Source organism: uncultured Enterovirga sp. (genome assembly GCF_964242715.1).
Taxonomy (GTDB): Bacteria; Pseudomonadota; Alphaproteobacteria; order Rhizobiales; family Beijerinckiaceae; genus Enterovirga.
The window spans coordinates 55,149-112,819 of record NZ_CAXTAZ010000003.1; the positions used below are offsets into that span (position 1 = coordinate 55,149).

General features: G+C 69.1%; 36 protein-coding genes (2 of these 36 cut by a window edge). 21 read left to right on the forward strand and 15 right to left on the reverse strand.

The window, feature by feature from the left end; translation table 11 throughout:
• The 5 genes from ACFE87_RS02655 to ACFE87_RS02675 all read right to left on the reverse strand — a co-directional run.
• Positions 1-929, reverse strand: the 5' portion of a protein-coding gene (locus tag ACFE87_RS02655; protein ID WP_375458060.1) for a TRAP transporter substrate-binding protein. The gene continues 157 nt to the left of window position 1, outside the view; the window shows 929 of its 1,086 coding nt (coding positions 1-929); the start codon lies at positions 927-929; its stop codon lies off the left edge, out of view.
• A 132-nt stretch (positions 930-1,061) separates the two neighbouring features.
• Positions 1,062-2,156: an alpha/beta hydrolase gene (locus tag ACFE87_RS02660; RefSeq protein WP_375458061.1), complete on the reverse strand. Its 1,095-nt coding sequence runs from the start codon at positions 2,154-2,156 to the stop codon at positions 1,062-1,064.
• 95 nt (positions 2,157-2,251) lie between these two features.
• A complete protein-coding gene (ptsN, locus tag ACFE87_RS02665; RefSeq protein ID WP_375458062.1) occupies positions 2,252-2,716 on the reverse strand; it encodes a PTS IIA-like nitrogen regulatory protein PtsN in 465 nt (154 codons plus the stop codon).
• 76 nt (positions 2,717-2,792) lie between these two features.
• Positions 2,793-3,380: a ribosome hibernation-promoting factor, HPF/YfiA family gene (gene hpf, locus ACFE87_RS02670; RefSeq protein ID WP_375458063.1), complete on the reverse strand. Its 588-nt coding sequence runs from the start codon at positions 3,378-3,380 to the stop codon at positions 2,793-2,795.
• Positions 3,381-3,451: 71 nt separating this feature from the next.
• Complete coding sequence (locus ACFE87_RS02675; protein ID WP_375458064.1) at positions 3,452-4,264, reverse strand: TrmH family RNA methyltransferase; 813 nt, start codon at positions 4,262-4,264, stop codon at positions 3,452-3,454.
• A gap of 162 nt (positions 4,265-4,426) precedes the next feature.
• Between ACFE87_RS02675 and ACFE87_RS02680 the strand changes: the two genes are divergently transcribed.
• From ACFE87_RS02680 to ACFE87_RS02730, 11 genes are all read left to right on the forward strand, one after another.
• Entirely contained in the window at positions 4,427-4,711 is a 285-nt protein-coding gene (locus ACFE87_RS02680) for a DUF2934 domain-containing protein (protein ID WP_375458065.1), read from the forward strand.
• Positions 4,712-4,751: 40 nt separating this feature from the next.
• Entirely contained in the window at positions 4,752-5,525 is a 774-nt protein-coding gene (otsB, locus tag ACFE87_RS02685) for a trehalose-phosphatase (protein ID WP_375458066.1), read from the forward strand.
• Between the two features lie 201 nt (positions 5,526-5,726).
• Positions 5,727-7,193, forward strand: a complete 1,467-nt coding sequence (gene otsA / locus ACFE87_RS02690; protein ID WP_375458175.1) for an alpha,alpha-trehalose-phosphate synthase (UDP-forming) — start codon at positions 5,727-5,729, stop codon at positions 7,191-7,193.
• Between the two features lie 51 nt (positions 7,194-7,244).
• The gene (glgX, locus tag ACFE87_RS02695) at positions 7,245-9,332 is read left to right on the forward strand and encodes a glycogen debranching protein GlgX (protein ID WP_375458067.1); all 2,088 of its coding nucleotides are present in this window, start codon (positions 7,245-7,247) and stop codon (positions 9,330-9,332) included.
• A gap of 8 nt (positions 9,333-9,340) precedes the next feature.
• Positions 9,341-11,149, forward strand: a complete 1,809-nt coding sequence (gene treZ, locus ACFE87_RS02700) for a malto-oligosyltrehalose trehalohydrolase (protein ID WP_375458068.1) — start codon at positions 9,341-9,343, stop codon at positions 11,147-11,149.
• Entirely contained in the window at positions 11,146-16,035 is a 4,890-nt protein-coding gene (locus ACFE87_RS02705; RefSeq protein WP_375458069.1) for a malto-oligosyltrehalose synthase, read from the forward strand. The genes treZ and ACFE87_RS02705 overlap by 4 nt, the downstream gene beginning before the upstream one ends.
• Positions 16,032-19,433, forward strand: a complete 3,402-nt coding sequence (locus ACFE87_RS02710) for a maltotransferase domain-containing protein (protein WP_375458070.1) — start codon at positions 16,032-16,034, stop codon at positions 19,431-19,433. Before ACFE87_RS02705 ends, ACFE87_RS02710 begins: the two co-directional genes overlap by 4 nt.
• A gap of 95 nt (positions 19,434-19,528) precedes the next feature.
• Positions 19,529-22,795 (forward strand): maltose alpha-D-glucosyltransferase, encoded by a 3,267-nt coding sequence (gene treS, locus ACFE87_RS02715; RefSeq protein WP_375458071.1) that lies wholly within the window; start codon positions 19,529-19,531, stop codon positions 22,793-22,795.
• The gene (glgB, locus tag ACFE87_RS02720) at positions 22,792-25,086 is read left to right on the forward strand and encodes a 1,4-alpha-glucan branching protein GlgB (RefSeq protein WP_375458072.1); all 2,295 of its coding nucleotides are present in this window, start codon (positions 22,792-22,794) and stop codon (positions 25,084-25,086) included. The genes treS and glgB overlap by 4 nt, the downstream gene beginning before the upstream one ends.
• Before the next feature lie 18 nt (positions 25,087-25,104).
• A complete protein-coding gene (locus ACFE87_RS02725; protein WP_375458073.1) occupies positions 25,105-25,917 on the forward strand; it encodes an SDR family oxidoreductase in 813 nt (270 codons plus the stop codon).
• Between the two features lie 157 nt (positions 25,918-26,074).
• Complete coding sequence (locus ACFE87_RS02730) at positions 26,075-27,526, forward strand: MFS transporter (protein WP_375458074.1); 1,452 nt, start codon at positions 26,075-26,077, stop codon at positions 27,524-27,526.
• A gap of 233 nt (positions 27,527-27,759) precedes the next feature.
• On the opposite strand, the gene acnA is transcribed toward ACFE87_RS02730, so the two are convergent.
• Complete coding sequence (gene acnA / locus ACFE87_RS02735) at positions 27,760-30,465, reverse strand: aconitate hydratase AcnA (protein WP_375458075.1); 2,706 nt, start codon at positions 30,463-30,465, stop codon at positions 27,760-27,762.
• 379 nt (positions 30,466-30,844) lie between these two features.
• Between acnA and ACFE87_RS02740 the strand changes: the two genes are divergently transcribed.
• Positions 30,845-31,918: an alpha/beta fold hydrolase gene (locus tag ACFE87_RS02740; protein ID WP_375458076.1), complete on the forward strand. Its 1,074-nt coding sequence runs from the start codon at positions 30,845-30,847 to the stop codon at positions 31,916-31,918.
• A gap of 79 nt (positions 31,919-31,997) precedes the next feature.
• Here the strand turns inward: ACFE87_RS02740 and ACFE87_RS02745 are convergent, their stop codons facing one another.
• On the reverse strand, positions 31,998-32,744 hold the full coding sequence (locus tag ACFE87_RS02745) for a uracil-DNA glycosylase (protein ID WP_375458077.1): 747 nt from the start codon (positions 32,742-32,744) through the stop codon (positions 31,998-32,000).
• Positions 32,745-32,834: 90 nt separating this feature from the next.
• Between ACFE87_RS02745 and hemH the strand changes: the two genes are divergently transcribed.
• Positions 32,835-33,965, forward strand: a complete 1,131-nt coding sequence (gene hemH / locus ACFE87_RS02750) for a ferrochelatase (RefSeq protein ID WP_375458078.1) — start codon at positions 32,835-32,837, stop codon at positions 33,963-33,965.
• A gap of 15 nt (positions 33,966-33,980) precedes the next feature.
• On the opposite strand, the gene ACFE87_RS02755 is transcribed toward hemH, so the two are convergent.
• Entirely contained in the window at positions 33,981-34,289 is a 309-nt protein-coding gene (locus ACFE87_RS02755) for a DUF1127 domain-containing protein (protein WP_375458079.1), read from the reverse strand.
• A 134-nt stretch (positions 34,290-34,423) separates the two neighbouring features.
• Between ACFE87_RS02755 and ACFE87_RS02760 the strand changes: the two genes are divergently transcribed.
• From ACFE87_RS02760 to ACFE87_RS02785, 6 genes are all read left to right on the forward strand, one after another.
• Positions 34,424-35,290: a LysR family transcriptional regulator gene (locus ACFE87_RS02760; RefSeq protein WP_375458080.1), complete on the forward strand. Its 867-nt coding sequence runs from the start codon at positions 34,424-34,426 to the stop codon at positions 35,288-35,290.
• A 59-nt stretch (positions 35,291-35,349) separates the two neighbouring features.
• The gene (hemF, locus tag ACFE87_RS02765) at positions 35,350-36,213 is read left to right on the forward strand and encodes an oxygen-dependent coproporphyrinogen oxidase (RefSeq protein WP_375458176.1); all 864 of its coding nucleotides are present in this window, start codon (positions 35,350-35,352) and stop codon (positions 36,211-36,213) included.
• Between the two features lie 231 nt (positions 36,214-36,444).
• Entirely contained in the window at positions 36,445-37,968 is a 1,524-nt protein-coding gene (gene gpmI, locus ACFE87_RS02770) for a 2,3-bisphosphoglycerate-independent phosphoglycerate mutase (protein WP_375458081.1), read from the forward strand.
• A gap of 107 nt (positions 37,969-38,075) precedes the next feature.
• Positions 38,076-38,555: a hypothetical protein gene (locus tag ACFE87_RS02775; protein WP_375458177.1), complete on the forward strand. Its 480-nt coding sequence runs from the start codon at positions 38,076-38,078 to the stop codon at positions 38,553-38,555.
• Between the two features lie 99 nt (positions 38,556-38,654).
• Positions 38,655-40,175 carry an AMP-binding protein gene (locus ACFE87_RS02780; protein ID WP_375458082.1) on the forward strand — a complete coding sequence of 507 codons (1,521 nt, stop codon included), beginning with the start codon at positions 38,655-38,657 and terminating at the stop codon, positions 40,173-40,175.
• Positions 40,172-41,299, forward strand: a complete 1,128-nt coding sequence (locus ACFE87_RS02785) for an NAD(P)/FAD-dependent oxidoreductase (protein WP_375458083.1) — start codon at positions 40,172-40,174, stop codon at positions 41,297-41,299. Before ACFE87_RS02780 ends, ACFE87_RS02785 begins: the two co-directional genes overlap by 4 nt.
• Here the strand turns inward: ACFE87_RS02785 and ACFE87_RS02790 are convergent.
• From ACFE87_RS02790 to ACFE87_RS02820, 7 genes are all read right to left on the reverse strand, one after another.
• A complete protein-coding gene (locus ACFE87_RS02790) occupies positions 41,292-42,791 on the reverse strand; it encodes a flagellin (RefSeq protein ID WP_375458084.1) in 1,500 nt (499 codons plus the stop codon). The two genes, ACFE87_RS02785 and ACFE87_RS02790, sit on opposite strands and share 8 nt — an antisense overlap.
• A complete protein-coding gene (flgK, locus tag ACFE87_RS02795) occupies positions 42,788-44,620 on the reverse strand; it encodes a flagellar hook-associated protein FlgK (RefSeq protein WP_375458085.1) in 1,833 nt (610 codons plus the stop codon). The genes ACFE87_RS02790 and flgK overlap by 4 nt, the downstream gene beginning before the upstream one ends.
• A 32-nt stretch (positions 44,621-44,652) precedes the next feature.
• Entirely contained in the window at positions 44,653-45,975 is a 1,323-nt protein-coding gene (locus tag ACFE87_RS02800; RefSeq protein ID WP_375458086.1) for a flagellar hook protein FlgE, read from the reverse strand.
• 355 nt (positions 45,976-46,330) lie between these two features.
• A complete protein-coding gene (locus ACFE87_RS02805; RefSeq protein ID WP_375458087.1) occupies positions 46,331-47,362 on the reverse strand; it encodes a YcjF family protein in 1,032 nt (343 codons plus the stop codon).
• On the reverse strand, positions 47,359-48,816 hold the full coding sequence (locus ACFE87_RS02810; protein ID WP_375458088.1) for a YcjX family protein: 1,458 nt from the start codon (positions 48,814-48,816) through the stop codon (positions 47,359-47,361). Before ACFE87_RS02810 ends, ACFE87_RS02805 begins: the two co-directional genes overlap by 4 nt.
• Positions 48,817-48,859: 43 nt before the next feature.
• Positions 48,860-49,933 (reverse strand): hypothetical protein, encoded by a 1,074-nt coding sequence (locus ACFE87_RS02815; RefSeq protein WP_375458089.1) that lies wholly within the window; start codon positions 49,931-49,933, stop codon positions 48,860-48,862.
• Between the two features lie 33 nt (positions 49,934-49,966).
• On the reverse strand, positions 49,967-50,467 hold the full coding sequence (locus ACFE87_RS02820; protein WP_375458090.1) for a histidine phosphatase family protein: 501 nt from the start codon (positions 50,465-50,467) through the stop codon (positions 49,967-49,969).
• A gap of 314 nt (positions 50,468-50,781) precedes the next feature.
• Between ACFE87_RS02820 and ACFE87_RS02825 the strand changes: the two genes are divergently transcribed.
• Together ACFE87_RS02825 and pbpC are read left to right on the forward strand one after the other, a co-directional pair.
• Positions 50,782-56,046, forward strand: coding sequence for an alpha-2-macroglobulin (locus ACFE87_RS02825; RefSeq protein WP_375458091.1), 5,265 nt, complete (start codon positions 50,782-50,784; stop codon positions 56,044-56,046).
• Positions 56,043-57,671, forward strand: partial view of a penicillin-binding protein 1C gene (gene pbpC, locus ACFE87_RS02830; RefSeq protein WP_375458092.1) — the 5' portion only. It continues 528 nt past the right edge of the window; only the first 1,629 of its 2,157 coding nucleotides appear in the window; the start codon lies at positions 56,043-56,045; the stop codon falls past the right edge of the window. Before ACFE87_RS02825 ends, pbpC begins: the two co-directional genes overlap by 4 nt.

Genomic DNA, 57,671 nt, shown 5'->3' on the forward strand with positions numbered 1-57,671 from the left:
TAAGAGGCATCCATGACGTCGCGCGGGAAGGCCTTCAGCTGAGCGCCTTGCGCGACGACGCGCCGGAGGGCGTCGGGATTCTCGGCGTCGTATTTCGCCAGGCACCAGAGATTCGCCTCGGCGCAGGCCGCCTCGAGCACGTTGCGATAGCTCTCCGGCAGGGCCGCCAGCCTGTCCTTGTTGCAATAAAGCGAGGTGCCGGCCGTGCCTTCCCAGAAGCCCGGATAATAATAGTTCTTGGCCACCTTCACGAAGCCGAATTTCTCGTCGTCGTAGGGGCTTGCCCATTCGATCGCGTCGATCGTCCCGCGCTCGAGCGCAGGATACACGTCACCCCCGGCCAGGACCTGCGGAACGACCCCGAGCCGCGCCAGGATCTGGCCTCCCATCCCGGCGATCCGGAACTTGAGACCCTTGAGATCCTCGAGCGAGTTGATCTCCTTCTTGAACCAGCCGCCCATCTGCGCCCCGGTATTGCCGGCCGGAAAGTTGACGATGTTCAGGTCGGCCAGGAACTCGCGCACCAACGCGAGCCCGCCGCCATGGATCATCCAGGCGTTGTGATGGCGCGTGTTGAGGCCCATCGGGACGGAGGCCTCGAACATGAAGGTCGGGTCCTTGCCGACATAGAAGCTGGACAGGGTGTAGCCGCATTCGACGGTGGCGTTGCCGACCGCGTCGAGAACCTGCAGCCCCCCGACGATCTCGCCCGCCGCGAAGACCTGGATCTGGAACTTGTTGTCGGTCGCGGCAGCGACGCGTTTCGCGATCTGGACGCCGGCGCCGTAGAGCGTGTCGAGATTCTTCGGGTAGGACGAGGCCATCCGCCAGCGGATCTCGGGCTGGGTCTGCGCGATCGCCGGCGCCTGGAGGGAAGCGGCGAGCCCGGCGCCGAGGCCGGCTCCCTTCAGGATGGATCGTCGGTCCATTGTGTTCTGCCTTATGCGGTTTCCTCTCCCGCGTTCTACGTCGCCCGCCTCCCGCCCGTAAATGATGTCGACCACGAAGCGGCCCGGCCTGCCGAGCAGACCGGGCCGGATCGCACAGTGCCGAGATGCCGGCTATGAGCCCGAGCCGAAGCCCTTCTTGATCTGCATGACCGCGAAATCCTGCGCCTCACGCGCCTTCGCGACCACGGCATCCATTCCGAAAAACTCGTGGGTCACGCCCGAATAGAGCTTGTGAGTCGTGTCCACGCCCGCCGCCTTCAGCGTCTCGACCAGCATGTCGCCATCCGATCGAAGCGGGTCGATCTCGGCGTTGATCACGGTGACCGGCGGAAGACCTTTCAGGTTGGCCGCGACCAAATTCAGCCGGGGATCCTGCTTGTCCGCATCGTTGCGGAGGACATGGCTGAAGAACCAGCCCAGCATCGGCGTGTTCAGGGGTTTCGCGCTCGCATCCTCCTTCTTCGAAGGAGTGTCCAGGCTGGAAGACGCGACAGGGTAGACCGAGACGACGGCGACCGGCTTCTGCAGGTTCTGGTCTCGCGCCGCGACCGCGGTGTTGACGGCAAGGTTTCCTCCGGCGCTCTCGCCCACGATGGCGATCTTCGTCGGGTCGTAGCCCCAGCCCTTGGCGTTCTTCAGGATATACTTGTAGGCCTCGACCGCTTCGTCATGCGCAGCCGGGAACTTGTTCTCGGGCGCGAGCGGATAGTCGACCGAGATCACCGCGGCGCCCGTTTTGCGGGCGAGCGCCGAGGCCGACGCGTCGTAGGTGTCGAGATCGGCGATCACCCAGCCGCCGCCGCGGAAATACACGATGATCGGAAGGTTCGAATCCTTGTTCGAATTCTCGGGCACGTAATAGCGCAGCTTCAGGTTGCCCATGTCAGCGAAACGGCTGTTCGAGAGTGTCAGGCCCGCATGGGGCTTCGCGTCGATCTTCTCGTCCTTGATGACCTTCATGATCGCGTCCGCCGCACTCGGCTGGCGACGCGCCTCGCCCGGGGCGAGGCTCTCGATCGGCTTCGGGCCGAGCGCGGCCAGGGCGGCCAGCACCTTCGCCATGTCGGGATCGGCTTTGGCGTTCGGATCGGTCGCCGGCATGGCAGCGGACGGCGTTGTCGGGGATTGCGCCAGTGCCGGCCAGGGTTGCGCAGTGGCGAGCGCCGTACTGGCGGCGAGCGCCAGCGTGAGGTGACGGATGGACATGGGTTCCTCTCGATTTGGATCGAGCCCAAGCCTCTCCGTCATGGGGCGGTTCCGCCCCCTCACGACCCTGTGTACGTGCCCCAAACGAGCGAGGTTCACGCTGCGCGGGGCGTATGTTCCTGGGTCAGCACGGCATAGAGGGCACCGGCATCGCGGGCGGCCCGGATCCGGCCGTGGATGCCGGGCTCGCGCAGCATGCGGGCGATCCGGGCAAGCGCTTTGAGGTGATCGGCGCCGGCCCCTTCCGGAGCGAGGAGCAGGAACAGCATGTCGACGGGTTCGCCGTCGATCGCCTCGAAATCGATCGGCCGTTCGAGCCTCGCGAAGAGCCCGAACAGGCGGTCGAGCTTCGGCAGCTTGCCGTGCGGGATGGCGATCCCTTCGCCGATACCGGTCGAGCCCAGGCGTTCGCGTTGCAGCAGCGTGTCGAAGATCTCGCGCTCATCACGGCCGACGAGGCGGGAGGCCTGTGCGGCGATGTCGTGCAAAGCCTGCTTCTTCGAACTCGCGCGGAGAGCCGGCGCGATCGCGTCGGGCGACAGGAAATCGAGTTGTGGCATCGCTCGAACGCTCGATCCAGCTTCCGGCATCGCCCGGTGACGCCCTCGGCCTTGCAGGCCTCGGGCCAGGAAGGTCTCAGTGATCCGTCGACGGGGGGTCGACCCACCCGATGGACCCGTCGCCGCGGCGATATACGACGTTCACCCGTCCATTGCCAGCATGCCGGAAGACGACCACCGGGGCGCCCGTGAGGTCGAGTTCGATCACCGCCTCGCTCACCGAGAGCCGGTTCATCGGGCGGGTCGTCTCCGCGATCACGACCGGATGGTATTCCTCGGTGTCGGTGTCCACCTCGGTCTCGGCCGGAGACTCAAGGATAGCGTAGGCGGTCTCGATCGCCTCGGGGCTCTTGCCGGCCGCGCCGTCGCCGAGCCTGTCCTTGATCCGGCGCTTGTGCCGCCGCATGCGCTTCTCGATCCGGACCGCGGACTGGTCGAAGCTCGCATACGCATCGTTGGCGAGGCCCGCCGATTCCAGGGTCATGCCGGAGCCGAGATTGACCACGCATTCCGTGCGGAAGCCGGACCCGTCCCGCGACACGACGACGTGGCCGGAGCCGCGTCCATCCGCGTATTTCGCGAGGGCAGCCGTCACGCGCTCTTCGACCTGGGAGCGGAGGCTGTCGCCGATATCGAGGTTCTTGCCGGATACCCTGATCGTCATGCGGGGGATGCCTCCTCAGATGCCACGGATGGCGGCGCGGCCGACTAACGTGGGTCCGGGGCGCGCGGCCGTCAATCGGGCGCACCCGGGCGTGCCGAGCCAGACCAGGCGGCGTGCAGCGCGATCCCCGAGGCGGTCGCGACATTGAGCGAATCGAAGCCGGGCGCCATGCCGATCCGGATCGTGCGCCGGGCCGAGAGAATCGCGCGGGACAGCCCCGTGCCTTCCGAGCCGACCACGATCGCGACACGCTTCGGCCACGCGACCGCGTCCAGCGCCTCGCGTCCCTCCGGGCTGAGAGCCAGGATGTGGAACCCGGCCTCCGTCAGGCGACCAAGGATCGCCTCCGGGCTGCCGCGCCGGGCAAACGGCACGATCAGGGTGGCCCCGACCGAAACCCGGATCGCCTTGCGATAGAGCGGGTCGCAGCTCTCCCCGTCGAGCAGCACCGCATCCGCCCCGAAGGCTGCCGCGTTCCGGAATGCTCCCCCGACATTGTCGTGGTTGGCGATGCCGCAGAGAACGAGCAGGCGTGCCGGACCGGGCGGGAGGATCGCGTCCACCTCGGCCGGGTCACCCCGGCCGGCGACCGCCAGGATGCCGCGATGGATCGGGAAGCCGACGATCCGGTCCATCACGGCCCGGCTCGCGGCATAGGTCGGGAGCGAGGCTCCGAACTCCGCCCCGAAAGCCTGTCCGGCCGCCGTGTCGGCCAGGAGCAGGGACTGCGCCCGGAACCTCGACCGGCCGGAGAGCAGGATCCTCACCACGACGTCGCCCTCTGCGATGAAACACCCGTCCGCGCGCGCGAGGTCGCGCTCCCGCACGGACCGGTAGGGCGCGATCCTGGGATCCTCCGGGTCCTCGATCCGAATGACACTCATGACCCGCCTCGGCAGCGCCGCAATGCGCGCGCCTCGACCGTGATCCTTCGCCCGCGACGAGGCAATTGCTGCCCGAAGCGCTAGCATGCGGGCACGAATCACGTCGCGAAGCAGGCCGAATGGAGGCGTCCATGCGAGCGGCGATCGCGAGAGGAGCTGGTCATGTCGACGGAACGGAACAGGATCGTGCGCGAGCGCGCCTATGCGCTCTGGGTGGAGAACGGGCGGCAGGAGGGACGAGGCGAAGAGCATTGGCTGCAGGTCGAGCGCGAGATCGAAGCCGAAACGGCTCCGGCGGAGGCGAAATCCCTGCGCAAGCCGGCCAAGGCCGCGGCCGCCCCGGCCAAGCCGGCACCGAGCGAGAAAGCTGCCCGGGCCACCGCATCGGACCCGAAGGCCGGCAAGCCGAAGGCGCGATCGGGGAATCCCGGCATCCCTGCCCGGTGAAGACGAAGAGGCACAACGACGACGCTCGGAGGCGGGTCGCATGACGGCGGAGCCCGGATACTCGGACGCGGCCGGCTGGGCGCTGTTCCTCGATTTCGACGGCACGCTGGTCGACATCGCCGAACGGCCGGAGGCCGTGGTCGTGCAACCGGGGCTTCGGAATACGCTCACGGACCTGCAACAGAGGCTCGGCGGCGCTCTCGCCATCGTCACCGGGCGGACGATCACCGATGTTGACGGCCTGCTGCCGGATCTCGGGCTGGACATCTGCGGCCTGCATGGACTCGAGTTGCGCGTCGGGAGTCACATGTCGAGGCCGGCCGGACTGGCGGAACTCGGACCCGAGATCGCGGCCCTGCGCACTCGCCTCGCCGGCTATCCGGGCGTGGTGGTCGAGGACAAGCGCGTCGGTGTCGCCGTGCATTGGAGGATGGCCCCCGAAGCGGCCGGCGAGGCCGCCGCGGCCGCCGCGGAACTCGCTCTCCGGCTCGGTCCCGGTTACCGGCTCCAGGACGGCAAGGCTGTTCGCGAGATCGTGCCGGCGCATGCCGGGAAAGGAGGTGGCGTGCGGGCCCTGATGGCGTATCCGCCCTACCTGGGCCGCAAGCCCGCCTTCGTCGGCGACGACAGGACCGATGAGGACGGCTTCGCGGCCGTGAATGCGCTCGGTGGGCTGTCGGTCAAGATCGGACAAGGTGCCACCGCCGCCGCTCACCGGATCGCAAGCCCCGCGGCCTTTCGGGACTGGCTCGCAGCCTGGATGGATCGGCCTCCTGCCACGAGCCTCGATCGTGCTGCACGCGAAAACGTGTGAGCAGGACCCAGCAACAGGGATGCGGACAGGAACAATCACTGCTACGGTGCGGTTATTGTCGAGGTTGAGTGGGGCGATTTCGACATGTCCGGTGGGGTCGGTAATCCTCTGAAGCGCTCAGGCCTTGGTTCGTCACCTTTGTTGCGACGGGGTGATTCCGTCGCGGCAACCGATGGTCTTATCAGCGCGCGACGAGGACAGATTTCGGATCGATCGGAGGAGACGAGCCGCGGTCCCGCTGACGGCCCTCCCGCCCGTCTTGTCATCGTCTCGAACCGGGTTCCGGCACCCAATCCGCGCGGCGCGATCGGCGCCGGCGGCCTTGCGGTTGCGCTCGAAGCTGCCCTCAAGGCGCATGGCGGCGTGTGGTTCGGCTGGTCGGGAGAGTCCCGGCCCGCGATCGATGCCGAAGCGCTGCGCCAGCAGAAGGTCGGCCCGATCACCTTCGCGACGACGGACCTGACGAAGCGGGACGTCGAGGATTACTATCTCGGCTATTCCAACCAGGCGCTCTGGCCCGTCTGTCACTACCGCCTGGACCTTGCCCGTTTCGACGACCGCGAGACGCAGGCCTATTTTCGTGTGAACGAGTTCTTCGCCCGCAAGCTCGCGAACTTGGTCGAGCCGGACGATGTCGTCTGGGTGCACGATTATCACATGATGCCGCTCGGGGCGGCGTTGCGCTCGCGCGGCATCGGCAACCGGATCGGCTTCTTCCTTCACATCCCGTGGCCGCCGCACGAGGTGGCGAGCGCGCTGCCGGGCTATTCGCGGCTGCTGCGCAGCATGTCGGCCTATGACCTGATCGGTTTCCAGACCGAGCGCGACGCGGAGCATTTCGGGCGCTGCCTCGTCGAGGAGGGGTTCGCGGTCAATGTCGGCGACGGATGGTTCGAAAGCGGCGAGCGCCGGTTCCGGATCGCGGCCTTTCCGATCGGCATCGACACGGACGCGATCCGGATTGCCGCCGCGAAATCGGTCGGCCAGGCCGCGACCCGCCGGATGCTGGCGAGCCTTCACGACAAGCGGCTCGTGATCGGCGTCGACCGGCTGGATTATTCCAAGGGTCTGCGGGAGCGGATCCGCTCCTTCGTCACGTATTTGGCCGAGCATCCCGATGCCCGGGGCCATGTGACCTATCTGCAGGTCACGCCGAAATCCCGCTCCGAGGTGCCGGAATACCGGCGCATCGAGCAGGAGGTGGCGACCCAGGTCGGCGAGGCGAACGGCGCCTGCGGCGATTTCGACTGGACCCCGATCCGGTATCTCAACCAGAACATCCCGCATGCCACGCTGACCGGCCTCTACAGGATGGCCGATGTCGGGCTCGTCACGCCATTGCGGGACGGGATGAACCTCGTGGCGAAGGAATACGTGGCCTCGCAGGACGAGACCGATCCGGGCGTGCTGGTCCTGTCCCGCTATGCGGGCGCAGCCTGCGAACTCGACGCGGCATTGCTCGTGAACCCCTACGACGCTGTCGGGACGGCTGCCGCCATCGCCCGCGCCCTCGACATGTCGCTCGGCGAGCGCCGGGAGCGCTGGCGGAGCATGATGGACGTCCTGGAGCGCCACACCGTCAACGATTGGTGGCGCGGCTTCGTCGACACCTTGCAGGCACTGCCCGGCGATTCCGATAGCGGCGAGCAGGTCGGCGCCACGGGTTGAGCTGGTCTCACCGCGCGGGCCGAGACTGCTCCATTCGCAGATGAGTGAACGGTGACGGCCAAGCTTTCGCCTGGCCCTCTTGGCGCGACCTGGGACGGCGGCGGGGTCGACTTCGCGATCTTCTCGGACAACGCGACCGGAGTCGAACTCTGCCTGTTCGAACCCGGCGGAGGCCGGGAGACCGACCGGATCACGCTGCCCGGCCGAACGAATTCGGTCTGGCACGGCCATGTCGCCGGTCTCGGTCCTGGCCAGCTCTACGGCTACCGCGTGCACGGGCCCTATTCGCCCGAACTCGGCCACCGCTTCAACCCGAACAAGCTTCTCGTCGACCCCTATGCCCGCGCGCTCTTCGGGCGGCGCATCCACCACGACGCAACCTACGGTTTCGAGCGGGGCTCCGCCCGGGGCAACCTGAGCTTCGACGCACGCGACAGTGCGCCCTTCATGCCGAAATGCGTCGTGGTCGACCCAAGCCCGGCCTGGACCGACGATCGCCGCCCGCGCCGACCCTGGAGCGAGACGGTGATTTACGAGGCCCATGTCCGCGGCCTGACGCAGCTTCACCCCGACATCCCCGCCCCTCTTCGCGGCACCTACGCCGCGCTCGGCCATCCGGCGGTGATCGCCCACTTGCTGCGCCTCGGCGTCACGGCGATCGAACTCCTTCCGATCCACGCCATCGCGGACGAACCCGCGCTCCTCGAGCGCGGCCTCGTCAACCATTGGGGCTATTCGACCCTGAACTTCTTCGCCCCCGAGCCGCGCTATTTCGGCCCGGCCGGACCGGCCGGGCTGAAACACGCGATCCGCGCCCTTCATGAAGCCGGGATCGAGGTGATCCTCGACGTCGTCTACAACCACACGGCCGAGATCGGCCTGGAAGGTCCGACCCTGTCCTTCCGGGGAATCGACAACGCCGTCTATTACAAGGCCCAGCCGGATGACCCGGGCCGCCTCTGGGACTGCACGGGCTGCGGCAACACGCTGGACGTCAGTCACGCGCGCGTCATGGCGCTCGTCCTAGATTCGCTCAGGCATTGGGCGGATGCGTATCAGGTGGATGGTTTCCGGTTCGATCTCGCCCCGGCGCTCGCCCGCGACCCCTACGGCTTCAACCCGAGGGCGGCGCTGTTCGCGGCCATCGCCCAGGATCCCGTCCTGTCCGGCCTCAAGCTGATCGCGGAGCCCTGGGATGTCGGCGAGGGCGGCTATCGTACCGGCGCCTTTCCGTCGGGCTGGGGAGAGTGGAACGATCAGTATCGGGACACGATCCGGACCTTCTGGCGCGGCGATGCGGGCCAGCTCCCGAAGCTGACCCAGGGCCTGACCGGCTCGAAGGAAATCTTCCAGGCGAGCGGACGAGGACCCGCGGCCTCGATCAACTATGTCGTCTCGCATGACGGTTTCACGCTGCGCGACCTCGTCAGCTACGAGCGCAAGCACAACGAGGCGAATGGCGAAGACAATCGCGACGGCACGGACGACAACCTCTCGTTCAATCACGGGGTCGAGGGCGATACCGACGACCCGGCCATCCGGGCGGCGCGGGCGCGCCAGATCCGGGCCATGCTGGCGAGCGTGATCGTCGCGCAGGGCGTCCCGATGCTGATCGCCGGCGACGAGCTCTCGCGCAGCCAGGGCGGCAACAACAACCCCTATTGCCAGGACAACCGCACGAGCTGGCTCGATTGGGAATCCGGCCTCGCTCAGGATCCCGATCTGCCGGACTTCGTCGCCCATCTGATCGCGGTGAGGCGCGACCACGAGGGGCTCCGCCGCCGAGCCTTCCTGACCGGGGGAAACACGGCCGGCACGGGCCTGCGCGACGTCTATTGGCTCTGCCCGACCGGCCGGGAGATGACCTGGGAGGATTGGGCGGACGGCTCGCGCCGGGTGGTCGGGATGCAGATCGGCAACGATGCCCAGGATGGGCGCCGCATCCTCCTCCTCGCGAACGGTTCCGCCGAGGAGGTCGCCTTCAAACTAGCGCCCAGCGTCCCCGGTCAGCGCTGGCGCCCGATCTTCGACAGCGACACCCCCCGGGGGCATCCGAACGATGTCGAACAACGGCTCCTTCCCGGGGGAACATTCACCATCTCGCCTCGTTCGCTCGTTTTGCTCCACCATGAAGGTTAGCGCGGCGCATGCAGCATCGGCACGTCATCCCATTCGGCGCGGAAATCGTTGAGCCGGGAGTCCGGTTTGCCTTGTGGGCACCTAGTGCCGAGAACGTCTCCCTCGTCCTGGACGGCGCGGACCATCCGATGCCGAAGGCCGAAGGGGGCTGGCGGCGGACCACCGTCGCCGAAGCCCGCGCAGGTTCGCTCTATTCCTACCGAATCGGCGACCAGCTCGTGCCGGATCCGGCCTCGCGCTACCAGCCGCAGGACGTGAAAGGGCCGAGCGCCGTCGTCGATCCCGGCGCCTATCGCTGGTCCGACGAGGCCTGGCGCGGCCGCCCCTGGGAAGAGGCGGTCATCTACGAGGTCCATGTCGGCACGGCGACGCCGGAGGGCACCTTCGCGGCCCTGGCCGACAAGCTGCCCGACCTCGTCGCCCTCGGCATCACGGCGGTCGAATTGATGCCGCTGAACGAGTTCCAGGGCCGGCGGAACTGGGGCTATGACGGCGTCCTGCCCTACGCGCCCGACTCGAGTTACGGCAGTCCCGACGACCTGAAGGCGCTCGTCGACCGGGCGCACGGGCTTGGCCTGATGATGTTCCTGGACGTGGTCTACAACCACTTCGGGCCGGTCGGGAATTACCTGCATTCCTATGCGGCCAGCTTCTTCACCGAGCGGCATTCGACGCCCTGGGGCGCCGGACTGAATGTCGACGGCGACGATGGCGGGCCCGTCCGCGACTTCTTCGTCGAGAACGCCGTCTACTGGGTGCGTGAATTCCGCTTCGACGGCCTTCGTTTCGATGCCGTCCACGCCATCCTGGACGACGGCGACCGCCACATCATCGCGGAACTCGCGGAGCGGACGCGCGAGGCCGCGCCGAACCGGCAGATCCACCTGATTCTGGAAAACGAGCATAACGAGCCGGGCTGGCTCGCGCGCGACGAGCGAGGCCGGCCCCTTCTGCACACGGCGCAGTGGAACGACGACATCCACCATTGCTGGCACACGCTGATCACCGGTGAGTCCGAGGCCTATTACGCCGACTTCGCCGACGACCCGGTCGGCCGGCTGCGGCGTTGCCTCTCGGAGGGCTTCGCCTACCAGGGCGATGTGTCAAAACACGGCGGTAAGCCGCGCGGGGCGTCGTCAGGACATCTGCCCCCTTCGGCTTTCGTGGCCTTTCTCCAGAACCACGACCAGATCGGCAACAGGGCCATGGGCGACCGGCTCACGGGTCCGGCCGAGCATATGAGTCTCGCCCGGGCCGGCCTTCTCCTCACGCCGCAGATCCCGATGCTGTTCATGGGCGAGGAATGGGCGGCCTCGACCGCATTCCAGTTCTTCGTCGACTTCTCGGACGATCCCGACCTGTCGAATGCCGTCCGTGACGGCCGCCGCCGCGAGTTCCGGCATTTTGCCGCCTTCAGCGACCCGGTCAATGCTGAGAAGATCCCGGACCCGACCCTGGAGGAGACCTTCCGGCGATCGACGCTGGATTATGCCGAGCGCGCCCGGCAGCCACATTCCGGCGTGCTGGAGGAGTTTCGCACGCTCCTGCGTATCCGGCGCGACACGATCGTGCCGCTGACCTCGAGCCCTTACCTCGGCGCGTCGAGCCGCATTCCGCAGGACGGAGTCGTCGATGTGGTTTGGCGCTATGTAAGCGGTATTCTGCGGTTCGTCGGGAATTTCGGACAGACCGATTTGACGCTCGACAGCGGGGAGATCGGGCGCGTGCTCTGGCATTCGCCGGCAACGCATGACGCGGCCGGACGCGTGACCCTTCCGCCCTGGTCGGGACTCGTGTCGCTCGGAGATCACCGATGAGTTTCGAGGACGCGACCGGCCGGCTGGCCGACATCGCGGGGATCCCTTCAAGCTATATCGACGCGCGTGGACAGCCGGTCGCGATCGACATCGAGCGGCGCCGCGGCATCCTCGGTCATCTCGGGTTTCCGGCCTCCACCGAAGCGGAGGTGGCGGATAGTCTCGCCCGCATCGAGGCGATCCGGGCCGGCCTCCTCCCACCCACCCTGGTCGTCGACGCCGGACGCGCGACCGACATCCCGCTTCGCGATCCGACCGCGGATGTCGCAAGCTGGAAGCTGACCGATGAAAGCGGCCGCACGCGCGAAGGCCGCGGCGCCGTCATGTCTGGCCCCGGCCGCCACGCGCTTCGCTGCCCCGCCCTGCCGGCCGGCTATTATCACCTCACCGTCGAAATGGGCCGCGAGCGCCGCGAGGCGACCGTCATCGCTGCCCCGAACAGGTGCTGGCAACCCGCATGGATGCGGGACGGGGCTCGGGCCTGGGGTCTCGCCGCCCAGATCTACGGCTTCCGCTCGGCCGGAAATCTCGGCATCGGCAGCTATGCCGACGTGAAGGAGGCCGCCCTCGGTGCGGCCCCGCTCGGCGCTTCGTTCCTCGGCCTCTCGCCGGTCCATGCGCTCTTCGCCTCCGACCGGTCCAAGACCTCCCCCTACTCGCCGTCCTCGCGCCTCTTCCTCGAAGCCATCCATATCGACCCGGCCTCGATCCCCGGCTTCCGGGGCAGCGAGGCAGAACGTCTCCTCGCCGAGCCCGACCGGGTCGGTCGGATAAGGGTCCTGCGCGAGGCAGCCCTCACCGACGTGCCGGTCGTCTGGGCGGAGCTCTCGGCCGTGCTCGAGTCGCTGTGGAGCGAGCGCCGTGATCTTTACGCCGGCGACCTGGCAGCCTTCCGGCGCGAGATGGGGGCCCCGCTCGAGGCCCACGCCACCTTCGAGGCCTTGTCCGAACATTTCCGGCAGGCGGGCCGGTCGTGGTCCGGCGATTGGCCGGAGCCTTACCGGGACAGCGGTTCGGCCGAGATCCGCCGTTTCGCGCGGGACCATGCCGACCGCGTCGCCTTTCACGCCTGGCTGCAGCAGGTCGCCGACACCCAGCTCGGCGACGCCGCCGAGAGCGCGCTCGGGGCCGGCATGTCGGTCGGGCTCTACCGGGACCTCGCGGTCGGGTCGGATCGGGGCGGATCGGAACTCTGGTCGGATCCCGACCGGTTCGGCCAGAGCCTGTCGATCGGGGCCCCGCCCGATCTCCTCGCCCCTCAAGGCCAGGATTGGGGCCTGCCGCCCCTGAACCCGATCGCCCTCGAGACGAGCGGCCTCGCGGCGTTCCGCGCCCTCGTCCAGGCGAATATGCGCCACGCGGGAGCGATCCGGATCGATCACGCCTTCCAGCTGCAGCGCCTCTACCTGATCCCGGTCGGCGAGGGCGGATCGGCCGGCGCCTATGTGGAATACCCGTTCGAGGCGATGCTGGCCGTCCTGCGGCTCGAAAGCCATCGGGCCAAGGCACTGGTGATCGCCGAGGATCTCGGGACGGGCCCGGAAGGCTTCTCCGATGCGATCATGCGGTCGGGTGTCCTCAGCTACCGGGTCCTCGCCTTCGAACGGACCGAGGGGCTCGGCTTCAAGCGCCCGGAGGATTATCCGCGCGACGCCATGACGGTCGTGACCACGCACGACCTGCCGACCTTCGCAGGCTGGTGGCGCGGTCTCGACACCGAACTTCGCATGACGCTCGGGGTCTACGATCCGGAACGGGCCGAGACGGAGCGGAACGAACGCATCGTCGAGCGTGAACGGCTGACACAGGCCCTTGCCGCCGAAGGCCTGCTACCGTCCGGGCAGCCGCCCGAAGCGGCCCCGACCGAGGCCGTGTTCCGCTATCTCGCCCGGACGCCGTCGGCCCTGAACGCGATCCAGTACGAGGACGTGCTCGGCGCCTTGAACCAGCCGAACATGCCGGGCACGACCCAGGGCCACCCAAACTGGCGCCGCAAGCTGGAAGAGGACCTCTCTTACGTGAACGCGCCGGGCGGGCCGTTGGCCAAGCTCGCCTCCGCGATCTCGGCCGAGGGCCGCGGACCCCGGGCTGCCACGATGCCGCTCGCCGCCCCTCCGCCGCGCGCCACCTATCGGTTCCAGTTCCACGAAGGCTTCACCTTCGATCAGGCGCTCGCGGCGGTGCCCTATCTGAAGCGGCTCGGCATCAGCCACGTCTACGCCTCGCCGATCCACCGCGCCCGGCCGAAATCCACGCATGGCTACGACATCGTCGACCATGGCGCGATCAATCCGGAGCTCGGCGGCGAGGACGCCTTCTACCGGCTCTCCGACGAACTCCGGCGGCACGGACTCGGGCTGATCCTAGACATCGTCCCGAACCACATGGGCGTCGGCGGAGCCGATAACGGCCTCTGGCTCTCGGTGCTGGAATGGGGCGCCCTGTCGCCCTATGCGCGCACCTTCGACATCGATTGGGAGCGGCTCGGCGCGGGCGGCAAGCTCGTCGTGCCCGTGCTCGGCGATCGCTATGGCGAGGCGCTGGAGAATGGCGACCTGCGGCTCGCCTTCGACGCCGCCGAGGGCTCGTTCAGCGTCCATCACCACGAGCACCGCCTGCCGCTCTCGCCGCCCTCCTACCCGCTGATCCTCGACCGGGCGCTCGCGGCGCTGGACGCGCTCGAAGGCCATGCCGAGCTGATCGCCGTCTCCGACCGGCTCCGCTCCATGTCGGACGAGTCGCTGCCGGAACGCCGGGCCTCCTTCCCGGAGGAAGGGGAGGCGCTCAAGAAGCGGCTCGCCGCCGCGGTGGCCGGTTCCCCCGAACTGACCCGGGCGATGACCCGTGCGGTCGCCGTCGTGAACGGCGTCCCGGGCCTGGCCGAGAGTTTTGGCACGCTGCACCGCATCCTCGAGATGCAGAGCTACCGGCCCGCGCATTGGCGAGTGGCGGCGAGCGACATCAATTACCGTCGCTTCTTCGACATCAACAGCCTAGCCGGCATCCGGGTCGAGGATCCCGTCGTCTTCCAGCAGACGCATGAACTCGTCTTCCGGCTCGTGCGCGAGGGCCGTATCCAGGGGCTCCGCATCGACCATGTCGATGGGCTCGCGGATCCGGAAGGGTATCTGAAGGCTCTCCAGGGCGCGGTCGGCCCGGGCTTCTACATTCTCGTCGAGAAGATCCTGGAGCCGGGCGAGCCTCTCCGGCCATGGCCGATCTCCGGCACGACGGGCTACGATGTCCTGAACCTCATCGACGGCGTCCTGGTCGACACGCGCCAGGGGGACCGGTTCGAGGATATCTACCGGGCCTTCTCGGGGATCGAGGGCCGCTATTTCGACCTCCTGAGGGCGGCCAAGGCCGAAATCCTGCAATCCTCCTTCGCGAGCGAACTCGAGGTCCTGCTCTCCGACCTGAAGCGGATCGCGGATGGCGACCGCCGCACCCGCGACTACACGATGTACGGCATGCGGGTCGCCCTGACCGAGATCATCGCCCGCTTCCCGGTCTATCGCTCGTACCTCACCGAGGCCGAGCCTTCGCCGGACGACGTCGCCCTGATCAAGGCGACCGTGGATTCGGCGAAGCGCCATTCCACCCTTCCGGACCGGTCGGTGCATGACTTCGCAGCCGATGCGCTGCTCGGCCGGATCGAGACCACGGGGGCGGGCCGGCCGGCGGCGGACCACGTCGCCCGCTTCCGGCGCCGCTTCCAGCAGCTGACCGGTCCCGTGATGGCGAAGAGCCTCGAGGATACGCTGTTCTACCGTTTCGGCCGCCTGATCTCGCTGAACGAGGTCGGCGGCGATCCCGCCGAATTCGGCATCACGGTGGAGCATTTCCACCAGGCCAATGCGGAACGGGCGCGGGCGTGGCCCGACGCCATGATCGCGACCGCGACGCACGACACGAAACGCGGCGAGGATGCCCGCGGGCGCCTCGCCGCGCTGTCCGAGATCCCGGACGAATGGGAAGCTGCGCTCGCGCAATGGCGCGAACTGGCCAAGCCGCATCTCGCGACGGTGGAAGGCGCTGCGGCGCCGGACGCGAACGACCAGTATATCCTGTTCCAGTCGCTGCTCGGCTCCTGGCCGATGGAGCTCCTCGATCAGGATGATGAGGCCGAGCTCGCCTCGTGGCGCGAGCGCCTGCACGGCTATGCCGAGAAGGCGCTCCGTGAGGCCAAGCGGCATACGAGCTGGGTCAACAACGATGCCGCCTACGAAGGGGCGGAGCGGGCCCTCGTCGACGCCCTGCTCCAGCCCGGCTCCGCCTTCCTGGAGGCCATCCGCCCTCTCGCCCGGCGGCTGGCCGAGGCCGGGATGCGGAACGGTCTCGCCCGCACCGTGCTGAAGGCGACCCTGCCGGGCGTGCCGGACATCTACCAGGGCACGGCCTTCTGGGACCTCTCGCTCGTCGACCCGGACAACCGCCGGCCCGTCGACTATGCCTCCCAGACGGCCGCGCTCGATGCGGGCGGCGCGCCGCCCGACCTGCTGCAGCATTGGCGGGACGGGCGGGTGAAGCAGAGCGTGCTGGCCGTCCTGCTCGCGGATCGGGAGGCGACGCCGGGCTTGTATGCCGACGGCGATTACCGGCCGATGACCGCGTCCGGCCCGGCGGCCGCGAGCCTCGTCATCTTCGCTCGCCAGGGTGCCGGGGAGGAGTTGATCGCCGTCGTGAGCCGTCTTCCGGCCGGGCTCGCCCAGGCAAGTACCGCCTCCGAGCAGGACGATGTGTGGCACGCGACTACCATCCCGGTCCCCGTCGGAACGTGGCGGGACCTGCTGACCGATCGTCGCCTGGATGCCGGACAGGACGGCTTCCAGGTCTCGGAGCTTTTCGCAGCCCTGCCGGTTGCGGTCCTGAGGAGAACGGCATGAAGGCGCGAGCCCCGAAAAAGCCCCAGCCGGTGGAGCTTGAGGCCGCAATCCCCCCGGCCCGGCAGGCGCCCGTCGCGAATGTGGCGCCCGTCTCGACAGGGCCGCGCATCTACAACCTGTTCCCGCTCCTCGTCGGCACGGTCTCGGCCTGGACCGCCGAGTTGCCCCGCATCGCCGCGATGGGGTTCGACTGGGTCTATGTGAACCCGTTCCACGAGGCCGGCTTCTCGGGTAGCCTCTACGCCACCAAGGACCCGGCGAAGCTCGATCCGCGCTTCCGCGACCCGGACGGCGGCTCCGACGACGCGCAGGTGCGGGTCTTCGTCGCGGCTGCGCGGGGACTCGGCCTGCGCATCATGAGCGACCTCGTCGTCAATCATGCCTCCAAGGACGCCTTGCTGGCCGGGGAACGGCCAGACGCGTTTCTCCGCAACATGTGGGGCGAACTGGAGAGCCCCTTCGCCGTCGATCCGGACGACCCCTCGAAGCGCACCGTCTGGGGTGACCTCGCCGAGTTCGACTACGTGACCCCTGCGGCTCGCGACTTCCTGGTCGAATACTGGAATGCCTACATGGCCCGCATGCAGGGGCTCGGCATCGCCGGATTTCGCTGCGACGCCGCCTACAAGGTCCCGCCGGAGGTATGGGGGCGGCTGATCGCCGAGGCCAAGGCGCGCGATCCAGGCGTCCTCTTCGCGGCGGAGACGCTCGGCTGCTCCGACGAGGAGGCTGTCGCGACCGCGAGGGCTGGTTTCGACTATCTGTTCAACTCCTTCGCCTGGTGGGATTTCAAGGCGCCCTGGGCGCTTGCGAATTACGAAAAGCTCCGCCTTCTCGCGCCCTCGATCGCCTTCCCGGAAAACCACGACATGGACCGGGTGGCGGCCGGTTTCGACGCGGGCTCGACCGCCCGCGCCGAGCGGGCGCTCGCGATGCGCTACGCCATCTCGGCCTTTTTCTCCGCCGGCGTCTTGATGCCGATCGGCTACGAATGGGGCGCCCGCCGCAAGCTGCATGTGGTCGAGACGACGCCCGCGGACCGGGAGCACGACACCGGCATCGACATCTCGGAGCGGATCGCCGCGATCAATCGGCTGAAGGCGGAACTCGCGCCTGCCAATGTCGAAGGGGCGGCCGCGAAGCTCTCGGCCACGGATGCGCCCTACCTGGCGCTCCTCCGGAGCGATGCCGGCCATGTCGAGGGCGCGTCCTCGGCCATCCTGTTCCTGGCCAATCCGGGCGATGTGGCGGTAACGATCGAACCGGCCGACATCCTGCCCCGGACCGGCGGCCTATTCGGACTCTTCGTCGACCGCACCCCGGGCGAGGTGCCGGTCGTCTTCTCGCCCGGCAATCCCGTGATGCTGGCGCCTGGCGAGGTCCGGATCCTGACCTCCGAAAGGACCATCCCTGCGATATACGCCGAAACGGCGCCGGACGGCGCCGGGCGGGTGATCATCGAGACGGTGTGGCCCGAGATCGATGCGGGCGAAACCCCGATCAAGCGCGTCGTCGGCGACGTGGTCGAGGTCTGGGCCGACATCTTCTCCGACGGTCACGACAAGATCGCGGCCGAAATCCTCTATCGTCCGATGGACGAGCCCGAGTGGCGGCGCGCGCCGATGCGCTTTGTCGACAACGACCGCTGGCGGGGCTCCTTCGCGCTCGACCGGAATGCCCGCTACGTCTTCACGATCGAGGGCTGGCGCGATCCCTTCGCATCCTGGCACCACGAGATCGAGGCGAAGCGCGCGGCCGGCGTCGACGTGCGGCTCGAGACGATCGAGGGCCTGCGCATCGCCGAGGGCGCCGCCGAGAACGCGGCCGGGACCGTCGACGGCGACCATCTCGGCTCCCTGCTGGAGAAGCTGCGGGCGGCCGGCGACGGCTCGGCCGACCAGCTGGCCCTCATCCTCGACCATGCCAACGAGGTGCTGATCGCGCGCCACGCGGAACGGGCCAACCTGTCGCGCTATCCGCGCGAGCTCGGCGTGATCGCCGATCGGCTCGCGGCCCGGTTTTCGGCCTGGTACGAACTGTTTCCGCGCTCGACGAGCCACGACGAGAGCCGCCACGGCACCTTCGACGACGTCATCGCGCACCTGCCCTATGTGCGCGACATGGGCTTCGACGTCCTGTATTTCCCGCCGATCCACCCGATCGGGCTCCGCAATCGCAAGGGCAAGAACAACTCGCTCACGGCCGAACCCGGTGATGTCGGGTCGGTCTACGCCATCGGCGACGAGACCGGCGGGCACGACGCGGTCCATCCCGATCTCGGCGGGATCGAGGGCTTCCGCCGGATGGTCACGGCCGCGCATGCTCATGGCCTCGAGATCGCCCTTGATTTCGCGGTGCAATGCTCTCCGGACCATCCCTGGATCAAGCAGCATCCGGAATGGTTCGAATATCGCCCCGACGGGACGATGAAATATGCGGAGAACCCTCCGAAGAAATACGAGGACATCTACAACGTCACCTTCTACGGCCAGTCGAAGCCGTCGCTCTGGTACGCGCTCCGCGACGCCATCCTGTTCTGGTGCGAGGAGAAGGTCCGGATCTTCCGGGTCGACAACCCTCACACGAAGCCGCTGCCGTTCTGGCAATGGCTGATCGCGGAGGTGAACGGCCGCTACCCCGACGCCATCTTCCTGGCCGAGGCCTTCACCCGCCCGAAGATGATGCGGAAGCTCGCCAAGATCGGCTTCCAGCAGAGCTACACCTACTTCACGTGGCGCGACACCAAGGCCGAGCTGACCGAGTACATGACGGAACTCGCCCATTCGCCGATGGGGGAATATTACCGGCCGAACTTCTTCGCCAATACGCCGGACATCAATCCGATCTACCTGCAGACGAGCGGACCGGCCGGTTTCGTCGTCCGCGCCACCCTCGCTGCCACGCTCTCCTCCGTCTACGGCATCTATAGCGGCTTCGAACTTGCCGAGGCCGGGCTCTACCGCAAGGAGGAATATCTCGACTCGGAGAAGTACCAGATCCGGGCCTGGGATTTCGACCGGCCCGGCAACATCCGGCCGCATATCACCCGGCTGAACCGGATTCGTCGCGACAATCCGGCCCTCTGGGACTTCCGCAATATCACTTTCGTCAATGCCTGGAATGACAACATCCTGGCCTATCTGCGGATGACCGAGGCCAAGGACAACGCGCTCCTCATCCTCGTCAATCTCGACCCGAAGAACCGGCAGGAATGCACCTACGAGGTGCCGCTCTGGGAGTTCGGCCTTCCCGACGACGGCTCGATCGAGGTCGAAGACCTCTTGGGCAAAGGCGACCGGTTCACCCTTCGTGGCAAGTCGCACCGCATCGCGCTCGATCCGGCCGAACGCCCCGTCGTGATCTGGCGCCTGGTGCCGCCACGGGATAGGTCTCTTTGACCGTCGGCCACTGCGCCGCGCTCCTTCTCCCTTGCGGAGAAGGAGAACCTCGCGTCAGCGAGGGATCGCCCGCCTTATTCTTACGCTGAGCTCAGATGATCGACCGCACAGACCCGCAATGGTACCGCGACGCCCTGATCTATCAGGTTCACGTCAAATCGTTCTTCGATTCCAACAATGACGGGGTCGGCGATTTTGCCGGTGTGACGGCCAAGCTCGATTATATCCGCGATCTCGGCGTAACCGCGATCTGGCTGATGCCGTTCTATCCGTCGCCGCTGCGGGACGACGGCTACGACATCCAGGAATACCTGGACATCAACCCGTCCTACGGAACGCTCGACGATTTCCGGGTCTTCGTCGAGGCCGCGCATGAGCGCGGCATCCGGGTGATCACCGAACTCGTCATCAATCACACGTCCGACCAGCATCCCTGGTTCCAGCGCGCCCGCAACGCGCCGAAAGGCTCGCCGGAGCGGGACTTCTACGTCTGGTCCGACACGAACGAACTTTATGGCGACACCCGCATCATCTTCCTCGATACCGAGGCGTCAAACTGGACCTGGGATCCGGTGGCCGGCCAGTATTTCTGGCACCGCTTCTATTCGCACCAGCCCGATCTCAACTTCGACAACCCGGCCGTGCTCGAGGCCGTTCTCGACGCGATGCGCTACTGGCTCGACATGGGGGTCGATGGGCTCCGGCTCGACGCGATCCCGTACCTGATCGAGCGCGACGGCACGAATTGCGAGAACCTCCCCGAGACGCACGAGGTCATCAAGAAGATCCGGGCGGCGCTCGACGCCCGCTATCCCGACAAGATGCTGCTGGCCGAGGCTAACCAATGGCCGGAGGAAACCGCGCCCTATTTCGGCGACGGCGACGAATGCCACCTCTCCTTCCACTTCCCGCTGATGCCGCGCATGTACATGGCGCTGGCGCAGGAGGACCGGCACCCGATCACCGACATCATGCGGCAGACCCCCGAAATCCCGGACGGCTGCCAATGGGCGATCTTCCTGCGCAATCACGACGAGCTGACGCTCGAGATGGTGACCGACAAGGAGCGCGACTATCTCTGGACCTTCTACGCCGCGGATCGGCGGGCCCGCATCAATCTCGGCATCCGGCGCCGCCTCGCGCCGCTCCTCGAGAATGATCGCCGCAAGATCGAGCTTTTGAATTCGCTGCTCTTCTCCATGCCGGGCACGCCCGTCATGTATTACGGCGACGAGATCGGGATGGGCGACAACATCTATCTCGGCGATCGCGACGGCGTCCGCACCCCGATGCAATGGTCGCCGGACCGCAACGGCGGCTTTTCCCGCTGCGACCCGGCGCGCCTGTTCCTGCCGACGATCCAGGACCCGATCTACGGCTTCGACGCGGTCAACGTGGAGAGTCAGTCGCGCACGCCGGCCTCGCTCTACAACTGGATGCGCCGACTGATCGCGGTGCGGCGCGGCAGCCGGGCTTTCGGCCGCGGCACGCTGCGCTTCCTGTATCCGTCGAATCGCAAGGTTCTCGCCTATCTGCGCGAGTTCGATGGCGAGACGATCCTGTGCGTCGTCAACGTCTCGCGCGCGCCGCAGGCGGTCGAGCTCGACCTGCAGGAATTCGCGGGCGCGACCCCGGTCGAGATGTCCGGCAATACCGCCTTCCCACGGATCGGCGAGTTGCCCTACCTCCTCACGCTCGCGGCCTACGGCTTCTTCTGGTTCCAGCTCTCGAAGAGCGACGCCCAGCAGGGCGGCCTGCCCGCGATCCAGCCGGAGCTGTTCACGCTGGTCCTGACCAAGGGGCTCGGATCACTGCTGGAGGGTCGCGAACGCGAGGCCGTCGAGCGCACCATCCTGCCGAATTACATCACGACCCGGCGCTGGTTCGGCGCCAAGGGAGGCCGCGTCCAGGCGGTCCGGCTCCTCGATTACGCCGTGATGGCGAACCGGGCCGGCCAGGAAAGCTTCCTGCTGCCATCCTTCCGGGTGGAGTTGCGCTCGGGCGAGCACCAGACCTATTCGATGCCGCTCGCCTTCGAGGAAGGCGAGAGCGACGCGAACCTGCCCTACGCGGTGGCCCGCGTCCGGCAGGGCCGCCGCACGGGGCTCGCCTTCGGTGCGGCCTCCTCGCCCGATTTCACGCTGACCGCACTCGATGCCATCCGGGATGGCCGCGAGGTCCGTACGGTCGGCGGCGGCCGGCTCGTCTTCGAATCGACGTCGGGTTTCGACCGGGAGATGTCGGTCGAAGCGGGTGACGTGAAGCGCCTGTCAGGAGAGCAATCGAATACCTCGATCCAGATCGGCGAGGCGATGGTCCTCAAGATCTATCGCCGCCTGCAATCCGGCATCCATCCCGAGGTCGAGGTCGGCCGCTTCCTGACCGAGGTCGCGGGCTTCGCCAATACGCCGGCGACCCTCGGCACGATCGAATATCTCGACCCGCAAGGCCGCCACGTGGCCCTCGGCATCCTGCAAAGCTTCGTGCGCAACCAGGGCGACGCCTGGCGCCTCACGCTCGATCGGCTGGCGCGAGAACTCGACACGCTCGCCCTCTCGCCTCCGGCGGAGGACGAGGATGCGCTGGCGGAGGCGACCGCGTCCTACCTCCGTTACGCCGAGACGCTCGGCCGGCGGACGGGCGAGATGCATGTCGCGTTCGCGACCCCGACCGAGGATGCGGCCTTCGCGGCGGAGCCGATGACCCTGGACGACATCGTCGTCTCCGCGACGGACGCTCGCGAACAGGCCTCGCGCGCCTTTGCGGCCCTCTCTGCACTTCGCGATCTCGCGCCGCCCGCCTCCGACCTCGTGCAATCGCTGGTCGCGCGCCAGGCCGAATGCCTCGCTGCCATCGAAAGCCTCTCCAACGCGCCGATCGGCGCGATCAAGACGCGCGTCCATGGCGACTACCATCTCGGACAGGTGCTGATCGCGCAGGACGACGTGATGATCGTCGATTTCGAGGGCGAGCCATCACGTCCGGCCGAGGAGCGGCGCCAGAAGACGTCGCCCCTGCGCGACGTCGCCGGCATGCTGCGCTCCTTCGCCTATGCGGCCGACCACGCCGCCCGCGACGTGGCCGGGCGCCTGCCGGAATCCGCCGGACGGGTCACCGAGCTTGCGCGCGAGTGGCTGGCCCTCGTCGAGACGAGTTATCTCCAGGCCTACGAGGGGGCGACTGCGGGCAGCCCCGTCTGGGTCGCGGACGACGAATCCCGCCGCGCGCTGCTCCGCCTCTATCTGCTGTCGAAGGCACTCTACGAAGTGAATTACGAAGCCAACAATCGTCCCGACTGGATCGAGACGCCGGTCAGGGGCGTCCTGTCGCTCCTCGACGACGACCAGGGAGCGTCGGCATGAGCAAGGCACCCGAGATCCGCGCGAGCGCCGACGCGACCGCGGCCGTCGGTCCGAAGGGGCCCGCCGTGAAGGGCAAAGGCAGCGCGCGCAGCGTCTCCTCTGCCGTCCAGGTCGATCCCGGTGCCGTGGCAGCCATCGTCGAGGCGCGGCACGGCAACCCCTTCGCGGTGCTCGGGCCACACGAGACCGGCGGCGGCATGTACGAGATCCGGGCGATGCTGCCCGGCGCGGAAGCGGTGTCGGTCCTGGTCGATGGCAAAAGCGAGCCCGTCGCCACGACGCGCCTTCATCCGGACGGCTTCTTCGTCGGCCGCGTCGCGTCCGAGACCCGTCCCGGCTACCGCCTCCGAATCACCTGGCCTGGGGCCGTCCAGGAAACCGCCGACCCCTACAGCTACGGGCCGATCCCGGGTTTCGAGGCGATGTCGGCGATCGGCGAGGTGGGTTCCGACCACGTGCAGCGGCTGCTGGGAGCCCATCCTGTGACGCTGGCCGGCGTCACCGGCATCAACTTCGCCGTCTGGGCGCCCAATGCCAAGCGGGCGAGCGTCATCGGCGGTTTCAACGGCTGGGACGGCCGCCGCCATCCGATGCGGCTCCGCCACGATGGCGGGGTGTGGGAATTGTTCGTCCCGGATGTTCAACCGGGCACGCCCTACAAGTTCGAATTCATCGGCGCGGACGGCTCGCGGCTCGAAAAAGCCGACCCGGTCGCCTTCTACGCCGAGAAGCCGCCGGCGCAGGCCTCGGTCGTCCATGTCGCGGAAGATCATCGCTGGTCCGACGGGGCGTGGATGGAGGCTCGAGGCAAGGGCGATGCCCGCCACAAGCCGGTGATGGTCTACGAGGTCCATCTCGGCTCCTGGGGCCGGGTGCCCGAGGAGGGCGACCGCTATCTCACCTATCGGGAACTGGGCGAACGGCTGATCCCCTACGTGAAGGACCTCGGCTTCACGCATATCGAGCTCCTGCCCATCACCGAATTCCCGTTCGACGGGTCCTGGGGCTACCAGCCGGTCTCGCTCTTCGCCCCGACGAGCCGCTTCGGGACGCCCGAGGATTTCATCGCTTTCGTCGAGACGGCGCATGCGGCCGGCATCGGCGTCATCCTGGACTGGGTGCCGGGCCATTTCCCGAACGACGCCCATGGCCTGGGCCTCTTCGACGGGACGCATCTCTACGAGCATGCCGACCCGCGCCAGGGTTTCCACCAGGATTGGGGCACCTACATCTACAATTTCGGGCGCCAGGAGGTGACGGCCTTCCTGGTCGCGAATGCCCGCTTCTGGCTCGAGCGCTACCATCTCGACGGGCTGCGCGTGGATGCGGTCGCCTCCATGCTCTACCTCGACTATTCGCGGAAGCACGGCGAATGGGTGCCGAACCGCTACGGCGGCAACGAGAATATCGAGGCGATCGATTTCCTGCGCCGCATGAACGAGACGGTCTACGCGGCCGACCCGGGCGTCATGACGATCGCCGAGGAATCGACCTCATGGCCCGGCGTGTCGCACCCGACCTACCGGGGCGGGCTCGGCTTCGGCTTCAAGTGGAACATGGGCTGGATGCACGACACGCTCCTCTACATGTCCAAGGAGCCGGTGCATCGCCGCTACCATCACCACCACCTGACCTTCGGGATGCTCTACGCCTTCTCGGAGAACTTCATGCTGCCGCTGTCGCATGACGAGGTGGTGCACGGGAAAGGCTCGCTCATCGGCAAGATGCCGGGCGACATCTGGCAGCGTTTCGCGAATCTCCGAGCCTATTACGGCTTCATGTGGGGCCACCCCGGCAAGAAGCTCCTCTTCATGGGCGGGGAGATCGCGCAGGAACGCGAGTGGAACCACGACAGGAGCCTCGACTGGCACCTGCTCGAAGACGGCTTCCACCGCGGCGTCCAATCGCTCGTCCGCGACCTGAACCGCGCAGTCCACGCCGTGCCGGCCCTCTACGAGCGCGACACGGAGGCCGCGGGCTTCCAGTGGCTCGTGGCGGACGACGCCGAGAACTCCGTCATCGCCTGGCTTCGGCGCGGGCAGGATCCCGACCGGATCGCGATCGTGGTGTCGAATTTCACCCCGCTGCCGCGCGAAGGCTATCGGGTCGGGGTGCCGCTTCCGGGCTTCTACCGCGAGGTCGTCAACACCGACTCGAGCGCCTATGGCGGCTCGGGCATGGGCAATCTCGGCGGGCTCGCGACCGAGGAGGCCGAGAGCCACGGCCACCCGCACGCGCTCCGCCTGACGCTGCCGCCGCTCTCGACGATCATCCTGGAACGGCAGGTCTAGAAGGGAGGACGTTCACCGATGCCCGCACCTCTTCTCGACCTCACCGGCCAGGTCGCCGTCGTGACCGGCGCTTCCTCCGGCATCGGGGCCGCGACCGCGAAGGCCCTCGGCGCCGCCGGTGCCAAGGTGGTCGTGAACTACCATTCCGACGAGGCTGGTGGGCAAAAGGTGGTCGACGCGATCCGGGAGGCGGGCGGCGAGGCGATCGCCGTCGGTGCCAATGTCGCGCACGAGGACCGAGCGATCCACCTGATCGAGGCAGCCCGGGAGGCGTTCGGGACCGTCCACATCCTGGTCGCAAATGCCGGGCTCCAGCGCGATGCCCCCGCGACCGAGATGACGCTCGACCAGTGGAACACGGTGATCGGCGTGAACCTCACCGGCCAGTTCCTGTGCTGCCGCGAGGCGATCAAGGAATTCCTCCGCCGCGGCCCACAGCCGGACGTGAGCCGGTCAACCGGCAAGATCATCTGCATGTCCTCGGTCCACGAGAAGATCATGTGGGGCGGACACGTCAATTACGCGGCCTCGAAGGGCGGCGTGATGCTGATGATGCAGACGCTCGCCCAGGAATTCGCCGATCGGAAGATCCGGGTCAATTCGATCGCACCGGGTGCCATCCGGACACCGATCAACAAAGAGGCCTGGGAAACGCCTGAGGCGCTGGAGAAGCTCCTGAAGCTGATTCCCTACGGCCGCATCGGCGAGACCGAGGACATCGCCAACATGGCGGTCTTCCTGGCCTCCGACCTTTCGGACTACGTCACCGGCGCGTCGCTCTTCGTGGACGGCGGCATGACGCTCTATCCGGGGTTCCAGGACAACGGGTGATGTTGCAGCCCGTAGGCGAGCTATCTTTGTCGACAACCCTCGTCATCCTGAGGAGGCCGGCATGGCCGGCCGTCTCGAAGGACGCACCACGTGTCCGTGCGTCCTTCGAGACGGCGCTTTGCGCCTCCCCAGCATGACGCCGTCGGAGGTGTAGGACGTGCCCGCTCCAAGCGCCCCCTCGGCAACCGCCCCCTCGATCGTCGAAACCGACATCCCGGCCCGGCTCGACCGGCTGCCCTGGAACCGCTTCCACACGCTCGTCATCGCGGCGCTCGGGATCACCTGGATCCTGGACGGGCTCGAGGTGACGCTCGCCGGCGCGATCTCGGGGGCCTTGAAGGCGAGCCCGACGCTCCAGTTCACGAACACCGATATCGGCCTTGCCGGCACCGCCTACCTGCTCGGGGCCGTGCTGGGTGCGCTCGGCTTCGGCTGGCTCACCGATCGCTGGGGGCGCAAGAAGCTCTTCTTCATCACGCTCGCGGTCTACCTGGTGGCGACCTTCGCGACCGCCTTCTCCTGGAATCTGTGGAGCTTCTGCCTGTTCCGCTTCCTCACCGGCGCGGGAATCGGGGGCGAATACACGGCCATCAACTCGACCATCCAGGAATTCGTCCCGGCCAAGTACCGGGGCCGCACCGACCTCATCGTCAACGGCTCCTTCTGGATCGGGGCGGCGCTCGGAGCCGGCGGATCGGTCGTGCTGCTCGATCCCGCCGTGCTCAGCCCCGACTACGGCTGGCGCATGTGCTTCGTCATCGGCTCCGCGCTGGGACTCGGTATCCTGCTCCTCCGGACCTGGGTGCCGGAGAGCCCGCGCTGGCTCGTCACGCACGGACGCGGGCCGGAGGGCGACGCGATCGCCCGCCAGATCGAGAGTCACGGCGCCCGCCACGACCCGGCACCGCTTCCGAAGCTCCGGCTTCACGTCCGCACGCATACGCCGCTGCGCGAGGTTTTCCACGCGCTCTTTCGCGTGCATCGTCAGCGGGCGCTCGTCGGCCTGGCACTGATGAGCGCGCAGGCTTTCTTCTACAATGCCGTCTTCTTCACCTATGCGCTCGTCCTGACCGACTTCTACGGCGTCGGGGCGGACAAGATCGGCCTCTACATCCTGCCCTTCGCGGCCGGGAATTTCCTGGGCCCGGTCGTGCTCGGGCCCTTCTTCGACACGGTCGGACGCCGGCCGATGATCGCCGGAACCTACATCGTCTCCGGGATCCTCCTCGCCGGCTCAGGCTGGCTGTTCCAGCAGGAGATGCTGTCGGCGACGGGCCAGACGATCGCCTGGATGGTCGTGTTTTTCGTCGCCTCCGCGGCAGCGAGTTCGGCTTATCTCACGGTCGGCGAGACCTTTCCGCTCGAAGTTCGCGCCCTCGCGATCGCCGTCTTCTATGCCGTCGGGACCGGGATCGGTGGCGCGGCCGGCCCGATCCTGTTCGGCGCCCTCGTGGACACGGGATCGCGCACCAGCGTCTTCGCCGGCTACCTGTTCGGATCGGCCCTCATGATCGGGGCCGGAATCGTGCAGGCGATCTGGGGCGTGGCCAGCGAGGGTCGCTCGCTCGAGGACATCGCGACCCCGCTCTCGGCCGCCACGACACCCTGACGAAAAAGGGCCGCGCATGAGCGCGGCCCAAGTCTAGGGAGGAAACGCCCAAGGAGGGCAGCGATGCACGCTACCGCGCCGCATCACATGGGTACGAGACTATGCTGCGGCGCATTCAGCGCAAGTCGCGACTGCCTACCTTCGCGGCAAATTCTGCGCGAATAATTCTGCAATGACGCGTTTCCACGCAGCACGGCGGGCTCACAACAAACGAGCCCCGCCATGCGAGGACACTAGGCAGCGAGCTGGCGCAGCACGTATTGCAGGATGCCGCCGTTGCGGAAGTATTCGAGCTCGTCCAGCGTATCGATGCGGCAGACGAGCGGGATCTCCTTCACGCTCCCGTCGGCCGCCCGCACCTCGAGCGTCATCTTCTTGCGCGGGGTGAGCCCGTCGGCGATGCCTTTCAGCGACACTGTCTCGTCCCCCTTGATGCCGAGCGAGGCCCAGGAATCCTCGCCCTGGAAGACGAGTGGCATCACGCCCATCCCGACGAGATTCGAGCGGTGGATGCGCTCGAAGCTCTCGGCGATCACGGCCCGGACGCCGAGCAGGTTCGTGCCCTTCGCGGCCCAGTCGCGCGACGAGCCGGTGCCGTATTCCTTGCCGGCCAGGACGACGAGCGGCACGCCTTCCTCCTTGTAGCGCATGGCGGCGTCATAGATCGGCATCTGCTCGCCGCCGGGCTGGTGGATCGTGTAGCCGCCTTCGACCACGTTGCCGGACGCGTCCCGGACCATCTGGTTCTTGATGCGGATATTGGCGAAGGTGCCCCGCATCATCACCTCGTGGTTGCCGCGCCGCGTGCCGTATTGGTTGAAGTCGGCGACCCGGACCTGGTGCGACTGCAGATACTTGCCGGCCGGCGAGGAGGCCCGGATGTTGCCGGCCGGCGAGATGTGGTCGGTCGTGATCGAATCCTGGAACAGGCCGAGAATGCGGGCGTCGACGACATCCGTCAGCGGCTTCGGATCCTTGCCCATCCCCTCGAAATAGGGCGGGTTCTGGATGTAGGTCGAGCCGATCGACCATTCGTAGGTGAGGCCGGTCGAGACCGGCACCTCGCGCCAATGGGCGTCGCCGGAGAAGACGTCGCTATAGCGCGACTTGAACAGCTCGGCCGTGATGGTGCGCTCGATGAAGGACTGGATCTCCGCCGCCGACGGCCAGATATCCTTCAGGTAGACGGGCTGCCCGTCGCTGCCGGTGCCGAGCGGCTCCGTCGCGAGGTCGATCTGGAGCGAACCGGCGAGCGCATAGGCGACGACGAGCGGCGGCGAGGCGAGGTAGTTCGCCCGCACGTCCGGGTTCACGCGGCCCTCGAAGTTGCGGTTGCCCGAGATCACGGCGCCGGCCACGAGGTCGTTGTCGTTGATCGCCTTCGAGATCGGCTCGGGCAGCGGCCCGGAGTTGCCGATGCAGGTCGTGCAGCCGAAACCGACGAGGTTGAATCCAAGCGTGTCCAGGCAATCCTGAAGGCCGGCCTTTTCGAAATATTCCTCGACCACCTGCGATCCCGGCGCGAGCGAGGTCTTCACCCAAGGCTTCGAGCGCAGACCCTTTCGGACCGCGTTCCGGGCCAGCAACCCGGCCCCGATCATCACGGACGGGTTCGAGGTATTGGTGCAGGACGTGATCGCCGCGATGACGACGTCGCCGTGGCCGAGGTCGTAATTGGCGCCTTCGACCTTGAAGCGCTGGGAGAGCTTGCCTTCCTTGCGGAACTCGCCGTCCATGGACTTGGCGAATTCCTTCTTGACGTGGTCGAGCTCGACCCGGTCCTGAGGCCGTTTCGGGCCGGCCATCGACGGCACGACCGTGTCGAGATCGAGTTCGAGCATGTCCGTGAAGACGGGGTCGGGCATGTCGTCGTCGCGCCACATGCCCTGCGTCTTGGCGTAGGCTTCGACGAGCGCGCAGCGCTCCTCGGTACGGCCCGTCGTGCGCAGGAACGCGATCGTCTTCTCGTCGATCGGGAAGAAGCCGCAGGTGGCGCCGTATTCCGGCGCCATGTTGCCGATCGTCGCCCGGTCCGCCACCGAGAGGTCGGCGAGGCCCGTGCCGAAGAACTCGACGAACTTGCCGACGACGCCCTTCCGGCGAAGCATCTGGGTCACCGTGAGCACGAGGTCGGTCGCCGTCATGCCTTCGCGCAGCCTGCCGGTCAGCTTGAAGCCGATGACCTCGGGGATCAGCATCGAGACCGGCTGGCCCAGCATCGCGGCCTCGGCCTCGATGCCGCCCACGCCCCAGCCGAGGACGGCGAGCCCGTTCACCATCGTGGTGTGGCTGTCGGTGCCGACGAGCGTATCAGGATAGGCGAGTTCGGCGGCGCCCGATTCGACCCGCTTCGACCACACCGTCTGCGACAGGAACTCGAGATTGACCTGGTGGCAGATGCCGGTGCCGGGGGGCACGACCGAGAAATTCTCGAAGCCGACCTGGCCCCATTTCAGGAACTTGTAGCGCTCGATGTTGCGCTCGTATTCGAGCTCGACATTCTTGGCGAAGGCCTGAGGGGTACCGAACTCGTCCACGATGACGGAATGGTCGATGACGAGGTCGACCGGGATCAACGGGTTGATGCGGCGCGGATCCCCGCCGAGCGCCTTCATGGCGTCCCGCATGGCCGCGAGGTCGACCACCGCCGGCACGCCGGTGAAATCCTGCATCAGCACCCGGGCAGGCCGGAAGGCGATCTCGATCTCCTCCTTGCCGCGATTCTCGAGCCACGCCTTCATGGCGGAGATGTCGGCCTTCTTGACCGTCCGGCCATCCTCGAAGCGGAGCAGGTTTTCGAGCAGCACCTTCATCGAGAAGGGCAGCCGCTCGATGCCGTCGAGGCCGTTCTGCGCGGCCCGGGCGAGAGAGTAGATGGTGTAGGTTCGGGCGCCGACGGTCAGGATTTCGCGGGCGTCGAAGGAATTGATCTCGGGCATGGGGCGGTCCTCGCTTTTCGCGTTGCGAACACGCGCAGCCGGGCTGCGCTGATGGGGTGTTCGGCCGTATGCGCTGATCAGCGCGCGCCGCCCGGGGGTGCCCGAACCGAGGAGCGCGCGGGAAGCGGATAGAACGCTCGGGCGCGCGGCGCAGCCACGGACTGTCTAGCGCATGTCGCAGCCGCCCGCCACCGTGTCTGGACCGATTCCGAACTGGACGATGGTCGTCCGAAAAGTGCGGAACCGTCCGAGGTCGGAACGAAGTCGGCCGAACCCGGTTCGAATATTGCGCTGCAACATGATCGGTTCGGCTGAAACCCGATGGCGCCCCAGAAAGCGAAATCGCTCGATGACCTCACGTCGCTCCAGGGCGCGCCTCATGAAGGCCCGCCCATCCGCATCTCCCGCCGCCTCGGCCCAGGCCGCCGTCACCTCGGCCCGAGGGGCTGCCAGCTCCGCCCAGGCTTTCTTCGGTGCGCGGCCTTATCTGGCTGCCTCCGCGGTCGCGGCCGCAGCTCTTGCCGTCTCGGCGCTCGTCAATCATCGGCTGGCGAAGAAGGCGGAGCGCGACAACCCGCCGACCGGGCGTTTCCTCGTAGTGGACGGCGTTCGGCTGCATTACGTCGAACAGGGAGAAGGCGAACCGCTGGTCCTGCTGCATGGCAATGGCAGCATGATCCAGGATTTCGAGACGAGCGGTCTCGTCGCCATGGCGGCGACGCGATACCGGGTCATCGCCTTCGACCGTCCCGGTTACGGTCACAGCGAACGGCCACGCTCAACGATCTGGACGCCGCAGGCGCAGGCGCGGCTGATCCGCGAGGCCCTGGTTCAGCTCGACGTGAGGCGCGCGACCATCCTCGGACATTCCTGGGGGGCGTCCGTCGCGATGTCGCTCGCGCTCGATCATCCCGAACTCGTCGGCGGCCTCGTCCTCGCCTCGGGCTATTATTACCCGACCGTGCGGGCGGACGTCGTGATGCTGTCCGGGCCGGCCATTCCGGGATTCGGCGACGTGATCCGCTACACGATCTCGCCGATCCTCTCGCGGCTGATGTGGCCGCTCTTCCTCGCCAAGATCTTCGGGCCGGCCAGTGTCCCGGCCAAGTTCGGCGGCTTTCCGAAAGAGATGGCCTTCCGGCCCTCACAGATCCGGGCGAGCGCGGCCGAATCGGCCCTGATGGTCCCGAATGCCTGGTCCGAACATGATCGATACGGCGAACTCGCGATGCCGGTCGCCATCGTGGCCGGCGAGGAGGACCGGCTGATCGACATCGACCACCAGTCGGCGAGGCTTCACCGCGATGTCCCGCACAGCAGTTTTCACCACGTCCGGGGGGTGGGCCACATGGTCCACCAGAACGCCACCAAGGTGGTAATGGCGGCGATCGACGAGGTGGCCGGATCGGAGAAGCCGAAGACGAAAGCCCGAACGCTTCGCAAAGCCGCCTGAGCGGCGGACCGGCCGGGAGGCCCGGACGGCAGCCTCTCGGCTCTCGAACTCGGCCGGTCACTCGCAATTCGGTCGGGCCTCAGCGGGGCTCCTTCGCCAGCGACGAAGCCCAATGTACCGGCTCCATGCCGCGGCCCACGAGCCACGCATTGGCCCGGGAAAAGGGCCGCGAGCCCGGAAAATCGCGCGCCCGGTTGAGCGGCGATGGATGGCCGCTCTCGATCACGAGGTGCCTGTCCGCGTCGATCAGCGCGGCGCGGCTTCGGGCGCTTGCCCCCCACAGCAGGAAGGCCACCGCCGGGCGCCGGGCGGACACGGCCGCCACGACCTCGTCTGCAAGGGCGGCCCAGCCGAGTTTCAGATGCGCGCCGGGGGCGCCGACCAGGGTGGTCAGCGCGGTGTTGAGGAGGAGCACGCCCTCGCGCGCCCAGCCCGTCAGGTCGCCGGTCGGCGGCACCGGGCAGCCCTGGTCGGCGGCGAGTTCGGCCAGGACCACGCGGAGCGAGGGCGGCATCGCGCGTGCGCCGACAAAGGAGAAGGCGAGCCCATGCGCGTCTCCCCGCCTCGGATAGGGGTCCTGGCCGAGGATCACGGCCCTCACGGTGTCGAGAGGCGTGAGTGAGAGCGCGCGGAAGATGTGGTCCGGCCGCGGCGCCAGATCGGCGCCGGATGCGACCGCCGCGTCCAGCGCGGCCGCGATCCGGTCGGCCTCTCCCGCTTTAAAGAAGGGCAGACTGCACCAGCCCTCCGCGCCGGCATCTTCCCGCAGCCGGGCGAGCGCGGTCGCAACCGGGCGCTCGGAGAGGGGTTCGGACGGTCCGGACATGCGGTTTGCTGGCGCGACGGCGTTGCCCGGTCAAGGCGGCGCGGCAACGCCGTCGCTGACATCTTCGCCGGCAGGCCATAGGTATGCAGGATGACCGCCCGACCCGACCCGCTTTCGCTCGTCTCTGCTGCCCCTACCCAGGGAGACGGCCCCCGTCCGGCCGGGCACCCCTCGGTGCGGTCGGGCCGGATCGGCGTTCTCCTCATGAATCTCGGCACGCCGGAGGCGACCGATTACTGGTCGATGCGGCGCTACCTGAAGGAGTTCCTGTCGGATCGCCGCGTGATCGAGGTCTCGCGCCTGATCTGGTGGCCCCTCCTGAACGGGATCATCCTGACGAAGCGGCCGGGGCCCAAGGGACGGGACTACGCCAAGATCTGGAACGAGGAGCGGAACGAGGGACCGCTGAAGACGATCACGCGCGCCCAGGCCGAGGACCTCGCCCGGCACATGGCCGAGGTGGTGGGCGAGAGGGTCACGGTGGACTGGTCGATGCGCTACGGGCTGCCCCGCACGGCGGACCGCATCCAGGCCCTGCTCGACCAGGGCTGCGACCGCATCCTCGCCGTGCCGCTCTACCCGCAATATTGCGCGGCGACCTCGGCCACGGCCTGCGACCAGGTCTTCGCTTCGCTGGCGACGATGCGCTGGCAGCCCGCCATCCGGGTCGCGCCGCCCTGGCATGACGATCCGGTCTATATCGACGCGCTCGTCACCAAGATGCGGGCGGACCTCGCCAAGCTCGATTTCGAGCCGGAGGTGATCCTCGTCTCCTTCCACGGCGTCCCAAAGGAATATCTGCTGAAGGGCGATCCCTATCACTGCCAATGCGTGAAAACGTATCGGCTGATGCGCGAAGCTTTCGGTTGGCCCGAGGAGCGGTTCCGCTATGCCTTCCAGTCCCGCTTCGGGACCGCCGAATGGCTGAAGCCCTATACGGACGAGACGGTGATCGCGCTCGCCAAGGGTGGCACCAAGAGCATGGCGATCGTGGCGCCGGGTTTCACGGCCGATTGCCTCGAGACGCTCGAAGAGCTCGACGGCGAGAACCGGCATTATTTCGAGGGCAATGGCGGCGAGCAGTTCGCCTACCTGCCTTGCCTCAACGACACCCCGGACGGCATGCGGGTCATCCGCCACGTCGTCTGGCGGGAGCTTTCCGGCTGGGTCGATGCCAAGGCGGCTGCGCTCTCGCCGGTGGCGGAAGTCGTCGCAGCCTGAGCGGGGCGGCCTCGCCTAGCGCCACTCCGTCCAGCTCGCCGGCATGAGAGGCCCGGGGTCGCGCCGACCCGGACGGGCGGCAGTTCCGGCGACGTCGGAACGTCCGTGGCGGATGGCGGTCTCGACCTGGCTTCGGCCGATGCCGATGTCGGCCAGCGCGCGATCGTCGAGGTCCTGCAGGACCCGCCGGTCCTGCCGCAGCTGCCACTCCCGCCGGAGGCCCGACAGGAACGAAGCGGCGCTCGACGCCATGCGGGTGAAAGGGCCCGAGGCCGGACGCGCGCTGCGGACGGACGGGATCATCGTGATCATGGCCTGGGACATGGGAAACCTCCTGCGTGTCGAGCCGGGTTTGGACCGGGAAGAGCCTTCGATGCTCTGGTCTAGGCCGCAGTGTTGAATAATGGAAACGAATGTGCATGATGGTCGACATTACGGATCATGATGCTGGATCGGTTATGCGCAACCTCGATACTGCATTGCTGCGCGCCTTCGTGGCGGTCGCCGAGACCGGCGGCATGACGAGCGCCGGCAATGTGCTCCACCTGACCCAGGCGGCGGTGAGCCAGCAGATCAAGCGGCTCGAGGAGACGCTCGGCTGCGAGCTTATCCGTCGCGACCGGCGCGGGCTCGGGCTCACGGATTCGGGCGAGCGCCTGTTCGGACGCGCCAAGCGGATGCTGGCGCTCAACGACGAGATCTGGGGCGAGATGACCCGGAGTAGCTTCGCCGGGGAGGTGAAGCTCGGCGTGCCCTACGACCTCGTGGCCTTCTATCTTCCGGCGGTGCTGCGCCGCTTTTCGCGCGCCCATCCGCAGGTCGAGATCACGCTTGTCTGCCGGAACTCGATCATGCTGGCGGCGGCGGTCGCGGCCGGGGAACTGGATCTCGCCGTCGTCGAGGCGGCGCGGCTCGACCCGCATGCGGAGCTTCTCGCCACCGACCGTCTGGTCTGGGTCGGCGCCAAGGGCGGCGAGGCGCATCGGCGGCGCCCCCTTCCGGTCGCGTCCGACGACAATTGCGCCTTCCGGCCCATCCTGTTCGAGGCGTTACGCAAGGCCGACATCCCGTTCCGGATCGTGACCGACGCCGTGAATCTCGATGCCGCGAGCGCAACGGTGCAGACGGATCTCGCCATCGTGGCGGCGCTTGCCGGCGCCGTGCCGGACGACGTGACGGTGCTGGGGCCCGAATCCGGACTGCCCGACCTGCCGCCTTTCACGATCGGGCTGCACCTGCCCCGCACGGGCGCGAGCCCCGCGGCCCAGGTCCTCGCGCAGGGTCTGCGCGAGGCGTTCACGTCCCGCCTGCGGGCCGCCGCGTGACCAGCCATCCGCTCGCCGAACCCGCCTCCGCCACGGTCGATCCTGACACGGTCAGCCGCCTGCAGACGGAGGCGCCCGTCTGGTTCGCGCTGCTGCGCGACCGGCTCTGCGCCGCGTTCGAGCGGCTGGAGGACGAGGCCGAGGGCCCGTTCGCGCCGGAAGCGACCGAGCCCGGCCGCTTCGTCCGGACGCCCTGGAGCCGCACCGACCATTCCGGGGCCGACGGGGGCGGCGGCGTGATGTCGATCCTGAAGGGCCGAGTCTTCGAGAAGGCCGGCATCCATGTCTCGACCGTGCATGGCGAGTTCGCACCCGAATTCCGGGCCCAGATCCCGGGCACCGACCAGCATCCTGGCTTCTGGGCGGCCGGGGTCTCGCTCATCGCCCATCCCTGGAACCCGCACGTCCCGACCGTGCACATGAACACCCGCTTCGTGGTGACGGCGAAACCCTGGTTCGGCGGCGGCGCCGACCTCACGCCCGTGCTCGACCGGCGCCGCAACCAGGAGGATCCCGACACCGAGAGCTTCCACGCCGCCATGGAGGCCGCCTGCCGGCAACATCCTGGCCAGCCCTATCCGCGCTACAAGGCGTGGTGCGAAGAGTATTTCCACCTCAAGCACCGCAACGAGCCGCGCGGCATCGGCGGCATCTTCTACGACTATCTCTGGACCGAGCCGGACACCGACTTCGCCTTCACGCGGGCGGTCGGCGAGGCTTTGCTCGGAATCTATCCCGAGATCGCGCGCCGAAACCTCGCGACTCCCTGGACCGAGGCCGACCGCCACGAGCAGCAGGTCCGCCGCGGCCGCTATGTCGAGTTCAACCTCCTGCACGACCGCGGCACGATCTTCGGCCTGAAGACCGGCGGCAACGTCGCCTCGATCCTGTCCTCCCTGCCGCCGACGGCGCGCTGGCCGTAGGGCGGTCGCCCTGCCGCGCTCTCCGCCGTCATTCCGGGCGCAGTGCAGCACGAAGTGATGCGCGGCAGACCCGGAACTCAAGGACCGCACGACTGTAGATTCCGTCCCGACAGGAGCGCTTCCGTGGGTTCCGGGTTCCGCTGCGCGGCCCCGGAATGACGGAGAGCGGTCGCACTCGCGACAGCGCCCGATCGATGGCGTATGCCGCGCCGGTTCCGCCTCGAGGCTCCCATGCAGCACCAGTCCCGCCGCCCCGTGATGCTCGTGATCCTCGACGGGTTCGGCTGGCGCGAGGAGCGGGCCGACAATGCCGTCGCGCAGGCGAACAAGCCGAATTTCGACCGGCTCTGGGCCAGCGGACCGCGCGCCTTTCTTCAGACGAGCGGGCTCGATGTCGGCCTGCCGGACGGGCAGATGGGCAATTCCGAGGTCGGCCACCTGAATATCGGGGCGGGCCGGATCGTGATGCAGGACCTGCCCCGGATCGCGGCCGCGGTCTCGGACGGGAGCCTCGCCGCGAGCCCGGCGCTCGGCGACTTCATCCATACGCTGCGCGGGACCGGCGGCACCTGCCACCTGATGGGCCTTTGCTCGCCGGGCGGGGTCCATGCCCACCAGGATCACGCCGTCGCCCTCGCCCGCATCCTGGTCGAGGCCGGCATCCCGGTCGCCCTCCATCCCTGGACGGACGGGCGCGACACGCCGCCCCGCTCCGGCGCGGACGATCTCGCCCGGCTCGGCGCGGCCCTGCCGGCCGGCGCCCGGATCGCGACCGTCTGCGGCCGCTATTACGCGATGGACCGCGACCACCGCTGGGAGCGGGTCGGCAAGGCCTATGCCGCGTTGGCGAGTGCGACCGGCCCGCGTTTCCCCGATCCGGCCAGCGTCATGGCGGCCGCCTATGCGCAGGATATCACGGACGAGTTCGTCGATCCGGCCGCGATCGGCGACTACGCCGGCATGCGGGACGGCGAAGGCATCCTGTGCTTCAACTTCCGGGCGGACCGGGTGCGCGAGATCCTCGCCGCCCTCCTCGACCCCGGCTTCGCGGGCTTCGCGCGCGAAAACCCGCCCCGGATCGCGGCCGCGCTCGGCATGACGCAATATTCGGTCGAACTCGACCACCTGCTCGGCACCATCTTCGCGCCCCAGAGCCTGACCAACATCCTGGGCGAGGTGGTGTCGCGCGCCGGCCGGACCCAGCTCCGCATGGCCGAGACGGAGAAATACCCGCACGTCACTTACTTTCTGAATGGCGGCGGCGAGACGCCCTTCCCGGGCGAGGAGCGCATCATGGTGCCCTCGCCCAAGGTCGCGACCTACGATCTCCAGCCCGAGATGTCGGAGCCGGAACTGGCCCGGAAGGCGGTCGAGGCGATCCGGACCGGCCGTTTCGACCTCATCGTCCTGAACTTCGCCAATCCCGACATGGTCGGCCATACCGGCAGTCTCCCGGCCGCGATCCGGGCGGTCGAGGCGGCCGATGCCGGGCTCGGGCTGATCTGGGACGCCGTCCGGGCGAGCGGTGGCGCGCTCCTCGTCACCGCCGACCACGGCAATTGCGAGCTGATGCGGGACCCGGTCACGGGCGGCCCGCATACGGCGCACACGACGAACCCGGTTCCGGTCGTCCTCGCGGGCGTGCCGGGCGCAACCCTGCGCGAGGGCCGGTTGGCCGACCTCGCGCCGACGCTGCTCGCCCTGATGGGCCTCGACCAGCCGCCCGAGATGACGGGCCGCTCGCTGCTGGATTAGGGCCGCACTTGCCTGGCGCGACCGGGCGGCGGAAGGTCGGGCGTCCTCAACGCCTCTCCTGCGCCGGGCCTTAGCCCCGGACGGATGACGCAAGCTCCGGGGTGAGCATGCGAAAACTCCTGAAATTCCTCCACACGATCGGCGCCATCGGCCTGATGGGATCGATGGCGTCGCTGCTGGTCCTGCTCTCCGTCGCGCCGCCGCCCTCGTCGCTCGCCTCCTACGCGCTGATCCGGGGTGCGATGGGTTCGATCGCGACCTGGATCTTCTTTCCCTCGCTCGGGCTGACGCTGGTCGCCGGCCTGCTCGCGATCGGGCTGAACCCGGGCTACCACAGCGCGGGCTGGGCATTGGCGAAGCTCGCGACCGGCATCCTCATCTTCGAGAGCGGCTTCGTCGGCATCCTGGGTCCCATGCAGGAGGAGGCCGAGCAGAGCGCCGCGGCGCTGGCCGGGCGGGTCGATCCGGCCAGCCTCACGGGTGTGCTCGCGGCGGAGCGGAACACCTTGTGGGTGCTGCTCGCGGTCGCGACCGTGAATGTCGTGCTCGGCATCTGGCGGCCACGCTTCACGCGCCTGCGCGACTGACCCGCCGCCGGTCACGCCCACACCGCAACATCGCCCGACTATCGGGTTGACGACGGACGGCCCGCCGGATCAAAGCCGGCCGTCGAGGAACATCGCCGCATGGCCGTACGGGATCTCACCTGGTTCGACATCGTGGCCCGCAACGGGCGCGCGCGGCCCGACGCGCCGGCCCTGATCTTCGAGGGCGAGCGGATCAGCCACGGCGAGGCCCTCGCCCGGGCCGAGCGGCTCGCCGGCGGACTGGCGGCAGCCGGGGTGAAACGGGGCGACCGGGTCGGCCTCGTCTCCGCGAACCGGCCCGAGATGCTGGATCTCCTCGCCGCCGCCGCGCGGCTCGGCGCGATCCTGGTGCCGGTGAACTGGCGACTCTCCCCCGAGGAGGTGGCCTATGCGCTGGGCGACGTCGCCCCGGTCCTCGTCGTCGCCGAGCCCGATTTCGCGCCCGCGCTCCGGCCGTGCCTGGAGACGCTCGGGCCCTCAACGGTTTGGTATCTCCTCGACGAGGCCGCGGCGCCGTTCCGGCCCTTCGCGGACCTCGCCGACGGCTCGCCCGCGGCGGCCGGCAGCACGGAAGTCGGCTCGGACGACCCGCTCCTCATCATCCACACGGCCGCGGTCGGGGGCCAGCCGCGCGGCGCGGTCCTGAGCCACCGGAACCTCATCGCGCAGAATCTGCAGCTCGCCCAATGCTGGGGGCTGTCGCCGGCCGACGTGGCGCTCGGCGCGCTGCCGCTCTTCCACATCGCCGGGCTCGGCCTCTGCCTCGCGGTGCAGCAGGCCGGCGGCGAGACCGTGCTGATGCGGCGCTTCGAACCCGCGGCATCGGCCGACGCCGTCGCCGCGCAGGGCGTGACCGCCCTGTTCGAATTCGCCCCGATGCTGGCCGGCATCCTGGACGCGGCCGTGGAGGGCGGGCAGGAACTCGGCTCTCTCAGGGCCGTCTGGGGCCTGGACGCGCCGGAGACGATCGCCCGTTTCGAGGAGCAATGTCCGGGCGCGCGCTTCTGGTCGGGCTTCGGCCAGTCGGAAACCTCGGGCTTCGTCACCTTCGCACCCCATGCCGAACGTCCCGGCTCGGCCGGCAGGGCAGGGCCGCTCGCGCTGGTCGAGATCGTGGGCGAGGACGACCGTCCGTTCGCGATGGGGGAGACCGGCGAGATCGTGGTCAGGGGACCGCTCGTCTTCGGCGGCTATTGGAACCGGCCGGACGAGGCCGACGCGACCGTTCGGGCCGGCTGGCACCATACGGGCGACATGGGCCGGCTCGATCACGAGGGCTACCTGTTCTACGCGGGCCGTTCGCCCGCCAAGGAGCTGATCAAGTCCGGCGGCGAGAACGTCTATCCGGCCGAGGTCGAGCGCGCGCTCCGCGAGCATCCCGACATCGAGGCGGCCGTCGTCATCGGCGTGCCCGACCCGCGCTGGGGCGAGATCGTCAAGGCCGTCTGCGTCCGACGGCCCGGGGCCGAGCCCGACGAGGCCGCCGTGATCGAGTTCGTCGGAACCCGCATCGCCCGGTTCAAGCGGCCGAAGGCGATCAGCTTCGTCCGTGAACTGCCCATGACATCGGCCGGAACGGTCGACCGGGCGGCGGTGAAGCTCGAGCACGGACAGCCGTGATCGAGGTCGACGTCGCGGTCGTCGGAGGCGGCATCGCGGGGGCATCGGCTGCGGCGCATCTTGCGGCCGAGCGCTCGGTGGTGCTCCTCGAGCGCGAGGACCAGCCCGGCTATCACGCCTCGGGCCGCTCCGCCGCCCTGTTCTCGGAAACCTACGGCAACGCCGTCGTCCGGGCGCTGTCGGTGGCGAGCCGGCCTTTCCTGGAACGGCCGCCGGAGGGTTTCGCAACTCATCCGCTCCTCGCTCCGCGCGGCGCTCTCCATGTCGGCGCAAAACGGCACGAGGCGCAGCTCGCGACGTTGCTCCGCGACGCTCAGGCGCTCGTCCCGAGCGTCCGGGCCCTGTCCGGCGAGGAGGCTCGATCGCTCGTCCCCTTGCTTCGGCCGGATGTGGCGACGACGGCGGTGTTCGAGCCCGATGCGCAGGACATCGACACCCACGCCCTCCTGTCCGGCTTTCTCCGAATCGTCCGCGCGCGGGGCGGACAGGTCGTCACCCGAGCCGAGGTGACGGCCCTTGCCCATGACGGCGTCCGCTGGCGCATCGAGAGCCGGGCCGGACCGGTCTCGGCCGCGATCGTCATCGATGCTGCCGGGGCCTGGGCCGACGGGATCGCCGGCTTGGCCGGTCTCGCACCCCTGGGCCTCCGGCCGAAGCGGCGCACGGCCTTCGTCTTCGAGCCGCCGGCCGGCCTCGACGTTGCGGCCTGGCCGATGGTGATCGGGGCGGACGAGGAGGTTTACGTGAAGCCCGAAGCGGGCCTCCTCCTCGCCTCGCCGGCCGACGAGACCGACAGCGAGCCGACGGACGCGCAACCGGAGGAGATCGACGTCGCGACCGCGGCGGAGCGCGTCGAAGCGCTGCTCGACCTGCCGGTCCGGCGCATCGTCCGTCGCTGGGCGGGTCTGCGCACCTTCGCGCCGGACCGTACGCCCGTCGTCGGATTCGATCCGCGTCAGGCCGGGTTCTTCTGGCTCGCCGGCCAGGGCGGCTACGGGTTCCAGACCGCGCCGGCGCTCGGCCGCGCCGCCGGTGAGCTGATCCTGGGAGGCACGCTCCCGGCGGACCTGACGGCAGCCGGAATCCGGGCCGCCGACCTCGCGCCGGAGCGCTTCCTCAGATGAAGTTCACGAGCGAGAGCTGGGCGACGGTCGAGGTGACCTGGTAGCTGGCCTGAAGCCGTGTTTGCGTGGCCAGCAATTTGGCAGCGGCCTCGTTGGGGTCGGCATTCTCGACCTCGCCCAGGGTGTCGTTCAGCTGCACCTTGGCGGCCGAGAGCCGAGTCGCGGCCTGGCCGAGCTGGGCATTCGCCACGCCGAAATCCGTCGCGATGTCCTGGACGGGCGAGGTTCCGGAAGCTGCCGAGATGCGCTGCGCCAGCGCGGTGTAGCGGGCGGCCGATGTCGCGTCGCTCGCCGGGAAGGTGTCGGCCGCGAGCGCGCCGAGCGCGGCCAGCACGCTCCGGATTCCGGGCTCGTTCGCCCGCGCCCCGATGGCCACGCCCGCGCCGTCGCCGGTCCGGACCGGCGAGGTCCCGCGAGCGGAGCCGGCCGCGTCATCCCCGGCATACCAGACGGTCGTATTCGCGCTCGTGCCCGGGACTGTCCCGGTCGCAGTCGCGAAAGGCGGTCCGGCCACGCGCTCCGGCGGCGAAGAGGCGGAGCCCGCGAAGAACGACTCGGCCGCCTTCCGGGTCGAGGCGGAGGCGAGCGCCGTCGTGGCGGTCGTCCGCACCGCCGCGTCGAGGGCGGCCCGGAGATTCGCGGCCGTAGCGGCGGGCGTCGCCCCGATGGCGAACGCGTTCGCCGACGGCCCGATCGCACCGTCGGCGCGCGCCGTGAGCGTGATCCGCTCGCTCGTGCCGTCGGGCAGGCCGAACTCGATCGTGACCGCGTCGCCATCGGCGGGCTGGGCGGCCACGTTCATTGCGACGGAGGGCGGCGGTCCCGCGGAGCGGGCGGCCGTGATCCCGGTCCCGGTCGCCGTGGCCGAGGTGAGCTTCATGCCGAAGGGCAGGCCGGCCGCCTCCTCCGTCAGCGTCGCATCGATGCCCGACCCGCCCGGCACCAGCCGGCCACGCCCACCGGCGCCGAGATCGGCCTCCTTGCGCTCGGCAATGAGCTGACGAAGGCCGGCCCGGCCGGGCTCGCCGTCGATGAGGCTCGCATACGAGGCGACAGGCTCGGTATCGGCGGACCGGCCCGAGAAGAGATAGCGCCCGCCCATGTCCGTGTTCAGGAGTTCGATCGCCTGTTGCAGCGCGTCCGATGCGGAGATGGTGGAGCTGGTCTGGCCGACCGGATTCCCGTTCAACCCCTGAGGCAGGCTCGTCGCCAGGCCGGAGGCCATCTGGGCGAGGCGACCCACGGCCTGCGACATCAGGCTGACCCGCACCTTGGCGTCCGTCACGTTGGCCGCATAGCCTTCTAGGGTTGAGAGGGCGCTCCGGGTCGAGAGGCTCGTGGCGGCCCCAGCGCCCAGGCCGGCATAGTTGTCGGCCGCGCGACCCGTCGAGAGCTGGCCCTCGAGGCTCGCGAGGTCCGTCTTGAGATTGCGGAAGGCGTCGACCGCCTGACGGGCCGCCAGCGCACCGCTGCCATAGGGCTGGATGCTCACCCGCCGATCCTCAGGAGGAGGTCCATCATGTCCTTTGCGGCCGTGATCAGCCGGGCATTGGCGCCATAGGCCGTCTGCAGCTGGATGAGCTGCGTCAGTTCGGTGTCGATATTGACCCCGGCCTGGTCGGAGAAGCGGCTCTGCACCGCGTTCAGCACGACCTGCTGGCCCTCGTCGAGATTCATAGCCGCCGTCGCGTCGGCCGCCTGGGAGCTTATGACCTGCTGGGCGAAGCCCGCGACGCTTCCCGTCCAGGGCGCGTCGGAGCCGCCGATCCCGGCCGCGCCGGAGAAGGAGCGCGTCGCGTCCGTGAGCCGGTCGAGGAGGAGCGAGGGACGGGTCGTGTCCCCGGCCGGCACCGCCGGCCCGTAGGCGATCAGCGTCGAGCGGTTGGTGACGACGGCCGGGTTGATGGCGATCCGGCCGGCAAAGCCCGCCAGCTGCGAGCCGCCCTCGAACGAGCCAGAATAGGTGGCGTTGGCCCGCCCGCCATCGACGAAAAGCGGGATTTCGGGGTTGCCGGAGCCGAGGCCTGTCACGGTCGCCTGGGCGGAGAGCGCCGTGACGCTGCTGGTCGCGCCGTTATTCAGCACCCGAAGCGTCGTGCCGGCCGGGTTCGAGACCGCGTAGGCCGAGCCCAAGGCGGTGCCGATGGTCGTGACCGCGCCGGCGAGCCCGCCCGAAAGGTCGATCCCGATCTGGCCGGCCTGGGTCGCGGCGGCCGCGCCAGTGGCGCTCGTCGCCCTGACGAAGGTCAGCGTGCGGGTGGCGCCGCCCGGGTCCTGCACGGAGACGGTGACCGGATTGCCGGCCTGCAGGGCCGAGAGGTCGAGGTCGAATCCGGTCGCGGCGCCGGACGTGGCCGGCGCGCCGGCGACGGTCCGGTCGGAGAGGGAGGCGGCGAGTCCGGCCGCGAGCTGGTCGAGCTGCGCCTGGGCCTGCGGCAATGTCCGGTCGCGCAGTTCGAGCTGCGCGGCGATCTCGCCCGAGCGGATCAGGCCGTCCGCGAGGATGTCCCGGCCGAACCCATCGGGGCCGGTCGCCGTGATCGTGCCGACATTCCGCTTCGCCGGATCGGGATCGTAGGCCGACGAAGGCCCGAGCGGCTTGGCATCGAAGCTGAGGCTCGTCGCCCGGACCCCGTCGACGAGCTGGAGACCGCCGGTCGTCGCGACCTGGACCGACCCGTTCGGCTGCGCCGTGACCTTGACGTCCATCAAGGTCGAGAGCTGGTCGATAAGGGCGTCGCGCTGATCCTGCAGCGCCGCGCTCGGGGTCGCGACGATCTTCGCGTTGAAGGTCGCGATCCCTTTCAGGAGGCCGTCCGCCTTCGAGACGGCCTGGCCGAGCGCGTCCTCGGCATCCTGCCGGAGCGACTGCACCTGGCCCGCGAGATCGTTCAGCGATCCGGCGAGCCCGGTCGCGGCAGAGAGCACCTCCGATTGCGCGGCATAGGACGAGGGATTGTTCACGAGCGCCTGGAGCTTGCTCGTGAAGGTGTCGACGAGGGAGGACAGCGCGCCCGTTCCGCCCGGCTGGTCGAACATTCGGTTCAGGACGCCGTGGGCGGAAGCCCGGATCGCCGCGTAGCTCGCGCCCGCCTGTTCGAGCCGGAGCTGGCGCTGGACCAGGGTGTCGAGCGTGCGGCTCGCGCCCTGGACGTCGACCCCGATGGTGCGGCCGCCTGCGACCTGCTGCTCGGTGGTGAGCGTGCGGCGCGTATAGCCGACCGACCCGGCATTTGCGACATTCTGCGAGACGAGGTCGAGCCCGGCCTGCGCGGCGCGCAGGCCGGAGAAGGCGACATCGAGCGAGGTCGAGAGGCCCATGGCGAGGGGTGCCTAGGCGCCGGCCTGCGCCGTCACCGGATCACGTTGATGACGTCCTGCAGCATCTGCTGCGCGGTCGACATCACCTTGGTGTTGGCGGAATAGGCCTGCTGGGTGACGATCATCTTGGAGAATTCGTCCGAGATGTCCGTATTCGACATCTCGACCGAGCCGCCCGTCACGGAGGCGCCCTGCAGCCCGTAGCTCGGCGCCCCGGATCCGGTGGTCTCGGCATAGGTGCCGCCATCCATGCGCTTCAGCGAATCGCTCGCGTTGAAACGCGCGACGAGGACCTGGGCGATGGTCGAGATCTGCCCGTTCGAATAGGTGCCCGTGACCCGTCCGTCGCTCGACACGGAGAGGCCGTTCAGGGTGCCGGTCGAATAGCCGTTCTGCTGCACGTTGCCGTTCGACAATTCGCCGCTGGTATCGCTGTACTGGGTGAGATTGCCGGAGCCGAAATTGACCGACACCGCGCCGATCGTCGTGCCGTTCACGACCAGCGACGGGATCGACATCGTCGAGGACGAGGTCAGCGCCCCGCTCGGCGTGAAGGTCGAGGTACCGACCTTCGCCCAGGCGGTGGCCGCACCGGTCGCGGACGGGTTCACCTGATAGTAGAGGCTCCAGGTGTCGGTGCCGCCGGTCGAGGAGCTCGCCGTCTTCGCCCAGCGGGTCTGCATCGTCACGGCCGTGCCGGCCGTGTTGTAGACGGTGATGTCGCCGCCCGAGATCGACTGGTTCATGAAAGCGGCATTGTCGGTGCCGGACACCGTCGCGCCGCTTGCGATCGAGGACGCGAGCAATTCCGATCCCGGCACCGCCGGATCGGCATTCTTGGTTTTCGGATAGCCCGGAAGATTGGCCTGGTAATCGATCGCGGAGGTCTGCTTGGCCGGCAGCGGGGTCGTCGGGATCCTGATCGGCGCGTTGCCCTGACCGGGCATGCTGCCCATGAGATACTGGCCCGAACCGTTGACGAGATAGCCGCTCGCGTCCGTCTGGAAATCGCCGCGGCGCGTGAAGAGATTCTGGCCGGAGAAGCTCGGCGAGCTGGTCGAGCCGCTATTCGACTGGACCGTGAAGAATCCGTCGCCGTTCAGCGCCATGTTGGTCGTGATGCCGGTCGAGCTGAGGCTGCCCTGGATCGCGTTCGTGAGCTGGGAATAGGACGCGACCGAGCCGGCAATCTCGTGCCGGGCCGGGGAATCCGGGACCAGGTCGACGAAGCTCGTATCGACCCGCTTGAACCCCGCGGTCTGCGAGTTCGCGATGTTCCCGGCGATGTTCTCGAGCGCGTAGGATTGGGCCGACAACCCGGTGACCGCCGTCTGCAACGCATTCAGAATACCCATGACGCAACCCCCTCCGGCCTGACGCACCACGCGCGCCGGCACCGCGACGGGAAGGGATCAGCAACCGCTGTGCCACGAGTAAGTGTCTGGCGACGCTAAGTTAATCTTCCGGAAAGGATGACGAAACGGCCCGAACAGCGGTCGCCACCGGCCCGGCCGGCAAATTGTGCCGGGTCCGGCGTGCGTGCTTCCAGGATCGTCACCCGTCATTCAGGACGCGGTGCAGCGCGCAGCGTTGCTCCCCAGATCCGGAACTCACGGCTGGCAGCACCTGTGGATCGCTCCCGATCCGGGAGCCCTTTCCGTGGATTCCGGGATCTCGCTTCGCGAGCCCCGGAACGACGTGGAGGGCGTCCTATTCCGCTTTGCCGCCCGACATGAACTCCCCGGCAACGTCGCCGATGCGGGGCGGCGTCTCGCGGATGAAGGGCAGCGGCCGGCAGACCTCGATGGCGGCGAGGCCGAACCGGGCCGTCATCAGTCCGTTCAGCACGCCTTCGCCGAACCGGGCGGAGATCCGGGCCGCGACGCCGTGGCCGAGCACCTGCTGGACAAGGCCGTCGCCGAGCGCCGCCCCGCCCGTCACGGCCAAGTGGTTCACGGCCGCGCGGGCGAGACGGAGCGAGCCGAGCAGGCCGGGCCGGCCGGCATAGATCCGGGCGACATGGCGGAGCAGGCGGGCGCCCGCATAGATGACGAAGGCGACATCGACGAGGGCGCGCGGCGAGAGCGCGGTGACGACGGAGACCTGTTTCGCGGCATCCGCGACCGCGCGCGTGGCCCGCTCGTCGAGAGGCGCGAGGAGCGTCCGCTCGGCGAGGGCGAGCCGGTCGTCGGCATCCATGATCTCGGCATCGGCGTCCTGGACGCTCGGCCCTCCCCCGGGCACGGCCGGCAAGGCGTAGAAGGAGGCCAGGTCCCGGGCGACTTCCCGGGCGGTTTCGTGGTCGCGCACGGCGAGGGCCTGCACGGCCCGCATCCGCAAGGTCTCGGTCCGGCGCTCGCGCAGAACACCCCGGATTTCGCGCCAGGCGATCACCGCGAGACAAAGGCAGGCGAGCGCGGTCAGCGCCAGCGCGAGCCAGCCGAGCCACGTCGCCGAGGCGAACAGGTCGACCACGAGCCGCTCGATCGCGAGCCCGATCGCCAAGCTGGCCAGGCCGCCGATCGCGCCGAACAGCAATCCGGCCCAGGGCGTTCGCCGGCCTCGGGCCGGGAGAACGGGGACGCCGTCGGCGGCGTCGATCGCATCGTCCGGTTCCTCGGTCACGATCACCCGGGCGGAACCGCGCACCGCCTCCGGAATTTCGGGCTTCTCGGTCGTGACCGTGACCGTATCCGGGCGATCGAGCCGGAAGGCGCGGGGGCGCGAATGCGGATCACTCATGGCAGCCGGTCCCCGATCAGGAAGTCGAGCGCGCGGTCGAGCCGGATATGAGGCAGCGCGGCAGGGCGGCCGGCGGCATCCATCGTGATCTTGGGCGGCCGGAAGCGCGGAAACCGCAGCGAGCCGGGTTCGAGCCCGCCGGAGAACACGGCCTGGGGGTCCTCCGGCAGCACGCCCGAGAAGATGGCGGCCTCCGTCTCGCCGTCGAACACGTCGTCGCCGATCCGCTCGCCTGCCTCCGGCGTGCCGGCGACCGCCCGGATGCTGGTCCGGCCTTCCATGATCGAGGTCTCGCGGGTCGCCCGGACGGAGGCGAGCGCCACGGTGCCGACCTTCGCGCCTGCCGATTCGGTGCGCCGCACCGCCCGGCCGACGAGGAGCCGGAGCATGCGCTCGAGCCGGTCGTGGCTCGTGTGGTGGATGTGATCGGCCTTGGTCGCCGCGAAGAGGACGCGGTCCGCGCGGGGCGAGAAGATGCGCGACAGGAAGGTGTTGCGCCCGGCCTGGAAGGCCATCAGCACCCGGTCGAGCGCCTCCTCGAGTTCGGCGAGCGCCGCCGGCCCACCATCGACGGCGGCCAGTACGTCGACCAGCACGATCTGGCGCTCGATGCGCTGGAAATGATCGCGGAAGAAGGGCCCGACGACGCGCGTCTTGTAGCTCTCGAAGCGGCGCTGCATCAGCGCGGCGAGGGTACCGGGGGCGATGGCCGCGTCCTCGCCGAGGTCGAGGGGCGCGAAGGTCAGCGCGGGCGAGCCGGCGAGATCGCCCGGCATCAGGAAGCGCCCGGGTGGGGTCGTGGCGACCGATTCCGGCCCGTCCCGGAGGGCCGCCAGATAGGTCCGGAACGCGTCGGCGACCTGCCCGGCCACGGCCTCGTCCGCCGGGGCGGCCGGATCGATGCCGGCCATCGCGGCTCGCCAGGGCCCGGCCGAGGCTTGGCGGTCGGCGCGGCGGGCCGACAGGACGGTCTCGCGGGACCAGTCGACGTAGCTCCGGTCGATCAACGCGAGATCGAGCAGCCACTCGCCTGGGTAATCGACGATGTCGAGCGACAGGGTCGCCGGCCCGGCGCGCCAGCGCGAGGTGCGCTCGTAGTCGATGTCGATCCGGAGTTCGGCGGTGCGATTCGTCGAGGCGGGCCAGCGCCGGTCGGCGACGAGCGCGTTCAGATGGGCCTCGTAGGCGAAGCGCGGCACGTCGTCGTTCGGCTGCTGGGCGAGGCGGGCCTGCCGGATGCGACCCTCGGCGGCGGGCCGGAAGGCCGGCATCGGCGTGCGCCGGATCAGGTGATGCACGAGCGCCGTCGTGAAGACGGTCTTGCCCGAGCGGGACAGGCCCGTGACTCCGAGCCGAAGCGTCGGCTGGAACAGGTCCTGCCCGGCCAGCCGGAGCGAATGCGCGGCACCGGTGGCGCGCGAGACCATGGCGGCAAGGTCGGACAAATCGGGCAAGGGGGAACCGGCTGGGGGTTGATGCTTGGAGAAGGAACGTAGGCTATCGCGCCACGGCGTCGGATGACACCTCGGGTGGCCCGGCGGGCAAGGCGGCCGCCGCGAGGCGCGCCCGGAGCCGCGTGATCGCGCCGTCGGCGAGTTCCGGCCCTGCATGGAGATAGCCGAGCTCGATCACCGACATGGCGACCATCACGGGCAGGAGGTTGTCCGTCGGCTGCCCGGCCGCGTCGAAGAGCGAGAGGTCGTCCGAGGGCGAGAGCCCGAGGGCTTTCGCGATGGCTGACCCGTAATACTGGATGCGTCCCTCCTCCGAGCCGCAGGCGGAGGCCGTCGGGAGCGGGATCGCGTCGCCGGCCGAGGCGACTCGGACGGGCTTCCGCGACGTCGGCTGCGGCGCGGCCTCACGCGTCGCGGAACGCCGGGCTGGCAGCGCGGCGACCGTCGCCCGCTCACCCATGCCGGGCGCGAGGTCGGGCACGCGGAAGGTCGGCATCGGGGCGAGCGGCACCGACGACACACGAACGCCCGCGCTCCTGGCCTTCGCGGCGCGCGGCTGCGCCGTTCCGGATCGCCCGCCACGCGACGCCAGGAACCGGCCGCGGAGCGTGTTCGAGAGTCCCCGGACGGCGAGCGCCAGCGGCATGCCGCTCCCCACGCCGATGCGGCATTCCGCCGGCGCCCAGCGTCGGACGATATCAAGCGCCGAGCGGCGGCCGAGGGACACGTAATAGGTGCGCAGCAGCGTCGCGGCCGCGTCCGCGCCGGCCTCGGTGGAGTGGAAGGCGGTGTGGCCCTCGTCGTCGCCGCCGATCTCGCCCGCCCAGCGGGCGCGCTTGATGCACCATGGATTGTTGAGCTTGACGCAGCGCGTCACCACCGGAAGTCCCGAGGCGAAGAGAGCGGCCGCGATCGCGAGCGGCGCCGGCTCGAGCGTCGCACGGGTCGCGGCGCGCCAGTTCGTGACGGCCCTGTCCTTCTCCCGATAGAGGCCGGGCTCGACCACAGCGTGGCTCGACGGAGGCGCGATCCAGTCTAGCGGAAGCCGCGCCGCGCTTCCGAGCTGCCATCCGGACGCGATCAGGGCGGCCCCGGCCAGGATGGCGGTGCTGATCACGTTCGTCGGTCCCGGCGAAAGGCCCCGCCCGGCTTACGCATCCGTGCCGGCTTCCAGCTTCGCAGGCGTGAGATAGCGCTCGATGCGGCCGGTCCCGACCAGCCCGTCGCGCCACGTCTCCGCCGGAAGCTCGATGACGACGAGGGCCGCCGTCGGGAGCCCGGACCGGACGGGTTCCGGATCGGCCGCCACCGCTCGGGCCAGATCCTCGATGCCCGGATTATGTCCGACCAGGATGACGCTCCCGGCCGCGTCATCGACCGAGGCGATGACCTCAAGGAGATCCGCCACCTCCGCCTCGTAGATCCGCTCGTCGAACCGCACGGGGACATCCGGAAGCCCGGCCAGCGACCATGTCTCCCGTGTACGGGCGGCCGGCGAGACGAGAGCCAGGTCAGGGGTCAATCCCTCCTCCACCAGGTAGCGGCTGACCTTCGCCATGTCCTTTCGGCCCCGCCCGGCCAGCACGCGTTCGACATCGGTCGCGGTCTTCTCGACGGCCTTGGCGTGCCGGAGCAGGAACAGGCGCTTCATCGCATCATCCTCGTTCCTCTGCGGCTACGTCCGGTCCGGCGCGGCTCGAATCACCCGGCTCGATCAGCATCGAGGGCCCGATGACTGTGCCCGACCGGCGAATGCAGGCCCTCAACGCACCGATGAGGGAACCGGTTCGGACGGATCGGAAGCCGCGCGATGACGTGCGTCCGACCTCAGCCGAGGCGTCCCGAATCCGCGCCGGAATTGTCGCAAGGCGGCCCGTTTGCCGCCACGATCGGCGTCGATACGCTCAAGCTTGCTGCTATGTTCGTGCGTCGCACGAACCGCCGCCGACGCCGGACGACCGCTCCATGCCCGCATCCCTGCTCCGCCTGTTCGCGCTCCTCGTCGCCCTGGCGATCGGGATCACGGCCGCCTCGGCCCAACAGAAGAGCTTCGTTCGCGACGAACTCGCGAACGAGGGTATCCGACTCGAAGACACCCTGCGGCGGGAGAGCGGCGGCCGGGGCGCGGCCTCCGCCGGCCAGGCACGACGGGATGGCGATGGAGCGCTCGCCCGGGGCGATGCGCGACGGGCGCTGTCGCTCTTCACCGGCGCCATCGTGGCGGAGCCGAAGGTCGGCGCGAACTGGCTCGGCTACGCCCGCGTCGCGAAGGCGATCGAGGGCAAGGATTACAGCGAGCGCTACCTCCTCCAGGAGCGCGCCACGACGGCGGCCTATCTCGCCTACCAGCGCTCGACCTCGCGTGGCGAGGAGGCCGTCGCCCTCGCCATCCTCGGCGAGGTCTACGCGCTCCGCGAGATCTGGAGGCCGTCGCTCGACGCCTACCGGGCCAGCCTCGCGCTGAACGACGACAGCGCCGTCCGGGCGACCTACGAGGACCTGCGCGCCAAGCGCGGCTTCCGCATCCTGACCTACAAGGTCGATTCGGATTCGGCCTCGCCGCGGGCCTGTTTCCAGTTCTCCGAGGCGCTGGCCGGCGGCAAGACCGATTTTGCCCCCTTCGTGGCGGTCTCGGGCGCGGCGAACGCGGCTGTGACGACCGAGGGCCAGCAGCTCTGCGTCGACGGCCTCCGGCACGGCCAGAAATACGCGATCGTGCTGCGCCAGGGCCTGCCGTCCGGCGTCGGCGAGGCCCTGCTGAAATCGGCCGATTACGACGTCTATGTCCGCGACCGCTCGGCCCAGGCGCGCTTCTCGGGCCGGAACTACGTCCTGCCGAAGACCGGCCAGGAGGGCATCCCGGTCGTCACCGTGAACACGGCCGAGGTGCTGATCGACGTCTACCGGATCGGCGACCGCTCGCTCCTGCCGACGCTCCGGTCGGACGATTTCATGACCCAGCTCTCGCGCTCCTCGGCGCTGAAGCTCGCCCGGGAGCAGGGCTTCAAGGTGTGGTCCGGCTCGCTCGCGACGGCGAACGACCTCAACCGGGACATCGTCACCGCCTTCCCGGTGCTCCGCGCGATCAACCGCGTCGAGCCCGGCATCTACGTGATGACCGCCCGGACGCCGGGAGCGGAGCGCACGACCTCGAACGACGACGACGGCGAGTACGACGAGTCGCGCCGCGCGACGCAATGGTTCGTGGTCTCCGATCTCGGCCTGACGGCCATGAAGGGCGCGGACGGCATCAACGTCGTCGTGCGCTCGCTCGCTGGGGGTCAACCCCTGTCGGGGATCGAGCTTCGGCTCGTCGCCCGCAACAACGAGGTGCTTTCGACGAAGACGACGGATGCGGCCGGCCGCGCCCTCTTCGATCCCGGCCTCGCCCGCGGCGAGGGCGGGATGGCGCCGGGCGTGATCGTGGCGACCACGGGCGCCCTGGGCCAGACCGGGGCGGGGCTCGATTACGGCTTCCTCGACATGGGCGGGGCGCCTTTCGACCTGACCGATCGCGGCGTGAAAGGGCGCGTGGTCACGACCGCGCTCGACGCCTTCCTCTACACCGAACGCGGCGTCTACCGCTCGGGGGAAACCGTCAACGCGACCGCGCTCCTGCGCGACGCGAAGGGCGGAGCCGTGGCCGGCCTGCCGCTCACGGTCGTGATCCGGCGCCCGGACGGCGTCGAATACCGCCGCGAGCAGGTCGCCGATCAGGGCCTCGGCGGCCGCGCCTATTCCCTCCCGCTCCTGAGCGGCGCGATGCGGGGCACCTGGCGGATCGAGGCCTTCGTCGACCCGAAGGCGCCGAAGGTCGGCGAGACCACCTTCCTGGTCGAGGATTACGTGCCGGAGCGGCTCGAGCTGACGCTCGCGCCGAAATCTCCGACGCTGCGGCCCGGCGAGCCGGCCCGGATCGACCTTGCCGCCCGCTATCTCTACGGCGCGCCCGGCGCCGAGCTCGACGTCTTGGGCGAGGTCGTCGTGCAGGCCGCCTCCGGGCCCGCCGTGAAGGGGCTCGAAGGTTTCGCTACCGGGCTCGGTGACGAGGAGATCCAGAGCTCGACCGTCGAGATGGAGGAGAAATCCACGACCGGCCCGGACGGCAAGGTCACCGTGACGGTGCCGATCCAGTCCGTGGTCGCGCCGCGCCCGACCGAGGCGAAGATCACGCTCAGGGTCGGCGAGCCTGGCGGGCGCGCGATCGAGCGGAGCCTGATGCTGCCGATCCTGCCGGAAGGCCCGGTGGTCGGCGTCCGAAAGAACTTCGGCGGCGACCTCGCCGATGGCGGCACGGCGACCTTCGACGTGGTTCTGGCTCAGCCGGACGGTGTCCGGCTCGCCCGGCCGAATGTCGGCTGGTCTTTGTACCGGGTCGACCGGACCTATCAATGGTTCAACTCGGACGGCCGCTGGGGCTATGAGCCCGTCACCTCGACCCGCCGGGTCGCGGATGGCCGGCTCGACCTGAAGGCCGACGAGCCGGGTCGCATCTCGGCGCCCGTCGGCTGGGGCTCCTACCGGCTCGACGTCTCGGCCGACGGCCTCGCGACCGCCCGGACCGCGATCTCCTTCTCCGTCGGCTATTCCGGCGAGCAGACGGCCGACACGCCGGACCTCCTCGAGGTCACGCTCGACAAGCCGGCCTACCGGGCCGGCGAGACGATGCAGGCCCGGATCAAGCCGCGTTTCGCGGGCCGGGCGACCCTCGCGATCGTCACCGATTCCGTCCAGGAATGGCGCGAGATCGACCTCCCGGCCGAAGGCGCGACCGTGTCGCTCCCCGTCAAGGCCGAATGGGGCGCCGGCGCGTATCTCGCCGCGACCGCCTATCGTCCGCTCGACGGCGCCGCCCGCCGCATGCCGGGCCGGGCGCTCGGGATCGCCTGGTTCGGGATCGACCGCGAGGCCCGCACGCTTAGCGTCACGCTCGATCTCCCGGAGAAGATGCGCCCGCGCGGGCAGATGTCGATCCCGGTCCGGCTCGCCGGGCTCCAAGCCGGCGAGGAGGCCTATGTCACGGTCGCGGCCGTGGATCTCGGGATACTGAACCTCACTCGCTACAAGACGCCCGAGCCGGCGGAGCATTTCTTCGGCCAGAAGCAGCTCGGGGTCGAGTTCCGCGACCTCTACGGCTACCTGATCGACGGCATGCAGGGCAGCGCCGGCGCGATCCGGTCCGGCGGCGACGGCGGGGCCGGGGCCCTGAACGGCGTCCCGCCGACGCAGGAGCCGCTCGCCCGCTATTCCGGCCTGGTCAAGGTCGGGCCGGACGGGACGGCCCGGGTCACGTTCGACCTGCCGGCCTTCAACGGCACCGTGCGGGTCATGGCCGCGGCCTGGACCAAGGGCCGGGTCGGGTCGGCGGAGAAGGACGTCATCGTCCGTGACCCGGTGGTCGTGTCCGGCACGCTGCCCCGCTTCCTCAATGTCGGCGACCGTTCGCGGCTCCGCCTCGACCTCGACAACATCGAGGGCGCGGCCGGAGATTACGCGGTCGAGATCGACATCGCCGGGCCGATCCTGGTCGAGGCCGACGCGCTACGGCGCCCGGTCCGGCTGGCCTCCCGGGGCAAGAGTTCGGTCACGATCCCGATCGCGGCAGCCGGCGTCGGCGACGCGATTCTGAACGTGAGGCTGACGGGACCCGAGGCGGCGCTCGACCAGCGCTTCGCGCTCCGGATCCAGCCCGGCACCGGCTCGCTCGTGCGCCGCACCGTGCGGCCGCTCGAAGCCGCCGGCTCGGCCCAGATCACCCCGGACCTCCTGGCCGACATCCTGCCCGGAACCGGCTCGGTCTCGGTTTCCGTATCGGCCTTGGCCGCGCTCGACGTGCCGGGCCTGCTCCAGGCATTCGACCGCTATCCCTATGGCTGCACCGAGCAGGTGGTGAGCCGGGCCTTGCCGCTCCTCTACGTCAACCGCCTGGCCGCGGCCGAGCAGCTCGGCCTCGACGGCCAGGTCGACGAGCGCATTCGCACCGCGATCCAGCGCGTGCTGTCGCGCCAGGATTCGAATGGCGCCTTCGGCCTCTGGTCGGTCGGCGGCAACGACGACATCTGGCTCGACGCCTTCGTCGTGGACTTCCTGACCCGGGCCCGGGAGCTCAAGTTCGAGGTGCCGCAGATCGCCTTCAACCTGGCGCTGGAGCGGCTGCGCAACTTCGTCGCCAATACGACGGAGGTGGAGGGCCGCACCGACGACCTCGCCTATGCGGCCTATGCGCTCGCCCGCAACGGCCGTCCGGTCGCGGGAGACCTGCGCTACCTTGCCGACACGAAGCTCGCCTCGTTCAAGACGCCGCTCTCCCGTGCGCAGCTCGCCGCCGCGCTCGGCCTGATCGGCGACCGGAATCGGGCCCAGACGGTGTTCGCCTCGGCGGTCGCCCTCCTTCGCTCGACCCGCGACGGAGCGAGCGGCCGGTCGGATTACGGCACCCGCCTCCGCGACGGTGCCGGGCTGATCGCGCTCGCGAGCGAGACCGGCGCCGGCCGCGACACGCTCGCACCGGTGACCCGCGTCGTCGAGGAGGAGCGCGGGACGCGCGGCGCGACCTCCACCCAGGAGAATGCCTGGATGGTGCTCGCGGCCGAAGCGTTGCAGCGCGACTCGGGGGCCGTGCAGGTGACCGTGGACGGCAATGCGGTGCCGGGCGCGCTGTACCGCACCTTCCGGGCGGCCACGCTCGAGCGCGCGCCCGTCCGTATCGGCAATGCCGGGACTGCTACGGCCGAACTCGTGGTGTCGGTCGCTGGCAGCCCGATCGGGCCGGAGCCCGCAGCTTCGCGCGGCTACAATGTCGAGCGCAGCTATTACCGGCTCGACGGCACCAAGGTGGATACGGCCCAGCTGAAACAGGGCGACCGGCTGGTCGCGGTGCTGAAGGTGACGGAGCCGCAGACGCTCTATGCCCGCGTGCTCCTCGTCGACCGCCTGCCGGCCGGGCTCGAGATCGACAATCCGAAGCTCGTCGATTCGGACAGCGTCGCCGCGCTCGACTGGCTGAAGACCGAGGTCGGGCCCGTGAACGTCGAATATCGCGACGACCGCTTCGTCGCCGCCTTCGACCGCAACCCGCAGCAGCCGCCGACCTTCCAGGTGGCCTACACGGTCCGGGCCGTCGCGCCCGGCCGCTACGTCCACCCGGCCGCGACCGTCGAGGACATGTACCGGCCGGACCGCTTCGGCCGTACCGCCTTCGGCTCGCTCGAGGTCACGGCACGGCCGTGAGGCCCGACGCCGACGCACCTGTCTCCTCCCCCGCAGGGGGAGGGGGACCGCCCGCAGGGTGGTGGAGGGGGTTCGCCCGCCGTGGATGGCTGATCCTTGGTGCCGGGCTGGCAGCGAGCCTCATCTTGGCTCTTGCGACCGGCTTCTGGCTCTACGCCACCTCGCTTCCACCGCTCGACCTGACCCGGGCGGCGCAGCGCTCGACGACCGTCAGCGACCGGGACGACCGGCTGCTCCGCGCCTTTGCGACGAAGGAGGGCCGCTGGCGGCTGCCGGTCGCGACGCAGGAGGTCGATCCGCGCTACCTCCTCATGCTCAAGGCCTACGAGGACCGCCGGTTCGACGACCATCCCGGCATCGATGTCCTGGCGCTCGCGCGGGCCAGCTTGCAGCTCGTCCTCCATCGCCGCGTGGTGTCCGGCGCCTCGACCCTATCGATGCAGGTGGCCCGGCTGCTCGAACCCGAGCCCGAGCGCTCGGTCCGGGCCAAGCTCCGCCAGATCGTCCGGGCCGTCGAGATCGAGCGTCGCCTCGGAAAGAGCGAGCTCCTCGACCTCTATCTCCGGCTCGCCCCTTACGGCGGCAACCTCGAAGGCGTCCGGGCCGCCTCGCTCGCCTATCTGGGCAAGGAGCCGAAGCGGCTCTCGAACGGCGAGGCGGCGCTTCTCGTCGCACTGCCGCAATCGCCCGAATATCGCCGTCCCGATCGCTCCCCCGAGGTGGCCCGACGCGCGCGCGACCGGGTCCTCGGCCGCGCGGTCGCGGCCGGCCTGATCTCGGCGGCCGATGCCGAGGCGGCTCGGGCCGAGCAGGTGCCGCATGCCCGCCGCCCCTTCCCGATGTATGCGGCGCACGCGGCCGAACGTGCGCTCGCCGAGCGCCCGGATGCGAGCGAGCACCGCCTCTCCATCGACCGCCGCCATCAGGCCGCCCTGGAGGGATTGCTGGCCGAACGGGTCGAGCGCTTCGGGCCCGCGATCTCCGGCGCGATCGTGGTGATCGACAACGGGACGGGAGAAGTCCGGGCGCGGGTCGGCAGCCCCGGAAAGCTCGCCGAGGAGCGGCGCGGCGCGATCGACATGACGGCGGCCCTGCGCTCGCCGGGCTCGGCGCTGAAGCCATTCATCTACGCGCTCGCCTTCGAGAGCGGCCTTGCCCATCCCGAGACGCTCGTCGACGACCGCCCGTCCCGCTACGGCACCTACGGGCCTGAGAATTTCGACCTCACCTATCAAGGGACGGTGACGGCGCGGCGCGCGCTCCAGCTCTCGCTCAACGTCCCGGCTGTCGAGCTCCTGAACGGGATCGGGGCCGCCCGGTTCGTGTCGCGGCTGCGGCAGGCCGGCGCGCAGATCGCCATGCCGGCCGAGGCGGCGCCGGGGCTCGCCGTCGGGCTCGGCGGACTCGGCATCTCGCTCGTCGACCTGACGCGCCTGTATTCCGGCCTTGCGCGAGGCGGTACCGCCCCGCTCCTCGTCACCCGCCTCGACGCCGGGAAAGCGGGCCAGGAGGGCCGGGTCACCGAGCCGGTCCCGGCCTGGTACGTGGCCGACATCCTGCGAGGGGCGCCGCCGCCGGACAACGCGGCCGGGGGCCGGATCGCCTTCAAGACGGGCACCTCCTAC

Excerpts from the sequence above, each read along its gene's own strand:
- ACFE87_RS02780 (WP_375458082.1), top strand. The coding sequence starts at position 38,655 with ATGGCCGTACGGGATCTCACCTGGTTCGACATCGTGGCCCGCAACGGG.
- gpmI (WP_375458081.1), top strand. The coding sequence starts at position 36,445 with ATGCAGCACCAGTCCCGCCGCCCCGTGATGCTCGTGATCCTCGACGGG.
- ACFE87_RS02675 (WP_375458064.1), bottom strand. The coding sequence starts at position 4,264 with ATGAGTGTCATTCGGATCGAGGACCCGGAGGATCCCAGGATCGCGCCC.
- ACFE87_RS02820 (WP_375458090.1), bottom strand. The coding sequence starts at position 50,467 with ATGAAGCGCCTGTTCCTGCTCCGGCACGCCAAGGCCGTCGAGAAGACC.
- ACFE87_RS02800 (WP_375458086.1), bottom strand. The coding sequence starts at position 45,975 with ATGGGTATTCTGAATGCGTTGCAGACGGCGGTCACCGGGTTGTCGGCC.
- treZ (WP_375458068.1), top strand. The coding sequence starts at position 9,341 with ATGCAGCATCGGCACGTCATCCCATTCGGCGCGGAAATCGTTGAGCCG.
- ACFE87_RS02805 (WP_375458087.1), bottom strand. The coding sequence starts at position 47,362 with ATGAGTGATCCGCATTCGCGCCCCCGCGCCTTCCGGCTCGATCGCCCG.
- hemH (WP_375458078.1), top strand. The coding sequence starts at position 32,835 with ATGACCGCCCGACCCGACCCGCTTTCGCTCGTCTCTGCTGCCCCTACC.
- hpf (WP_375458063.1), bottom strand. The coding sequence starts at position 3,380 with ATGACGATCAGGGTATCCGGCAAGAACCTCGATATCGGCGACAGCCTC.
- ACFE87_RS02705 (WP_375458069.1), top strand. The coding sequence starts at position 11,146 with ATGAGTTTCGAGGACGCGACCGGCCGGCTGGCCGACATCGCGGGGATC.
- ACFE87_RS02745 (WP_375458077.1), bottom strand. The coding sequence starts at position 32,744 with ATGTCCGGACCGTCCGAACCCCTCTCCGAGCGCCCGGTTGCGACCGCG.
- ACFE87_RS02680 (WP_375458065.1), top strand. The coding sequence starts at position 4,427 with ATGTCGACGGAACGGAACAGGATCGTGCGCGAGCGCGCCTATGCGCTC.
- ptsN (WP_375458062.1), bottom strand. The coding sequence starts at position 2,716 with ATGCCACAACTCGATTTCCTGTCGCCCGACGCGATCGCGCCGGCTCTC.
- glgB (WP_375458072.1), top strand. The coding sequence starts at position 22,792 with ATGAGCAAGGCACCCGAGATCCGCGCGAGCGCCGACGCGACCGCGGCC.
- treS (WP_375458071.1), top strand. The coding sequence starts at position 19,529 with ATGATCGACCGCACAGACCCGCAATGGTACCGCGACGCCCTGATCTAT.
- ACFE87_RS02740 (WP_375458076.1), top strand. The coding sequence starts at position 30,845 with ATGAAGGCCCGCCCATCCGCATCTCCCGCCGCCTCGGCCCAGGCCGCC.
- ACFE87_RS02825 (WP_375458091.1), top strand. The coding sequence starts at position 50,782 with ATGCCCGCATCCCTGCTCCGCCTGTTCGCGCTCCTCGTCGCCCTGGCG.
- ACFE87_RS02710 (WP_375458070.1), top strand. The coding sequence starts at position 16,032 with ATGAAGGCGCGAGCCCCGAAAAAGCCCCAGCCGGTGGAGCTTGAGGCC.
- flgK (WP_375458085.1), bottom strand. The coding sequence starts at position 44,620 with ATGGGCCTCTCGACCTCGCTCGATGTCGCCTTCTCCGGCCTGCGCGCC.
- ACFE87_RS02660 (WP_375458061.1), bottom strand. The coding sequence starts at position 2,156 with ATGTCCATCCGTCACCTCACGCTGGCGCTCGCCGCCAGTACGGCGCTC.
- acnA (WP_375458075.1), bottom strand. The coding sequence starts at position 30,465 with ATGCCCGAGATCAATTCCTTCGACGCCCGCGAAATCCTGACCGTCGGC.
- ACFE87_RS02755 (WP_375458079.1), bottom strand. The coding sequence starts at position 34,289 with ATGTCCCAGGCCATGATCACGATGATCCCGTCCGTCCGCAGCGCGCGT.
- ACFE87_RS02760 (WP_375458080.1), top strand. The coding sequence starts at position 34,424 with ATGCGCAACCTCGATACTGCATTGCTGCGCGCCTTCGTGGCGGTCGCC.
- otsB (WP_375458066.1), top strand. The coding sequence starts at position 4,752 with ATGACGGCGGAGCCCGGATACTCGGACGCGGCCGGCTGGGCGCTGTTC.
- ACFE87_RS02775 (WP_375458177.1), top strand. The coding sequence starts at position 38,076 with ATGCGAAAACTCCTGAAATTCCTCCACACGATCGGCGCCATCGGCCTG.
- ACFE87_RS02725 (WP_375458073.1), top strand. The coding sequence starts at position 25,105 with ATGCCCGCACCTCTTCTCGACCTCACCGGCCAGGTCGCCGTCGTGACC.